Here is a 57,671-nt window from a genome sequence, read left to right as displayed (position 1 = left end):
TGAGGAAAGCGAGTAGACGTCCTTCACTGCGCGCGCAAAGCGCCTTTCTCCGTCTGCTGGCTTTCCGCTCAATGCGTCCCCAAGACGCACGGAGAAACATCATGAACTTCGGCCTGCTCGTCTCCCAACTGCCGCGCGTGCGCGAATCGCACGCGCACTACGACACCCTGCTTTCGCTGCAACCCCGTGAATCGCGGCTGCTTGTACGGCTCTGGCTACGGCTCTGGCGCAGCCTCGTGAACCGCGTCGCCTGACGCGCCGCAAGCGCACATTCATCTCATTCGACAAACCGCTACTCGGGGAGAAAAACCAATGTCCACGCCAGCGAATGTTTCACCACCACGCAGCCTTCAGCGAAGCGCCGTTCTGGACGATGCTCACCTGGGCGACATCAAGGGCGCACTCGGCACCATCGCTCACCATGACACTGCGCCGCGCACGCATTGGGGTGCCCGGCTGCGCACGCTGCTCGCCATTCTGGGTCCCGGCCTCATCGTGATGGTAGGCGACAACGATGCAGGCGCATTCGGCACCTACACGCAGGCGGGGCAGAACTACGGCACCTCCTTGTTATGGACGATGCTGCTGCTCGTGCCGGTACTGTTCGTCAACCAGGAGATGGTATTGCGCCTCGGCGCAGTGACAGGCGTGGGCCACGCGCGCCTCATTTTCGAACGCTTCGGCAAGTTCTGGGGCGCCTTCAGCGTGATCGATCTGTTCTTGCTGAACGCACTCACCATCGTCACGGAATTCATCGGCATGACGTTCGTGCTCGACTTCTTCGGCGTGTCGAAGGTTGCGGGTGTCTGCATCGCGGCGGCGCTCACCATGGCCGCCGTCAGTACCGGAAATTTTCAGCGCTTCGAGCGTTTTGCGGTGTTCCTGTGCGCATTGAGCCTGTTGCTCGTGCCGGTGCTCGTGACCATTCATCCGCCCCTGAGCCAGATGACGCACGATTTCCTCGTGCCCGGCTGGCCCTCGCACGGCAAGCTCGCGGACGTGATGCTGCTCGTGATCGGCATCGTGGGCACGACCGTGGCGCCGTGGCAGTTGTTCTTCCAGCAGAGCTACGTGATCGACAAGCGCATCACGCCGCGTTTCATGAAGTACGAGAAGATCGATCTCTGGATCGGCATTGCGTTCGTACTGATCGGCGCCGTGGCGATGATGGCCTTCTGCGCGGCACTCTACGCAGGCAAGCCCGAAGCGGGCAACTTCACGGACGCAGGCGGCGTGATCGCGAGTCTCGAAAAGTACGCGGGCCGCACGCCAGCCGTGTTGTTCGCCATCGCGCTGTTCGATGCCGCCATCATCGGCGCCGCAGCCGTATCGCTCTCCACGGCCTATGCGATCGGCGACGTATTCAAGATTCGCCACTCGCTGCATCGCGGCGTGTCGGACGCGAAGGGCTTCTATCTCGTGTACTTCGGCATCGTTGCCGCCGCTGCGGCGCTCGTGCTGATTCCCGGCAGTCCGCTCGGACTGCTCACGGAAGCCGTGCAAACACTGGCTGGCGTGCTGCTGCCCAGCGCCACGGTGTTCCTGCTTCTGCTGTGCAACGACAAGGCCGTGCTCGGACCGTGGGCGAACACGATGAAGCTGAATGTCTTCACCGCGGCCGTCATCTGGGTGCTCGTGATGTTGTCAGTCATCCTCACGGCATCGGTGATGTATCCGGACATCAGTGGTCACACGATCATCGCCGTGCTCGCGGGCGGCACACTGCTCGCAGTGGTGGGCGGTATCGCGACGATCGGGTTGCGCTACGTTCGTCGTGAAGCGGTGGACACAGCAACGGCGAGCGCCCCGGCACACGAGCAATCGTCTCGCGACACCTGGCGCATGCCGCCGCTTCACGAGTTGCCGCCGCCCAGCGTGACGCTTGCAAGCCGCGTATGGATGGCCGTGCTGCGCGGCTACCTCATGATTGCCGTAGGGCTCGTGGTCGTGAAGATCGTGCAGATGATGTTGCTCAAATAGCAAAGGTCATACGATCGACACAGAGCACGCCCGTAGCAGAACGCAGCTTAAGGGATGCTTAAGAACGGCAGCGCGCGCATCGGAAAAGCGCGAAAAGTTCGTGGAACACCGAGGAAGAGAGCGTAAGCACTTGCACTAAGCAGGGTATGTTCCGCTTGTCGAACCCTGCTCTAAGCACGCATAATGCTTGCACACCGCGCGATTCCTGCGACAGGGCGTACGGTGCTCGGATGTAGTACGAGGATTTTGTACCGGCCACCTGGCCGGTATTTTTTTGGGCCTCACACAATACTTCGCAGTCCCACGAACAATCCCCTCTCAAGTTGTTCGATCTGGAGCCGATAACACGGACAGGTTGCTGGTCCACGGACCGACAAGTACATCGCCGGCAACCTAACTCGTTATCAAACGCACATCCGCACTCCAATCGAGGGGATTCATGCTTAATATCAATACCAACATCCTGTCGCTGACGACGCAGACGAACCTGTCCGGCTCGCAAAGCGCCCTGTCGCAGGCCATCAACCGTCTGTCGTCGGGCAAGCGCGTGAACACCGCCGCTGACGACGCCGCCGGCCTCGCGATCGCGACCAGCCAGACCGCCGCCATCAACGCGCTGAATCAAGGCGTGATGAACGCGAACAACGGCATTTCGATGGTGCAGACCGCCTCGGGCGCGATCTCGTCGACCGTGGCCAACCTGCAGCGTATCCGCCAGCTGGCCGTGGAATCGGGCGACGGCTCGCTCGGCTCGGCAGCGCAAGCGAACCTGCAGACTGAAGTCACGACGCGTCTGACGGAAATCAACCGCGTTGAAACGCAAACGACGTTCAACGGCCAGAATGTGCTCGGCGGCCTCGGCAGCGTGGACTTCCAGATCGGCGCATCGGCGAACCAGACCATCACGGCGAACTTCGGTTCGACCACGTGGAATGCATCGGGCCTGGGCGTTTCGGGCATCGACATCTCGACCACGTCGGGTGCACAGAACGCGATCACCGCAATCGACGCAGCGCTCTCGCAAGTCAACAACTTCCAGGCAACGCTGGGTGCAACGCAGAACACGTTCCAGTCCGCTATCAGCAACACGCAGACGGAATCGACCAACCTGAGCGCTGCCAAGTCGCAGATCGTCGATGCGGACTTCGCTTCGGAAACGGCGAACCTCTCGAAAGCACAAGTGCTGCAGCAAGCCGGTATCTCGGTGCTCGCGCAAGCGAACTCGCTGCCGCAGCAAGTGCTGAAGCTCCTGCAGTAAGCATCGAACGCGCGACGCGCTTATTGCTTGCGTCGCGCGATATTCAGCGCGTGGGGCCGCCCTGGGTGGCCGGCGTGCTGTCGAAGGTGGACGGTGAAAGCCGCCCACCTTTTTTCATGGGAGCGCGCTTCGATGATGTCCCGCGTGAAGCGAACGTATGCGTCGCGCCTCGGCTTCACTCCATACGCAACGCCGATACCTCGCTGGCGAGCAACGCGCGCAATTCGCTTTCATCGGGCTGCGTTCCCCAGTTGCGCGCGCCGGCTACCGATGCAATCGCGAACCACGAGTTGGGCGGAAACCATTCGTGAAGCAGCGCGCCGTCGCGCAGGATGCGAAGGCGTCCCGTCTCTTCGCTGTACTCGGCACACATCTCCACGTTGTCGAATTGCGCGGTCACCGTCCGGTTCCTGGGTGGCAGCATGGGGCACTCCTGTCGGCTGATGGATCGTGGGCAGGGTGCGACAAATGCCCGCACCATGCGACGTCCGGCCCGAGGGGCCGTGGACGGGAGTCTACGCATCCGAGCGTTTGACAGGTGCAACGTGTCTGCGAGTTTGGTAACGCCGGGTTACGGTATGCGCGAAAACGCACGCAGACGGCACTAGGCCAGGGTCGGCTCGCCGCCCGTAACGTGCACGGCCACTTCGACCTGATGCTCGCCGCCGCCGAGAATCATGCCGCGCAGCAGGGACACGTCGCTATAGTCGCGCCCTGTGGCGAGCGTGACGTGATCGAGATCGGCGAGCACGTCGTTGGTCGGATCGAGATCGATCCAGCCCACGCCCGGGCAAAACACGGAGACCCACGCATGCGACGCATCGGCACCGATCAGACGCGGCGCGCCTTCGGGCGGGTCAGTTCGCAGATAGCCGCTCACATAACGCGCGGGCAAACCGAGCGTACGCAGGCACCCGATCATCACCTGTGCGAAGTCCTGACACACGCCGTGCTTGAGTTCGAACGCGCGCGCAGCCGGGGTATCGAAGGTGGTCGCGGCGGGCTTGTACTTGAAGTCGGCGTAGATGCGATGCATGAGGTCGATCGCGCCCGCTGCAAGCGGCGTATCCGGCGTGAAACTGTGCTGTGCATAGGCACGCAGCTCAGGCAGAAGCGCGATGTTGGGTGATGCAAAGCAGAACTCGGTTTCGGGATGAAACGCGCCGCCCGCGCGAAAACGCAGCGCCTGCGCAACTTCTTCCCAAGACGGCGTGGCCTCGGGATCCAGCGATGCCCAGCGCGGCGACAGCAGCACGGTGGTCTCGCTCGTCATCTTCAGGTAGTCGTGCGGCGAGTCGAACGAGAAATAGAGCAGGTCGTTGCCGAACGCGTCCACGCGGCTCGTCCGATACGAAGGCTCGGGTTCGATGCGCTCGCTGTGCGCCATCACGCGCTGCCACGCACACGTGAGCGGGCGGATCGTCGCGAGATGCTGCGCGGTCTCCACGAGCGTGGAATAGCGGTACACGGTGTGATGCGAGACAGTCAGCACGACATCGCCGCTCATGGCGCCACCTGCTCGGCAAGCGAATTCGCGTGGCTGAAGTAACGCGCGCTGATCTCGTTCGAAGCCGCGGCAACGTAGGCGCCCAGCTGTTCGCACAGATCGAGCAGCATCGGAAAGCGGCCGTTCTCGCCAGGCTCGCACAACTGCTCGAGCGTGGGCAATGCCGCAACCGGCGGCATAAGTTCAGCGAACGGCGCGCGGCGCGTGCCGCCCGCCGCCACGGCAATTTCGTCGAGCTTCTTGCGCAGGCGGTCGTAGACGCCATAGAGGCCGCGCGGGTTGGTGGGGTCGATCACGAGCAGATCGAGCAGCGCCGGCACCTCGAAGCGCCCAGGATAAAGCGAGCGATACGTGAGCGTGCAATCGAACAGTTGCAGCAGCAGATCGAAGCCGGCGGGCGTAGCGAGCCGGCCTTCGCTCGCAATGACGTGCAGGAACGTCGTCATCGTGGCCACACGCTCGATGTGACGGCCAACGAAAAGCAGCCGCCACGCTTCGTCACGCGTCATGCGGTCGCCCTGCGCGCCGCTGATGGCCGAAAGCTGCGTGGCGAGGTCTTCCAGCGCCTTCATCAGCTTCATGCGGTCGTATGGCTCGTAGCGGTCGCGGGCGGTGCCATTGCCGCCATTGCCGCCGTTAGCGCCATTCCCACCGTTGCCGCTGCCGTTGCCCGAGCCGGGCCCGCCGCTCTCGAACATCTGACGCTGCCCGCCTGGCGCGAGCGACAGCACGCTCAGCGCGTCGCGAAAATCATTGCGCGCCGCGAGGATGGTGCGCCAGTGGTCGTTGGAAAGCCGCCCTCGCACCTCGCCGCTCGCCCTCGCCTGGCTCGCGAGATTCTGGCCGATGCTCGCGTACCCCGCGTTCTCGTGCAGATTCGCAACGAGCACGCGCTCGAACGCGTGAGGCGAACTGTGCGCAAGCGTATCGACGGATGGAATCAGCCCGCACTGCGCCGCGAGTTCCGTTAGCGTTCCGAACATTTCATCGGCGTCGTTGCTTTCGAGCGACCCGAGTATCAGCCGGCACAGCCGCACGTTGTTTTCGGCGCGCTCGCCGTAGCGGCCGCCCCAGAACAGGTTTTCCGCCGCACGGCTCGATACCATGCGATGCCGGCGCGCAAGGTCGCCCGGCTTCATCGGCGACGGCAGCAGCGAGAAAGTGGAACCGGGCTGACTCGACAGCACCCAGGTGTCCACACTGCTGCCGCCGAACTGCATCGAAACCGACGTCTGATGCTCCGCCGCAAGACGCGTGAAGCCGCCGGGCAGCATGTGCCAGTCGCCGTTCAAGTCGGCAATGGCGTAGACGCGCAGCACCGAGGGCCGGCCGCCCAGCGTGCCCTCCTCGTAGCGCGGCGTGTAGGAATACGGCAATGGCTGCTGGATGGTGAACGCGTCCGCGGCCTGTTCGATGCGCTCGGCCCAATCGGCCAGGCGCTGTGGCCCGCGCGCCATGCCGGCCGGAATGTTCGGCGCGCCGGGACCCACGCGGCCTTGCATGCCCGGCCACGTGGGCACGAGAAACGCTTCGGAGAGCTGCGCGAACGCCTGCTGGCGCGCCGCTTCCTCGCCGCACCACCATGTGGGCACGCTGGGCAGCGCAAGCGGTTCATTGAGCACCGCCGCGGCAATGCCGGGCAGGAAGCCATGCAGCGCGGGCGACTCCACGAAGCCCGCGCCCGGCATGTTCGACACCATCACGTTGCCGGCGCGCATTACCTGGAGCAGTCCCGGCACGCCGATGGTGGAATCGGCCCGCAATTCCACCGGGTCGCAGAACGCGTCATCCAACCGGCGCAGCAGGCCGTGCACGCGTTCCAGCCCGCCCAGCGTCTTCAGATACAGCATGTCGTTGCGCACCGTGAGGTCTTTGCCCTCCACGAGCGTCAGGCCCAGGTAGCGCGCGAGAAACACGTGCTCGAAGTAGGTCTCGCTGAAGGGCCCTGGCGTCAAAAGCGCGATGTGCGGCGAGTCGCCCTTTGCCTTGCGCTCGTCTTCGCGCATCGTCGCGCGCGCGGCCTGGGCCAACGTGGCGATGAGCTGCGAATACATGGGCGCAAGGCGCCTCACGCGCAGCGAGCGGAATGCATCGGTAAAGAGGCTCGAGACGATCAGCCGGTTTTCCAGCGCATAACCCAGGCCCGAAGGCGCTTCGGTGCGCTGCGACATCACCGTCCATTCGCCCGTAGGCGCGCGCGCCAGGTCCACCGCCACAATCTGCAGATACTGGCCGCCCGGCGGCGTAAAACCCTTCACCGCGCGCAGATAGCCAGGGTGGCCGTACACCAGCGCGGGCGGCAACAGGCCGCGCTGCAGCAACGTCTGTTCGCCATAGACGTCGGCCACGATGGCGTTGAGCAGCTTCGCGCGCTGCGCCACACCGCGCTCGATCACCGCCCATTCGTCTTCGTCGATCAGAAACGGCAGCAGGTCGAGCGCCCATGGCCGCGGCTCGCCCTTGTCGGCATAGACGTTGTACGTGATGTCGTTGCCGCGGATCTGCTGCACGACCGACGTCGCCGCCTGTTCGAGCCCGGCCACACCGTCTTCGCCCAGCAGGCCGAAGAAGCGCCGCCACGGCTCGCGAATCGCGCCGGACGTATCGCGCAGTTCGTCCCAGTGCCCGCTGCGGGCAGGCAGGATGCGCAGCAGCGCGAGTGCTTCGGCGTGGTCCGCAGTGGACTCGAACGGTAGGGTCGATTGAAAAGCCAAGGTCTTGGGTGCGTTTGATCGCGTGTTGGAGCCAGTACGTCAGTCGGGTCAAGTCAGTCGGGTCAAGTCAGGCGCGGCGAAGGTCCAGCGTGAACGGGAATTCGAGGCTGCGCGTGCACGGTTCGACTTTCATCGGTCCAGGCGTATGGCCGATGGTGAAGAAACGCGCGCGCCGCCGGCTTTCCGCCTCGTACGCGTTGACCGGAAACGTCTGATAGTTACGCCCGCCCGGATGAGCGACATGATACTGGCAACCGCCTACGGAACGCCCGCTCCACGTGTCCACGATGTCGAACGTGAGCGGCGCATGCACGCCGATAGTGGGATGCAGCGAGGTCGCCTGCGACCACGCACGAAAGCGCACGCCGGCCACGTGTTCGCTCACGCGGCCCGTGGGTTGCAGCGGCAGCGGTTCGCCGTTCACGGTCACCACGTGGCGGCTTTCGTTGAGGCCGAGCACGCGCACTTCGAGCCGCTCCACCGACGAATCCACGTAACGCACCGTGCCGCCCATGGCGCCCTCTTCACCCATGACGTGCCACGGCTCCAACGCGTGGCGCACGGTCAGCGCGATGCCATTCGTGTCCAGTTCGCCGACCAGCGGAAAGCGGAACTCGAAATGCGGCGCGAACCATTCGCGCTCGAACGCGTAACCTTCTTCGCGCAGATCGGCGAGCACGTCGTCGAAATCCATCTGCACGAAGGTGCCCAGCATGAAGCGGTCGTGCAATTCCGTGCCCCAGCGCGTGAGGCGCGTGGTGTACGGCGTCTTCCAGAAACGCGCCACCAGCGCGCGCAACAGCAGTTGCTGGACAAGGCTCATGCGCGCATGTGGCGGCATTTCGAAGCCGCGCAGTTCGAGCAGGCCGAGGCGGCCGGTGGGACCGTCGGGCGAATAGAGCTTGTCGATGCAAAACTCCGCGCGGTGCGTGTTGCCCGTCACATCGATCAGGATGTTGCGCAGCGTGCGGTCGATCAGCCACGGCGGCAGCCGCGTGCCCGACGCGTCGCCATACGTGCCGAGCAGATCGAGCTGATGCTGGATCTCGGCGAAGGCGATCTCGAGTTCGTAGACCTGATCGTTGCGCGCTTCGTCCACGCGCGGCGCCTGGCTCGTCGGTCCGATGAAAAGCCCTGAAAACAGGTACGAAAGCGACGGATGGTTGTGCCAGTAAGCCACGAGGCTCGCGAGCAGATCGGGACGACGCAGGAACGGGCTGTCCGCAGGCGTCGCGCCGCCCAGCACGAAGTGATTGCCGCCGCCCGTACCGGTGTGGCGGCCGTCGACCATGAACTTCTCGGTGCACAGATACGATTCGTGCGCCACCTGATACAGGTGCTCGGTGTGGTCCACGAGTTCATCCCAGTTCGAGGCGGGATGAATGTTCACCTCGATCACGCCGGGGTCCGGCGTGACTTGCAGCAGCTTCAGGCGCGGGTCGCGCGGCGGCGGATAGCCTTCGATCATGACCTTCATGCCCAGCTCGGCGGCGGTGGCCTCCACGGCGGCGAGCAGGTCGAGATAGTCGTCGAGCACGGTGAGCGGCGGCATGAAGACGTGCAGCAGTTTGCGGCCGCTGCCGAACGTGTCGTCTTCCACCTGCGGGCCCGCCGCGCGAGCCGGGTCGCGCGCTTCCACGCACAGCGCCGTGCGCGTGACCCACGCTGCCGATTCGCCGCGAGCCGGTAGTTGGCGAGGCGTGCCGTCTGCGGATGAGTCCCCATCGCCCAGGCCCGCGCCCCGCGCATAACGCGCACCGCCTGCCGGACCGCCTTCTGCAAACGCCGACAGTCGCTCAGCCAGCCCCATGTCTTCGAGCGCGACTTCATCGGCCAGTGCCAGCGCTTCGTCGCCGGTAGCGGCCACGCCCGCGTCCTGGTACTGCATGCGCAGTTCCGCCGCGGACCGCAGCGGCACCGGCGGCGCAAACGGATCGTGCGCGTGCTGCCACGGGTAATCGCTGGACGTGACCCACGGCAGCGAATCCAGCGGCAGACGGTAGCCCATCGGCGAGTCGCCGGGGATCAGGTACATGCGTTCGTCGCGGAAGAACCACGGTCCGCTCACCCAGCGCGGACCTTGCAGCGACGGCTGGCCGCGCGCCGCCTCGCGTTCGCGCGCGAGCGGCAGCACGTAGCCCGTCACGGCCTGCAAACCGGCATCGAATACGCGGCGCAGGCGCATGCGCTCCAGCTCGTCGTCGAGACGCGAATCGAACGGATCGACGTTGACGGGCAGGCGTCGCTCGCGCCACAGGTAGTACCAGACGTCCTCGTAGCCGGGCTGGATGTATTGCGCGTCCAGCGCGAGTTTGCCCGCGAGGTGGTTGATGAACCGTTGGGCGTCGTCGGACGTGTAGTACGCCGGCTCGCGTTCGTCGGCGAACAGCGTGGGGTCTTGCCAGCACGGCTCACCGTCCGTGCGCCAGTAGAGCGACAGCGCCCAGCGCGGCAGTTGCTCACCCGGATACCACTTGCCCTGACCCACGTGCAGAAAGCCCGTCGCGCCGTAGCGGGCGCGCAGCTTGTCCATCAGCGCCACGGCATAGCCGCGCTTGGTGGGGCCGAGCGCGTCCGTGTTCCATTCGGGCGCGTCGCGGTCGCGCACTGAGACGAAGGTCGGCTCGCCGCCCATCGTGAGGCGCACGTCCATTTCCGTGAGGTTCGCATCCACCTGCGCGCCCATCTTGAGCACGCCGTCCCAGCTTTCCTCGCTGTAGGGCTTCGTCACGCGCGGCGTTTCGAGCACGCGCTGGATCGACATGGTGTGCGAAAACTCCACCTCGCACTCGTCCACCGCGCCCGAAATGGGCGCCGCACTGCCCGGCTCCGGCGTGCAGGCCACGGGAATGTGGCCTTCGCCCGCGAGCAGCCCCGAAGTTGGGTCAAGCCCGATCCAGCCCGCGCCCGGCAAGAAGACTTCGCACCATGCGTGAAGATCCGTGAAGTCCACTTCCGCACCGCTCGGGCCATCGAGCGATTTCGTATCGGGCTTCAACTGCAGCAGGTAGCCGGACACGAAGCGCGCCGCCAACCCCAACTGGCGCAGCGTTTCGACGAGCAGCCAGCCCGTGTCGCGGCACGAGCCCGAGGCATTTTGCAGCGTCTCTTCCGGCGTCTGCACGCCGGGCTCCATGCGGATCAGGTAGCGAATCTCGTGTTGCAGGCGCTGATTGAGGTCCACCAGAAAGTCGATGGTCTTGCGCGGCGAGCGGTCGATGCTCGCCACGAATTGCGCAAAACGCGGCGTCGGCTCGCGCTTCACGAGATACGGCGCAAGCTCTTGCATGAGTTCCGCCGGGTACGAGAACGGAAAATGCTCCGCATGGGGTTCGAGGAAAAAATCGAACGGGTTATAGACGGCCAGTTCGGCCACCAGATCCACCGTGACGCGGAATTCGCGCGTGCGCTCCGGAAACACGAGCCTTGCCTGGTAGTTGGCGAATGCGTCCTGCTGCCAGTTGATGAAGTGCTCGGCGGGCTCCACGCGCATCGAATACGAGACGATGGGCGTGCGGCAATGCGGCGCGGGCCGCAGCCGCACCACCTGCGGCGAGAGCCCGACGAGCCGGTCATAGCGATACTGCGTGACATGGTTCAACGCGACACGAATGGACACACCGGACTCCTCGATTGATTCCCGAATGAACCCCGCGAAGCGGGAAGAAACGAAAGCGGCGCGACGAAGCCGCGCCCACGCCGCCGATTGCGATAAGGGTGACACCAGGATGCACGACACGCCCTGCGTGTGAAATGATTGCGACGACTGACCACGGAAGCCAAAGAATGAAAACGTTCCATTGCGACCGCTGCCAGCAGCTTGTTTTCTTCGAGAACGTTCGCTGCGAGCGATGCGCCGCGCTGCTCGGCTATGTGCCGCAAAGCGGCGAGATCAGCGCTTTCGAAGACGCGGGCGACGGGCTCTGGCGACGCCTCGGCGCCCGCCAACCCGGCGCATCGACCGCGCCAGGCGAGTCGGCCGAAACGAGCGACGGCCCGCTCTTTCGCCAATGCCACAACTACGCGGTGGAAAACGTCTGCAACTGGATGATCCCCGCCGATTCCCCCGACACACTGTGCCGCTCGTGCCGCTTCACGCGCACCATTCCGAACCTCGACCGGTCCGACAACCGGCTCTACTGGTATCGGCTGGAAGCGGCCAAGCGGCGCCTGCTCTACACGCTCATGGCGCTGAACCTGCCCGTACGCCCGCGCGCGGAAGACCCGAAGCGCGGGCTCGCCTTCGAGTTCCTCGAAGACACCGCCGAAGACAAGAAGGTCATGACCGGGCACAACCGCGGCGTCATCACGGTCAACATCGCCGAAGCGGACGACGCGCATCGCGAACAGACCCGCTCCGCGCTGGGCGAGCCGTACCGGACGCTGCTCGGCCACTTTCGCCACGAGACGGGCCACTACTTCTTCGACCGGCTCGTCACCGGCCGGCGCGGGCTCGCGCAGTTCCGCAAGCTCTTCGGCGACGAACGCGCCGACTATGGCGCAGCGCTCGCGGCGTACTATCGCGACGGTCCGCGCGCCGACTGGGCGCAGTCGTACATCAGTGCATACGCCACCATGCACCCCTGGGAAGACTGGGCCGAAACGTGGGCGCATTATCTGCATATTGTGGACACGCTGGATACCGCTACCGCGTGCGGACTCGTGCTCATCCCCGAGCGTCCGCACGAACCCACTCTCACGGACCGCACGCCGGTGGACGAAGCGAGCTTCGACGACCTGATGGCGCGCTGGTTTCCGCTCACCTATGTGCTCAACAGCCTGAACCGCAGCCTCGGCATGCCGGACGGGTATCCGTTCACGCTGCCGCCGCCTGTCATCGACAAGCTGCGCTTCGTGCATCGCGTCGTGGTTGCGGGCGCCGCGAGCACTGCGGCACCTGTTGCTTCGCGGCCCTGACCGCTCCTTTTGCACGCGTCACGCCGCCTGCTGCTGCTCCATTTCGGGTGCGAGCGGCACGAGGAAATCGCGGCTGATGCAGCTCGCCAGTTCGTTCACGCGCGCGAGGAAATCGACAAGCCACGCGTGCAGCCCGCCGCTCAGAATGTCGCCGATGCGCGAATCGCGCACGTCCGCGTAGAGCTGCGCGGCAAGCTGCTCGGTTTGCGCGGACCGCGCGTTGCGCACGCGGCCAAGAATCTGCTTCGTTTCTTCGAGGCTCGCGGCAAGCGAACGCGGCCAGTCGCCGAACAGAATCAGCAGACCCGCCACGCGCTCCGGCGTAATGACGTCGCGATACACCTTGCGATAGACCTCGAAGCCCGACACCGAACGCAACACCGCCGCCCAGTGGTAGTAGTCGAGCGAATGGGCAAACGACTGCGCGGCGGGTTGCGCGCTCGCACCACCCAACTGTTCCAGCTGCTCCAGCATCTCGAACTTCACGTCGAGAATGCGCGCGGTGTTGTCCGCGCGCTCGATGAACGTGCCGAGTCGCAGGAAGCAGAACGCGTCGTCCTTCACCATGGTGCCGGCCTGCACGCCGCGCGAGAGATGCGAGCGGAACTTGACCCACTCGAAGAACTCGCACGGGTCGCGCTCCAGCACGCCTTCGGCCAGCATGCGCTGCGCGTCGAGCCACGTCGTGTTGATGGTCTCCCATAGCTCCGTGGTGATGGAGCCACGCACCGCACGCGCGTTTTCGCGCGCCGCCCGCAGGCAACTGATGATCGACGAAAGATTGGCGAGATCAGCGGACATGAACGCAATGACGTCGCGGCTCTTCATGCCGGCGCCCTGGTGGGCGGCCGCGAAGTTGCCCGCGAGTTCCGAAATGGAGAGCATGGCGCGCCAGCCCAGCCCCGCGTACTCGTCCGATTGCGGCAGCAGCGACATCTGGTAATTCGCGTCCAGCATGCGCGCAGTGTTTTCGGCTCGCTCGGTATAGCGGGCCATCCAGAAGAGGTGGTCGGCAGTACGGCTCAGCATGGGTGCTCCTGAATGGCGTTGAATCGATCTGGCGAAGGTGCCGGAGGTATGGCCGCCGGCGGGCGGGCGAGCGTTATCGCTCCAGCACCCAGGTATCTTTCGTACCGCCTCCCTGTGACGAATTGACGACAAGCGACCCTTCGCGCAGCGCAACGCGCGTGAGACCGCCCGGCACCATGCGCACTTCGTTGCCCGAAAGCACGAACGGACGCAGATCGATATGACGCGGCGCGATGCCGGCTTCCACGTAGGTGGGGCACGTGGAGAGCGAAAGCGTGGGTTGCGCGATGTACTTGTCGGGATGCGCGATGAGCGCAGCCCGGAACGCCTCGATTTCGGCGGTCGTGGAGGCGGGGCCTACCAGCATGCCGTAGCCGCCCGCGCCGTGCGTTTCCTTCACCACGAGTTCGGGCAGATGGTCTAGCACGTACTGCAGGTCGTCTGGCTTGCGGCACATCCAGGTGGGCACGTTGTTGAGAATGGGCTCTTCGCCCAGGTAGAAGCGCACCATGTCCGGCACGTAGGGGTAGATCGACTTGTCGTCGGCCACGCCTGTGCCTACTGCGTTGCACAGCGTCACGTTGCCGGCGCGGTACACGTCGAGCAGACCGGCCGCGCCCAACGTGGATTCCGGGCGGAACACGAGCGGGTCGAGGAAGTCGTCGTCCACACGGCGGTAGATCACGTCGATGCGCTGAGGCCCTTGCGTCGTGCGCATGTAGAGATGATGGTCGTCGACGAACAGGTCCTGGCCTTCCACCAGTTCCACGCCCATCTGCTGCGCGAGGAACGCGTGCTCGAAGTAGGCGGAGTTGTACATGCCCGGCGTGAGCACGACGATGGTCGGGTTGTCCACGCCCTCGGGCGCCGCGGCGCGCAGCGTGTCGAGCAGCAAATCGGGATAGTGCGCCACGGGCGCCACGCGGTTGCGCGCAAAGAGGTCCGGGAAGAGCCGCATCATCATCTTGCGGTTCTCCAGCATGTACGAGACGCCCGAAGGCACGCGCAGGTTGTCTTCGAGCACGTAGAACTCGCCCTCGCCGGCCCGCACGATGTCGATGCCGGCCACGTGCGCGTAGATGTCGCGCGCCACCTTTACGCCCTGCATCTCCGGGCGATACTGCGCGTTGCCGACAATCTGCTCAGCCGGAATCACGCCTGCGCGCACGATCATCTGATCGTGATAGATGTCGTAGATGAAGCGGTTCAGCGCATTCACGCGCTGCCGCAGGCCGTTTTCGAGCGCGGCCCACTCGTGTGCGGGAAAGATGCGGGGAATGACGTCGAACGGAATGGTGCGTTCGGTGCCCACGCCCGTTTCGTCTTTCGCGCCGTACACGGCGAACGTGATGCCGACGCGCCGGAAATTGAGATCCGCTTCGGCGCGCTTGTTGCGAATCTGCTGCTCGCTCTGCCCGGACATCCATGAGAAGAACTCGCGGTAGTGCGCCCGCGGGTCGCCTGCCTGCGGAAAGGCCGCTGCCGATACGCCGCGCACGTCGAGTTCGCTGCGTTCGAACATCTCGCTGAAGAAAGCTTGCGTCATAACCGGTCATCCAATCGTTGTGCCCGCCATGGTCCGGCCCGGTTGCGTCCGCGATTCAACCGCACCGCGACCGCTCTTCGCTCAAGCGCTTCTTCGATCGACGCAATAACACTGAACAGCGCTTGCGCTGCTCAGTATGGTGCAGCATGCGCGCATGCCGCCGCAATCTTTATCGCCCGATCGAGTAACCGCTATGCGGCGGCCCGCGTTCAATCGCAGTCCGAACCGCGTTTTCATCGCTTGCACCGTACACGGACGGGTTCCGTGTCAGCGCAAACCAGGCTCGCGATGATGGCAACCAGGCGTCGAGCCCATTCACGCAACTTCCATGCCGATTTAAGCGAGCGATAAGGAATCGCTAAAGACGCGCCGAATGCGCAGTTTGAGCCGCAACTGTTACTGCCAGCAGTCGGCTGCGTGCACTGCATTGGTGCCCGATCGTTAAGGCGTGCCCCCGCACAGCACATGAGGCGGTTTGAGCTTCCCCAACTCGCGGCACGATTTAACAACACCGACATGCGATGCGCCTTCGCTGCCCATGGCACGGCTTGCGTCCACCGCTTTGCGAGTTTTGATCCGGTTCACGCGAGCCAGTTAAAAGCGTCGCGTTTATGCATACCGCTTAAACCCGATTGATTCACCTCGCACACTTATTAATTGCGACAAATCGTCGCAATATGGAACCGGTTCCAACTATAATCTTGCCCGGCGCGAGACGGCGAAGCATGGAGCACTTCATTCAGCCGGCTCGTTGCAGCCGCACGGCCTGTTTGCAGTTGCTTGCAGCCGTCGTTCTTGCTGCGCACTTCCCGACAGGCCGTCCCAGAGCACAACGCCAACTTGCGGATGCCCACCATGAAACTTCGCGCCTCAACCGCCGCCGTGCTGCTCGCAGCCACGCCTGCGGTGTATGCCCAAACCAGTGTCACGCTGTACGGCCGTGTGGACGGCGGCCTCGAATACCTGAATCACGTCGCCAACGGATCCGGCGGCACCTCAACGCGCTGGAGCGCCGAAGGCGGCGACTGGGGCACCAGCATGCTGGGGCTCAAGGGCGTCGAAGACCTGGGCGGCGGCCTCACGGCGCTGTTCGATCTGGAAACCGCTTTACAGATCATGAACGGCACCACTGGCGGCGGCCGCATGTTCTCGCGGCGAGCCTATGTCGGCTTGAGCGACGAACGCTGGGGCCGCGTGCAGATGGGCCGCAACCTCTTTATCGATAGCGACGGCGTCTGGGAATTCGACCCGCTCGTACAGCAGGCCGTATCGTCGGCGTCGCTCGTGCGCGGCCGCAACTGGCAGCAGACGAGCAACAACGTGGAGTACCACAGCCCGGTGTTCGGCGGCTTCGACGTGCAAGGCCAGTACGCGTTCGGCAACCAGTCGCGCGGCTTCAATTACGGCGCGCCCGACGACTTCGGCCGCTCGGACGGCATCATGCTCACGTACCACTCGCCGCTCTTCGACGTGCGCGGCATCTACGACGAGCTGCGCGATCCGAACGGCCGTTTCAGCAATATCTTCACGGCGTCACGCGAATATTTCGTGGGGGCCAACGTGCGTGTGTCGAAGTTCAAGTTCCAGGGCGCTTACACGCATTACGCGGCACCGGACACGCCCGCAGGTCTCGCCGACAGTGCAGACCACTACTGGCTTGGCGCTACGTATCAGGCGAACCAGCGCTGGGCCGTAACGGCCGCGGGCTTCTACATCAAGGTGGGCGAAGGCGCAGGCGATGCCGCGCACGACCCTTCAGGCCACGCCACGCTCTATGTGCTGGGCACGACCTACAACCTGAGCAAGCGAACGTTTCTTTACGGGACCGTGGCGTATCTGCGCAACAGCAGCCACGCAAACTTCTCAGTGTTCGCCACGCCGCGCGACGCGAATCCGAACACGAGTCCGCTCGCGGGCGAATCGCAGACGGGCGCTTACGTGGGGATGATGCATAACTTCTGACCGAGCCTCGCGAGGCTGCTCGAATGCTGACGCACGTTGTGGCTTCTTGCGAGGGCGGGGTCGTTTTTTGCTACCGCCCGAATGCAATGCAGTGGATCCAAAGTTGGCTGCGGCGGCGGCGATCTTTCATCGCGCCGTTCGTGCCTGTCATTACGCTTTCGTCATTACGTTTTTATTAACGCGGCCTTTGCCGGGCTTTCACCGGCACATCACGGCACATCCCTCAAAGGACGATCAATTGACACGAGATGAACCACCGATCGCCAGCAGCAGCGAAGCGTCCGCGTCCCACGCGTCCGGTACGCACTACACGCGGCGCCATTGGCTGCAAGCCACGCTCGCTCTCGCCGCGGCGAGCCTGACCGGCTCCGCTACGCTCAAAGCGCTTGCACAAAGCCCTGCCAGCGGCGCAGACAGCGGCCAGGCGCTCGACGCGTTCATGACGCTCTCGCAGTCGCTCACGGGCAAGAGCGGGCTGGACCGCGCAGTCGGTGCGCGGCTCGTCGCGGCCCTGCAAAAGAAAACGCCTGATCTCGCGCAGCGCGTGCCGCAGATTGCCGGCGCGCTCGCGTCCGGCTCGCTGAAGCCCGACGACGAAGCGCTCGCGCTGAAAATTCTCACAGCCTGGTACATGGGTGTGGTGGACGACACAGTCGTCACGTACGAGCAGGCGCTGATGTTCAGCGTGGTGTCGGACACGCTCGTCATTCGCACCTACTGCCCCAACAAGCCCGGCTTCTGGGCGTCGAAACCTGTCGAGAGGCAATCCTGACCATGGCCGACACACTACAAGCCGATATCGTCGTGGTGGGCTCGGGCGTGGCCGGCGCGCTCGTTGCGCATCAGCTCGCGCTCGCCGGCAAGTCGGTGATCATGCTCGAAGCCGGGCCGCGCCTGCCGCGCTGGGAAATTGTCGAACGCTTTCGCAACCAGTTCGACAAGATGGACTTCATGGCGCCGTACCCGTCCACACCGTGGGCGCCGCATCCCGAATATGGCCCGCCGAACAACTACCTCATCCTGAAGGGCGAGCACAAGTTCAACTCGCAATACATTCGCGCGGTGGGCGGCACTACGTGGCACTGGGCGGCTTCCGCGTGGCGCTTCATTCCGAACGACTTCAAGATGAAGACCGTCTACGGCGTAGCGCGCGACTGGCCCATCCAGTACGACGACCTCGAGCCGTGGTACTACCGCGCGGAGCAGGAGCTGGGCGTGTGGGGTCCCAACGACGAAGACCTCTATTCGCCGCGCAAAGCGCCGTATCCCATGGCGCCGCTGCCGCTCTCGTACAACGAGGCGACCATCAAGTCGAAGCTCAACGCCTACGACGCGGCCTATCACGTCGTGACGGAACCGGTCGCGCGCAACAGCGTGCCCTACGACGGCCGCCCCACCTGCTGCGGCAACAACAACTGCATGCCGATCTGCCCGATCGGCGCGATGTACAACGGCATCGTGCACGTCGAGAAAGCCGAGATGGCGGGCGCGAAGCTGATCGACAACGCCGTGGTCTACCGGCTCGAAGTGGGCTCGAACAAACGCATCGTCGCGGCGCTGTACAAAGACCCTCAGGGCATTTCGCATCGCGTGGAAGGCAAGTATTTCGTGCTTGCGGCCAACGGCATCGAAACGCCGAAGATCATGCTCATGTCCACGAGCCACGATTTTCCGAACGGCGTGGGCAACAGCTCGGACATGGTGGGCCGCAATCTGATGGACCATCCCGGCACCGGCGTGTCGTTCTACGCGGACGAAAAACTCTGGCCCGGACGCGGGCCGCAGGAAATGACCTCGCTGATCGGCTTTCGCGACGGCGCGTTCCGCTCGCAACAGGCGGCAAAGAAGATCCATCTGTCGAACCTCTCGCGTATCGACCAGGAGACGCAGAAGATCTTCGGGCAGAAGAAGTTGCTCAAGCCCGCCGATCTCGACGCGCAGATTCGCGACCGCTCGGCGCGCTACGTGCAGTTCGACTGCTTCCACGAAATCCTGCCGCAGCCGGAAAACTGCATCGTGCCGAGCCGCACGGAAACGGATGCCATCGGCATTCCCCGCCCCGAGATCACCTACGCCATCGGCGACTATGTGAAACGCGGGGCCGCTCACACGCGCGAGGTGTACGCCACCGCGGCGAAAGTGCTGGGCGGCACGGAGGTCGAATTCCACGACGACTTCGCGCCGAACAACCACATCACGGGCTCCGTCATCATGGGCAGCGACCCGCGCAATTCGGTGGTCGACAAGGATTGCCGCACCTTCGACCACCCGAACCTGTTCGTTTCGAGCAGCGCGACCATGCCCACCGTCGGCACCGTGAACGTGACCTTGACCATCGCGGCGCTCGCGCTGCGCATGGCGGACCAGCTCAAAAAGGAAGTCTGACGTGCTCAAGAAGACCCTGTTCCTGATGCTCGCGGGCGCCCTGGCAATCTCCGGCATGGCGCGTGCGGACGACTCCGCTCAATCCCCGCCCGGCGGCGACGCCGCGCTCGTGAAGCGTGGCGAATATCTCGCCGTGGTGGGCGACTGCATGGCCTGCCACACCGCCGCAAAGGGCAAACCGTTCGCGGGCGGCCTGCCGCTCAAAGTGCCCATGCTGGGCACCCTCTACTCCACCAACATCACGCCGGACAAGAACACCGGCATCGGCACGTGGTCGTATGAGGACTTCGAACGTGCGGTGCGCAAGGGCGTAGCCAAAGACGGCCGCAACCTGTACCCGGCGATGCCCTACGTCTCGTACGCGAAGATCGGCGACGACGACATGAAAGCGCTCTATGCCTACTTCGAGCACGGCGTTCAGCCCATCGACCAGCCGCAGCGCGCAAGCGACATCCCGTGGCCACTCAACATGCGCTGGCCGCTCACCGTGTGGAACTGGGTCTTCCTGAAAGAAGGCTCGTATCAGCCTAAGCCCGGCAAGAGCGTGGAGTGGAATCGTGGCGCGTACCTCGTGCAGGGTCTCGCACACTGCGGCACGTGCCACACGCCGCGCGGCGTCACGATGCAGGAGAAAGCGCTCGACGAAACGGGCAGCGGCTTTCTTTCGGGATCCGTACTTTCTGGATGGGACGGCTACAACATCACATCGGATGCAAACAGCGGCATCGGATCATGGACCGACGCGCAGCTCACACAATATCTGCGCACGGGCAGCGTACCGGGCGTCGCGCAGGCCGCGGGCCCGATGGGCGAAGCCGTGGAACACAGCTTCTCGCATATGACCGACGCGGACGTGAAGGCCGTGGCCACCTACATTCGCACGGTGCCCGCCGTGAGCGACGGCAGCACGAAGCCGCGTTACGCATGGGGCCAGCCCGTGGACGACGTCGCGACACTGCGCGGGGTCGGCTTCAACAACGCGACGGATCCGGCGCGGCTCTATCTGGGCAATTGCGCGACTTGCCACCAGGCTCACGGCGAAGGTTCGCCCGATAGCTACTACCCGTCGCTGATGCGCAACTCGACGGTAGGCGCACCGAACCCGAACAACCTCGTCCAGGTCATTCTGCACGGCGTGCAACGCAACGCGGCAGGCAACAACGTCAGCATGCCGGCGTTCGCAGCCGACCTGAACGACGCGCAGATCGCGGCCCTCACCAATTACGTGACGGCGCACTTCGGCAATCCAGCCGCGAAGGTGACGGAGAAGGACGTCGCGAAGCTGCGGTAATCGTTCGCGGTTACGCTGCCGGGTTCTCGCTTGCGGGATCGTACGGCAGCACCTTTTCCTGCTCGTCGGGCCGGTTGCGCGCAACGATCGCGCGCGCCGGCGCCGTGTCGCTGAGATTGAACGGCTGATGCGGTACGCCCGGCGGAACGAACAGAAAGTCCCCCGCTTCCGTGATGACGGACTGACGCAAGCCTGGCCCGTATCGTGTTTCCACGCGACCTTCCAGCACGTAGATGCCTGTCTCGTAGCCGCAATGCACGTGAGGCTCGGCGTGTCCGCCGGGCGGCACCACGACGAGGTGCATCGAAAGCCCGCGCGTGCCCGCGGTCACTGCCGAGAGGCCGACGAAGTAAGGCAGGCGCTGCACCGTGCTGATCTCTCTGTCGGGATGCACCACGACGAGGGGCGCATTGGCGTCGTCGATATCGTCTTGCATGAACACTCCTTTTTCTGCCGTTGCAAAGGGGGTCATCACGAGAGCGGCCGCACGAGTGCAATAAACCCGCATTCCTGTGCAATGCCGCGAAGCGCCGCCTCCAACTAGTGCCTCTCGTCTAATCCAACGTATTTCGTTAGATGTACTGCGCTCTTTCACGGGACATACTCTATGCTCCCTCTTCATCTATCGGCATCGGGATAGTCCTGTACGAAGCCCGCCGATCGAACAACAACTCGAAATGGAGGGAGACAAACATGAAGCGTTCAATACGTTCCCGATTCGCTGCGCGCGCGTTTGCCTGGGCCGTGACCGGTGCCTCGCTCGCAGGATGGACAGCGCTGCTCGCCATTAGCTCGACCCCGCCGGCACTCGCCCAGACCGCCCCCACCAGCGACTATGCGGCCACGCGCTATCCGATCATCCTCGTGCACGGTCTCTCCGGCACGGACAAATACCTCGGTGTACTGGATTACTGGTACGGCGTGCAGCAAGACCTGCAAAGCCGTGGCGCCACCGTCTATGTCGCCAATCTCTCGGGGTTCCAGAGCGACACGGGACCCAACGGACGCGGCGAGCAGTTGCTGGCTTACGTGAAGCAGGTGCTCGCGGCAACAGGTGCAAGCAAGGTCAATCTGATCGGTCACAGCCAGGGCGGGCTGACCTCACGTTATGTCGCAGCGGTCGCGCCGGATCTTGTTGCATCCGTCACGACCATCGGAACGCCGCATCGCGGCTCCGAATTCGCCGACTTCGTGAAGAACCTGCTGGCCACCGACCCCACCGGCCTCTCCAGCGTCGCGGCGGCACAATTCTTCAACCTCTTCGGTACGCTTACCAACAGCACCAACAACTCCAATCAGGACGCGTTAGCCGCGCTCAACACCCTGACCACCACCAGCGCCGCTGCATTCAACACCCAGTACCCGAGCGCCGGGCTCGGCGCACCGGGTTCATGCCAGACAGGCGCACCCACGGAGACGGTAGGCGGCAACACACACCTGCTGTATTCGTGGGCGGGCACGAATGTCCAATCGGCGGGCACGTTGTTCGGCGCAACAGCCACACGCGACGCGAGCACGATGCCGCTTGTCGATCCGGCCAATGCGCTCGACCCGTCCACGCTCGTTCTGCTCGGCACGGGCACTGTGATGATGAATCGCAATTCAGGTCCGAACGACGGTCTCGTCTCGATGTGCAGCTCGCTGTACGGCAGCGTGCTGAGCACGAGCTACAAGTGGAATCACCTCGACGAAATCAACCAGCTGCTCGGCGTGCGCGGCGCGTATGCGGAAGATCCGCTCGCCGTGATTCGCACGCACGCGAATCGTCTGAAACTGGCCGGCGTGTAACCATGCCCCTGCGTTCGCGCAGTACGCCGCGTGGGCGGCGCATCAGGTCGGTCACGGCAATCGGGCTCGCCGTCTGCGTCGTCTTCGGGCTCGCAGCGGCGGGCGTGGCGTGGTACGGGACGACAGCCGCAAACGAAAGCGCCAATCACGCTTCCAACGGCAACTCGTCGGGCCCCGCCCACGCCGCCGTCGCGCAGATGCGCAATGCCGCGGCACAGCTGCCGAATCTGCCCACGTCCCTCGCGGGTTCTTCCGCGCCGCGTTTGCCGCTCGATGCCGGCGGCCATCTCGCGAAGTCGCGCGCGGTGCGCGACTTCTTCGACTATTGCCTGAGCGCACAAAGCGATCTGAGTTCGGGCGCGCTCGACGCACTGGTAAAGCGCGAAATCGCGGCGCAGCTCGACGGCACGGCCGCGCAGGCTGAAGCGCTCGACGTGTGGCAGCGGTATCGCGCGTATCTGGCTGCGCTCGCGTCGCTACCGGATGGCGGCGCAGATTCTGCCGGCAAGCTCGACATCGCTTCCGTTCAACTCGCGGTCGATCAGCGCGAAGCCATTGCGAGCCGCACGCTCGGCGAATGGAGCGCGCCCTTCTTCGGCGCCGAACTGCAGCACCAGCGCTACGAGCTTGCACGGCTGAAGATTGCACGGAACTCCACGTTGACGGAGGCACAGAAGGCGCAGCAACTCGCGGCGCTCGATGAATCGCTATCGCCCGAGGAACGCGCCACGAAGGAACGCGTACAACGACAACAGGCAGCCATCTCGCAGATCGCGCAATTGCAGGAGTCGGGCGCCTCGCCCGAAGAAACGCGCGCGCAACTCACGCAAACACTCGGGCCCGAAGCCGCCCAGCGAGTAGTCCAGATGGAGCAGGAAGAGACCGACTGGCGCGACCGCTACGCGAGCTACGCTGCGCAGCGCGCCCAGATCGAAGCCCAAGGGCTGGCGCCGCAGGTCCGCGATGCCCAGATCGCCCAACTGCGGCAGCGCGTGTTCACGAAGCCCGGCGAGGCGCTGCGAGCCGCGTCGCTCGATGGCGGCGGCGGTTCCCACTGATGGCTTCGCGCGGAACCGGCGGCCGCAGGCGTGAACCATGCAGCAGTTATCCCCACATTTTGTTCGCAAGCTTGTGAACAACCTATGCACAAATCCGCCAAGGCGTTGAGCGGAAAGGCCTATTCGTCGCGGCGGCAAATTGCGTCACGACGCCTTGCGGGCACTGGACCACCACTTGCCATCATTTGCGCCGACACACGCAAAGCGCCGTGCCCCACTCAAGCCACAAGCGAAGTCGTCAGACGTCTTGTCACGATGTTATGCAAAAACATGTGCATGAAATGTAAACATGATGGCAATCAAACATGCATCGAGCACGCTTTGTTATTACCCTGGTAGATTGCCTGGATTTCCCTCAAGTCGATGGGGTTAATGCCGTTAAGACCTGTAGCGATGAACAGGACGTGCGTTTTGCCCGCGTCCTCAATGCAAGGAACGACATGCGCAACAACCAGCCCATCACCCAGCAGGAATACGATTACTCCGCGTCGCAAATGCTCGTCTCCGCGACCGATCTCAAAGGCCGCATCCAGTACTGCAACCCGGCGTTCATCGCGGTTTCCGGCTATACGAAAGAGGAGCTGATCGGCAAGCCGCACAACCTGATCCGCCATCCCGACATGCCCGCCGAGGCATTCGCAGACCTGTGGACGACGATTCAGGCCGGCCGCCCCTGGACGGCCCTCGTCAAAAACCGACGCAAGAACGGCGATCACTATTGGGTCGCGGCCAACGTCACGCCGGTAACGGAGCGCGGTCAGGTGGTGGGGTATCTCAGCGTGCGCACGAAGCCGTCGCGCGATGAAATCCGCGAAGCCGACGCGCTCTACGCGCAGATGCGCGAAGGCACGCTGCGCGGCCGCAAGCTGCGGCGCGGGCTCGTGGTTCGCACGGGACTGCTGGGGCTCGTCGACGCGGTCATGCGCGTGCCTGTCGCGAAGCGCGCCGTGCTGGGCTACGGCGCCGGTCCCGGCGCGCTGCTCGCGGCTGGCGTTGCCGCGTGGCAAGGCATTCCGCCCACGCCGTTCTGGATGGCGTTCGCCGCCAGCTGCCTCGCAAGCCTTGTCACGTGGCGCGTGCTCGTGAGCCATGTCGGCAAACCCATCGACGAGATGAAGCGCGTTTCGGCCCAGGTGGCCGCGGGCGACCTGACCGCGGACGTCCAGGTCATTCGCCACGACGATCTGGGCGAAGTGCTGCTCGCCCTGAACCAACTGAAGGCGAACCTCACGGCGATCGTGCTGGACGTGCGCCAGCAGATCGATGGCATGCTGGATGCCGCGCGCGAAATCTCGACCGGCAACCTCGATCTCTCGCGGCGCACGGAGTTGCAGGCGGCATCGCTCGAAGAAACCGCCGCCACGATGGACCAGCTGACCACCACCGTGCAAGCCAATGCCGAAGCCAGCGCACGAGCGCTCGACCTCGCGCGCGAAGCGCAGGCGACGGCCGCCGAAGGCGGCGCGATGGCAGGCCAGGTGGAACGCACCATGGCCAGCATCACCGACGCATCGAAGCGGATTACCGATATCACGGGCGTGATCGACGGCATCGCGTTCCAGACCAACATCCTCGCGCTCAACGCCGCCGTGGAAGCGGCGCGGGCAGGCGAAGCCGGGCGTTCGTTCGCCGTGGTGGCGGGCGAAGTGCGGATGCTGGCGCAACGTTGCGCGGCATCGGCGAAGGAAATCAAGGAAGTGGTGGAAGCGAGCGTGAACGAAGTGGCCCAGGGCACGCAGCTTGTCGCGCGCACCACGGCGCAGATGCGCTCCATCGACGAAGCCGTGGCCCGCGTCTCCTCGATCATCATGGAAGTCGCCAACGCGAGCGGCGAGCAGGCCGAGGGCATCCGCCAGGTGAATCAGGCCGTCTCGCATCTGGACAGCGCGACGCAACAGAACGCCGCGCTCGTCGAGCAGGCCGCGGCGACGGCCACGCGCCTCGTGGAGCAGGCGGACGTGCTCGACGAAGCCGTGCGTCTCTTCACGCTTCCGAATGTGGCCAGCAACGGCAAACCGACAACGTCGGGCAGTGCGTTCCGTGCGAAGAAGGTCGAAGCACAGCGCGAAAAGGCGCCCGAGGCAGAGGAAATTCCCGCCTGACCAGCCGACCTTGATCCACTGAGCCCGGCGGCTGAACGCGGCGGCCGGCCCGATTGATCTGAAAGATCGGCGTAAGTCCCATCTCGACAGGGTAGGTCAATCGGGTCAGGATGCGATTGTCAGGGCCCGGCACGCGGGCTGGCTGACCCGAGTAACAACGGCGTTTGAACGGCCCATCCGGCGAAAACGGACGGGCCGTTTTTTTGTCCCATAGCGCCCGCCTGACGTTGCTGCCGCTCACGTCCCGCCGAACAGGTTCATCTGGCGCGCCGCCGGCTGTTCGTTACCTTCCAGCGCAAGCAACGCCTCCTTGCGCTCGATGCCGCCGGCATAGCCGGTCAGCTCTCCATTGCCGCCAATCACACGATGGCACGGCACGATGATGGCGATCGGATTGCGTCCGTTGGCGGCGCCCACGGCGCGTGCCGCGCCCAGCCCCAGGCCGAGGCGGTCGGCAATACGTCCATAGCTCTCCATCTGTCCATAGGGAATTTTCACGAGCTCGTCCCAGACGCTGCGCTGGAACGCCGTGCCGTGCGCGCGCAGCGGCACGGTGAAGCGCCGCCGCGTGCCCGCGAAATACTCGCCGATTTCGTCGCGCGCCTGCAGCAGCACGCGCAGCGTGGGCGCGGGCGAATCGGCTGAGCCCATGGCCGGATCGGACGGTGCGTACTTTTGACCGACGAAGAACACGCCTGTCAGCGCGTCGTGCGCCGCGCGCAACAGGACGTTGCCGAGCGGGCTCGGCATGGTGAGCCAATGCGCTTCGCTATCCAATGTCATGCGGCTCCCGGGGCGCTGCCGCCCAATCCGGTCCAGATCTTTCAGATGATAGGCGCCTTTTGCGCGGGGGAGCGCCTGGCTATGGCGCCCGGCTGGCAACCGCCGGACGGCACGCGGCAATGACACCGCCATGACATGGCGGCGGAAAACGACCACCGTCGCGTGCACCGTCGCGGGGCACGCAAAAATGCGGCAGTTGCGCGAAGACTCGCGTTACACTGCTTCGACAACGCGGCGCGGCAGTCACCGCGCGGTTCACGGCGGGCCGGCCCGAACGTCAGTCAGGCGCGCCGCGGGCGGGCAAACGCGAGCGATACGTGTATGCGCGGTCGCATACACAAGGTGCGATGGCCAACCCGCACAATGAATCGATCAACAACGGAAGAGGACAACAGCAATGCGCACGACCGGGTCTTCCGGGGCCATGACCCTGCTAACCGAACACGACGACGCGACGGGGCGCGAGGTACGCACGCTGCGGCTCGAATCGTCGGAAGACGGCAAGAGCATTCTTCTCATCGAGGTCGATGAACGCAAGCCGGGCGTGCACCGCGAAGTGCGTTACGAGATCACGCCGGCCGAGCTGATTGCCGCTATCCGCGCCCAGGGCGCCGAACTGCCCGGCGAATCGCACAGCCGCTAAGCGCACGAGGAGCATGCCATCCCGCTGGCGGCGCGCCACCCATGCCGCCAACCGTCGCTAACTGTCGCTAATCGTCCAACCCCAACACGCTTTCCGTTCGCTTCCTGCATGCTGCGCCGCACTTGAATTTCCGGCGCAGCGATCGCATTTCAGGGGACATTTTCATGCCTCGAAAATGCGTCCATAATTCTTGACTCCCCTACCCGCTTCCCGCCCGAAAGGCCCAGGAAGTAAGCCGATGCTACATGACCTCGTCGCGCAGTACGGGCCTGCCATCGTCTTCGCCAATGTGCTCGCCGCTTCGCTCGGGCTGCCCGTGCCCGCGCTGCCCACCCTCATCCTGTTCGGTGCCATGGCGGCCATGCATCCCGGATCGGTCGGCACGCAGGTGATTCCCGTGCTCGTGCTGTCCGTATTCGCCACGCTGATCGGCGACAGCGCCTGGTTCCTGGCGGGCCGCATCTACGGCGGCAACACGCTGAAGACCATTTGCCGGCTGTCGCTCTCGCGCGATACCTGTGTGAAAAAGACCGAGCGTTTCTTTGGCCGGTGGGGCGTGCGCGTGCTCGCGGTATCGAAATTCGTGCCGGGGCTTTCCATTGTGTCCGTGCCGATGGCCGGGGCAATGGGCACGCCGTACCGCGCCTTTCTCGCGTTCGACAGCATAGGCGCCGTGCTGTGGGCCGGTCTCGGGCTGATCATCGGCGTGGTGTTTGCGCAGCAGATCGACATGCTGTTCGCAGGCGCGGGGCGCCTCGGGCGCATGGCGGGCGTCGTGGTGGCCGTGCTGCTCCTGCTGTATGCGTCGTACCGCTGGTATCGCCGTCGTCAGTTGCTCAAGAAGCTCGCGGCTGCGCGCATCGAAGTGAACGAGCTGGGCAACCTCATCCAGGCCGGGACTTCGCCGGTGTTGTTCGATATCCGCTCGGATGAAAAGCGCAAGCTCGACCCGTACGTCATTCCGGGGTCGGTGTTCGCGGACGAGCGCCAGCTGGACGACATCATCCAGCGGTATCCGCGTGACCAGAAGCTCGTTATCTATTGCTCGTGTCCGAACGAAATTTCGGCGGCGTGGATGGCGAAACAGCTCAACGAAGCAGGTTTCAACGACGTGCTGCCGCTGCGCGGCGGGCTCGACGCCTGGCGCGATGCGGGCCAAACGCTCGAGCCGCTTGCCACGCCGCCGGCCGAACCAATGGCGGACGTCGGCATCGAGCCGAAACCGGTCTAGCCGCATCGCCCACGTGCGGGCGCAAGCCACTGGCGGCCCGCGCAGGCACCGCCAGGGGCGCTCCAGCGTGCGCGCTGCGGCGGTCCTGCCGAACGAACAAGGAGCGCAGTCTGATGAGTTCCATCGAGGAAGTGGAAGTACGCAACGACTCCGCCCCCGTGGTCGCCGAGGCACCGTTCTCGTCGCTCGCCACGCGGCGTCACCAGATGTTTCCGCAGCTCACCTGCGAAGAGATCGACCGGCTGCGCCGCTTCGGCGAAGTCCTGCATTGGGAAGCGGGCGAGACACTGTTTCGCACCGGCGAGCCGGGGCCCGGCATGTTCGTGGTGCTCAAAGGCTCCGTCAAAGTCTTCCAGCGCGATGGTCTCGGGCGCGAGCGGCTCATCAACGAACACCGTGAGGGCAACTTTCTGGCCGAGGTCGGCCAATTGTCCGGGCGGCCGGCGCTCGTGGACGGCATGGCGCTCGAGCACGTCGAGGCGCTGCTGATTCCGCCCGACCGTCTGCGCGCGCTGATCGTGGCCGAAGCGGAACTGGGCGAGCGCATCATGCGCGCGCTGATCCTGCGGCGCGTGGCGCTGATCGAAAAGGGCGCGGGCGGCCCGATTCTCGTGGGTAAGCGCCACGATCCGCGGCTAGTCGGCCTGCAAGGTTTCCTCACGCGCAACAGCCACCCGCATTCGGTCATCGACGAAAGCGACGAAGACGCGTTGCATCTCATCGAGCAGTTCGCCGCACGCCCCGAAGACCTGCCCATTGCAATCTGCCCCGACGGTTCCGTGCTGCATCACCCGAGCGCGCCGGAACTCGCCACCTGCCTCGGTCTGCTGCCCGATCTCAACGACTCGCCCGTGTACGACGTGGCCGTCGTGGGCGCCGGCCCGGCTGGGCTCGCCACCGCGGTGTACGCGGCGTCCGAAGGACTTTCCGTCATCGTGCTCGACGCCCGCGCGCCGGGCGGCCAGGCGGGCGCCAGCTCGCGCATCGAAAACTATCTCGGCTTTCCGACCGGCATCTCGGGCCAGGCGCTCGCGGGACGCGCGTTCGTGCAGGCGCAGAAGTTCGGCGCGCACGTGGCGATTCCCGTGAAGGTGAAGCGGCTGCATTGCGACGAGCTTCCACATCGGCTGGAAACATGCAGCGGCAACGTGGCCGCGCGCGCCATCGTGATTGCGAGCGGCGCGGTGTACCGGCGGCCCGCCATCGAAGGGCTCGACCGCTACGACGGGCGCGGCGTGTATTACTGGGCGTCGCCCGTGGAAGCCAAACTCTGCAAACGCGAAGAGATCGTGCTGGTGGGCGGCGGCAATTCCGCAGGGCAGGCCGTGGTCTACCTCGCCTCCCACGCGAAGCACGTGCACGTGCTCATTCGCCGAAGCGGCTTCGAAGCCACGATGTCGCGCTACCTGATCGACCGCATCGCGTCGCTGCCCAACGTGACCGTGCATCCGCATACGGAAATCGCGCGGCTCGAGGGCGACGAAGCCGGGCTTTCGTCGGTGTGGCTGAAGTCGCCGCTGCGCGACGGCACCGATCACTTCGATTCGCGCCACCTGTTCCTCTTCACGGGTGCCGATCCGAACACGGATTGGCTGCACACCTGTGGCGTGGAGCTCGATCCGAAGGGCTTCGTGCTGACCGGCGCCGACGCCGATCCCGGCGGTTCGGCATGCGATCTCTCCACATCGGTTGAAGGCGTCTATGCCATTGGCGATGCGCGCGCCGGCTCCACCAAGCGCGTAGCCGCTGCGGTGGGAGAAGGTGCGCAGGTGGTCGCGCAGATCCATCAGATGCTGGCCGTGCTTGCAGGCGAAGCGGTGCCGGCCGCTGCATAGGCACGCATCGGCACATAAGCGCAAAGCGGCCGCGCCGGCTTCACGGCGCGGCCGCGGCATACAACTGCTTACAAACCTCACACATTCCGCGTGCACCGCACGCGGTCTCCACGCGTTTTTGCGAGCACCTACCCATGGAGCTTGCTATGAGCGCAAACCTCACCCCCGACGTCCCGCAACGCAATCGCCTGCACCCGCTGGTCGCGGGGGCGGCTGTCTCCGTGATTCTCGCGAGCGCCGTCGGTGTCGCGGCCATGACGGGCATCCTGCCGCTTTCGAAGGCGAGCACGGCCGAACCGGCAGCCATGCAAAGCGCCAGCGCGCCGGTTGTCGGCGCCGCGTCGACTACTGCGTCCGCCGTCCAGGCCGCACAACCCGCGCCGACGTACGCGCAGACCGCACCTCGCACGGCACCCGAGCAGGCGCCGGCACGGCCGAAGCCACATCACTATCGCGCGCCGCAAACCACCTACTCGAACGGCGGCGAGGCCCAGCCCTATGCACAGCAGCGTCAGCCTGCAATCGATCCGTACGTGGGCGAAGTCGCCTCCATCACGCCGGTGCAGACAGCCGAGCCGACTACGGGACTCGGCGCACTCGGCGGCGCCGTGGCGGGCGGTTTGATCGGCAACCAGATCGGCAACGGACGCGGCCGCACGGTAGCGACCATCGCCGGGGCGCTCGGCGGCGGCCTCGCGGGCAACGGCATCGAGCATGCGGTGCGCAAGGCCACGACGTATCAGGTGCAGGTGCGCATGCAGGACGGCAGCTATCGCAACTTTACGTATCAAACGCCGCCTTCGGTTCAGGTGGGCGAGCGCGTACGCGTGGAAGGCGATTCGCTGGTCGGCGCCTGATCGTTCTGGCTATACGACACGTGCCTCGTCGCGCGGGCCGCTCTTCATGAGGGACCCGCGCGCACGCTTCAGAAGCGCAGGCAGCGGACAAGCGGCAATCGGGCTACAGTAACGCCAGCCCGCGCCTCGCCGCCCCGCACTGATGCACCTGGACACAGCCGGCACCGCGGTTTTCAACGACAAGAACGAATACCCGCGTGAAGCCGCTCCCGCTCTCCGCCGCCCGCACCCTGCATCTGGCCGCTCAAGGTCTTGCCACGCCGCCCCGCCGCAAGGCCACCAAGGACGACGTGCTTGCCGCCATCCGACGCATGGCGCAGTTGCAGATCGACACGATTCACGTCGTGGCGCGCAGTCCCTACCTCGTGCTGTTCAGCCGGCTCGGCCCTTATCTGCCGCAGTGGCTCGACGAACATCTGGCCGAACGGCGGCTCTTCGAATACTGGTCGCATGAGGCGTGCTTCGTGCCCATCGAGGACTACGGGCTGCTGCGTCATCGCATGCTCGACCCGGCCGGCATGGGCTGGAAATACGCGGCTGAGTGGCACGACAAGCATCGCAACGAGATCGCGAATCTGCTCGAACACATTCGTGCGAGCGGTCCGGTGCGGTCCGCGGACTTCGCCCGCGAAGGCGGCAAAGGCAACGGCTGGTGGGACTGGAAGCCGGAGAAGCGGCATCTGGAGGTGCTCTTCACCACGGGCGAGCTGATGGTCGCCGAGCGCCGCAACTTCCAGCGCGTCTACGATCTGGCCGAGCGCGTGCTGCCCGAATGGAACGATGCGCGCGACCTGCCGTTGCGTGAAAGCACCGAACGCGAACTTCTGCGGCGCACCTGCCGCGCGCTCGGCGTCGTGCGAGCCGATTGGGCCGCCGACTATTACCGGCTGCCAAAGCGCCCTTATGCAAACGACCTGCACGCCCTCGCCGACGAAGGCGAACTCGTGCCGGTGCGCGTGGACGGCTGGAAGCAGGACACCTTCGTGCATCGCGACGTGGCCCCGCTCATGGAAGATGCCTCGCAAGGCAGCGTTGCGTCGACGGTGACCACGGTGCTTTCGCCATTCGATCCGGTGGTGTGGGACCGCAAACGCGCGCTGGCGTTATTCGATTTCGATTACGCGATTGAATGCTATGTGCCGGCGGCGAAGCGCAAGTATGGCTACTTCGTGCTGCCACTGTTGAGCAGGGGGAAGCTCGTGGGTCGGGTGGACGCCAAGGCTCATCGGGCGGAGGGGGTGTTCGAACTGAAGTCGGTACATCTGGAACCGGGCGTACGTGTAAGCGGCCGGCTCACCGACGACCTGCGCCGCGCCTTGCAGCGCTGTGCCGACTGGCATGGCACGCCGCAGCTTCAGGTGACGGCCGGCCCGCGCGAACTCGTGAAGGCGTTGCGCGCGAGCGGCTGAATTGCGGGTTCGCCGCCCACTCGCTCGGCCGCCACGCGCTCAGCGATCGATCTTCACGCGCAGCTCGCGCGCCGTCTCCAGCAGGCCTTCGTATCCGGACCGCGCGTGCTCGGGCAGATCGGGGTCGCCCACCAGCGCGCCCAGCGTTTCGATCAGGCTATACAGAATGCCCTTCGCCGCGCCCGCCGCCATGCTGCCCGACTTCACGCCTTCATCCACGTGAGACAGTGCGGCGTCTAGATGCTCGAAATCGGCCGGCGTCGTGCCGCGCTTGTCTTGCGTCTTGTCCTGAATGTCGTGCTTTTGCGAACCATCGCTCGTCATGATGAACTGCCTCTCGTTGCTGTGAACCGGTATGCGGATGAACGGCCGTAAGCCGATCGGTAATGTCGGTTATATACCGATCGGCTTCGGCCGTCCATTCGGTAGCGCAAGGCGCGCGATGGTTCACACGGCGGTCTGCGTGCACGCTTTCCGGGTCCCGAAAATTCTCACCTTTGCGTGTTGAGGCGATTGCGCTTACCGCGTGATGGGCGTTGATTGCCGCGTTCGACGCCATCGCTCGTTGTGCTGAAATACCTTGAAAAACAGGGGTCTTCGCATTCAGCGGCGCAATGCGAAGGTGAGCGCCCGGCGTGCGTATCCCTCTCGAAGCGGTCATGCAGCGGCGGTCCTGAAAACGCTCACCTTTCGCGCACACGCGCTTCGAGCCGCCCGTGCCTCCGCTCGATTGCAGACTCCGCTTGCCGCACCAGCGGCGCCGTCGGACCAATGGCCAGGCTTGCATCGAACGATGTCCCGCCTCGCTCGCTCCTTTCCGGATTATCGAGAATACCCCTTGAAATCAAGGCTCTTTTGAGCAGCGGACGTGTGGCATCGGCTGCGGTCCATGTTCCGCCACGCGATGAAGCACAGCATCGCTGTTGCGCGTGAGGCGAGCCGCAAGCTCGTTCGCATTGCTACTAACCGCAGCACAGCGCACCGTGATGCGAGCCATCGCGCGCCCCCCGAAAATCCTCACCTTTCGTCGTTCGTAGGCCAACCGCAAGGCGCCGAAACGAGCGGTAAACACCGTCTGTGTCCGGTCGCTTGACGCTCCCTCATGCCGGTTTCAGACTGGACGCCCTTCCCCGCACACGCTCTCATCGCCATGCCGTCCACCATCCCGTTTGTCGCCGGCCGCTTTCACGACGCCGCCGCGCATTACCTGGCGGGGCGGCCCGCCTATTCGCCAGGCTTGATCCGCCGCGTCGCGCAGGCGCGTCGGCTGGACGGCACGCAGCGGTTACTCGACCTGGGTTGTGGCCCCGGTCAGCTATCCCTCGCATTTTCGACGTGGGTGGCAAGCGCAGTCGCCATCGACCCCGAGCCCGCCATGCTCGACATGGCCACGCAACTCACGGCAGGCGTCGCGCCCAACATCGAATATCGCCAAGGAAGCTCCTACGATCTCTCGCCTGAGTTGGGTCGTTTCCAGATCACGGTGATCGGCCGCGCGTTTCACTGGATGGATCGCGCCGATACCCTCGCGCGTCTCGATGGTCTGATGGATGCGAGCGGCGCCGTCGTGCTGTTCAACACGTCGATACTCGACGACCCGCTGAACCCTTGGTCGGCCCAGTACCGGGCGCTGCTGGATCAATACGCGAACCGCGACCCCGCGCGTGCGCAGCGCCGCTCGGAGGATTGGGAAAGCCACGACGACGTGCTCTCGCAATCGCCGTTCGCGTCGCTTGAACGGATATCGGTGGTGGAGCGAAGACGGGTCTCGGTGGAACAGTTGAAGGCGCGTCCGCTTTCCATGTCGAGCCTCTCGCGTGAGCGGCTGGGCGAAGCGCAAGACGAACTGCTGAACGCCATTGACGAACTTCTGCGCGAGCACGCAAACGTTGGCTGGCTCACGGAGCGCGTCGAGTCGACGGCTCATATCGCGACGCGATAGTCAGCCGACGCGCGGCCTGTACGTTGCGCAGCCAGTTGCAGACCGTTCGTCCAGCGGCTTGCCGCTAGAAGAGTCGCGGCGTGCCCACCCACACGAGCACGGCTTCTTCGTTGCCCGTGTTCGTCCAGCTATGCGGCACCGTGGATTCGTAGTGCGCGCTGTCGCCGGCTTGCAGCACGAAGGTCTTGCCTTCGAGCGTGAGCGACATCTCGCCGGAAATCACGTACAGGAACTCTTCGCCCGCGTGCGTCGTGACCTCGGACTCGTGCTGCCCCGTGGGCATGCGCACCAGAATGGCTTCCAGCTGCCGCCCGCCCGTGACGTTCGTCATGCGGGCGAACAGGTCGGCCGAATCGGCAAAGCCGAAGAACTTGAGGTCTTCCTTGCGGCACACCGAACGTTCTTCGCTGGGCGTATCGACGAAGTACTGCACCTTCACGCCGAGCGCCGAAGCGATACCGACCAGCGACGTAATAGAAGGTGTCGCAAGGCCACGCTCCACCTGCGACAGGAACGGCTTTGAAATCCCCGCAGCCGTTGCCGTTTCATCCAGCGTGCGTCGCAACCTGAGCCTTAACGAACGGATCTTGCTACCCAGTTCGACGGCTGGGCCCATCTTTTCGCTACTTGAAGCCATGGCAGGACGAGAAGCGCCGTAAAAATAGTTTGGTCTTGGTTAATCAAGTTTGATATTGAGCGCCCCGCGCTTTCACGCGTTTTGATCGAGACGAACCTGCTATCTTGCCAGAAAGCCAACCTGAATTGGCTTCACAAAAAGGTAGTGCAAGCCCCTGGTTCGGCCCGTTTCAGCGCAGGACGGATGGCCAGATCAGCGCTGTTTCTACCGGACCGGCCGCTCCTAGGTTCCCGTAAATCCTCACCTTTCAGCCTTTCAGGACAAGGACGTCATCATGGCAAAGATCGGTTTCATCGGACTCGGCATCATGGGCGCGCCCATGGCGCTCAACCTTCAGAAGGGCGGCCACACGCTATTCGTCTACAAGCGCAGCGGCGAATTGCCGGCCGGTCTCGCGCAAGGCGGGGCAACGCGCTGCAAGTCGGCGAAGGAAGTCGCGCAAGAGGCCGAGTTCATCATCACGATGCTGCCGGATACGCCCGACGTGGAAGCCGTGCTGTTCGGCGCCGACGGCGTGGCAGAGGGGCTTGCGCCCGGCAAGACGGTGATCGACATGAGTTCCATCGCGCCGCTGCAAACGAAGGCGTTCGCGCAAAAGATCGCGGCGCTCGGTTGCGATTATCTCGATGCGCCGGTGTCGGGCGGCGAAGTGGGCGCCAAGGCCGCGACGCTCACGATCATGGTGGGTGGAAGCGACACTGCCTTTCAGCGCGCAAAGCCACTCTTCGATTTGATGGGCAAGAACGTCACGCTGGTAGGCGAGAGCGGCGCGGGACAGACCTGCAAGGTGGCCAACCAGATCATCGTTGCGCTCACCATCGAGGCGGTGGGGGAGGCGCTGCTGTTTGCCTCGAAGGCCGGCGCCGATCCCGCGCGCGTGCGCGAGGCGCTGATGGGCGGCTTCGCGTCGTCGCGAATTCTGGAAGTGCACGGCGAGCGCATGATCAAACGAACCTTCGACCCGGGCTTTCGCATCGAGCTACACCGCAAGGACCTCGGGCTCGCGCTCGAAGGCGGCAAGGCGATGGGCGTGCCGCTGCCGAACACGGCGACGTGCCAGCAGCTTTTCAGCCTGTGTCACGCGCACGGCACGGGGCAGCTCGACCACTCGGCGCTCGTGCGGGCGCTCGAAATCATGGCGAATCACACCGTGGCGTGATGCGGCGCCACGGCGGCGTTGAAGTCGCGTGTCGCGATGCGTGCCTCGCACGGGCGCAAGGCCTCGCAGGAACTCACACGCAACGCGATGCAAGGCACGCCGTCAATCAAACCGGTGCGGCGCCCCGAAGACGAGGCGCCGCACCGCGTTGAACCACTCCGTTCAACGTCAGCGAAACATTACTTCGCCAACGCACTGCGCAACGCCGCGTTCGCCTGGCTTACCGCGCCACGCGCCGCCGGCGTATTGGCCAGCGCGTTCAGCATCACGAAGTCGTGAATCGTGCCGGCGTATCGCACCGACGTCACCGGTACGCCTGCCTGCGTCAGCTTGCGTGCATACGCTTCGCCTTCGTCGCGCAGCACGTCGTTTTCGTCGGTGATCACGAGCGCGGGCGGCAGGCCCTTGAGATCGTCCAGGCTCGCGCGCAGCGGCGACGCCGTGATCTTCGCGCGATCGGCCTCGTTGGGTGCGTACGCGTCCCAGAACCACTTCATCGCGGCCTTCGTCAGCCACGGGCCGTTCGCGAATTCGTTATACGAGCCGTCTTCGAAGTTGGCGTCCGTCACCGGATAGAACAGCACCTGGTAGCGCAGCTTCGGACCACCGCGCTCCTTCGCCAGCAGCGTGACCGCCGCCGTCATGTTGCCGCCCACGCTGTCGCCAGCCACGGCAATACGATTTGCGTCGATGCCGAATTCCGCCGGATGCTTCGCCACGTACGCCGTCGCGGCATACGCCTGCTCGATGGGCACGGGGTACTGTGCTTCGGGCGAACGGTCGTAGTCGACGAAGATTACGGCCACGTGCGCGCCGTTGGCGATCTCGCGAATCAGACGGTCGTGCGTGTTCTTGTCGCCCAGCACCCAGCCGCCGCCGTGGAAGTACACCACCGCGGGCAGCACGCCCTTCGCGCCCTTCGGCTTGACGATACGCACCGCGACTTTGCCGGTGGGACCTACGGGCAGCACGCGGTCTTCCTCTTGCGCCGGCAGCTTCGCCACGGGCTGCGACTGCGCGCCCGCCAGCACGTTGCGTGCGTCGGCCGGCGAGAGCGTGTAGATGGGCGGGCCTGCGTGCGCGGCAAGGCTGTCGATGAAAGCCTGGGTGGTGGGCTCGAGCACCGGCGCGGCCTGCGCGGCGGTCGAAGCGACGGCCGCGCCGAGCGCGGCTGCAATGGCGAGTTTCTTGAAAGCGACCACGATGTTGCTCCTTGTTCGAACGGACGATGACGACGGGCCTACGCGTTGTCGTTGAGCGCGGCACCACCGCGTCATCGCCCGAAGCTATCTATCAATAGGTAGATTGAGTGATCCAAAAAAAGGCCCTTCCCTGCAGCTCCGGAAGAACCCTCCAGATTTCGTGCGGCTACGTCAGTGCTCGGCGCGAGCCTTAGAGCACAACGAGCTTCACGTCGATGTTGCCGCGCGTCGCGTTCGAGTACGGGCACACGATATGAGCCGCTTCGACGATACGTTCCGCCGTTTCACGCGCGAGACCAGGCAGAGAGATGCGCAGTTCCACCTCGATGCCGAAGCCCGTCGGAATCGCGCCGATACCCACGCTGCCGTCAACGGAGCCGTCGGCCGGGAATGCGACTTTCTCGCGCGCCGCAACAAACTTCATGGCGCCGAGGAAACACGCCGAGTAGCCCGCAGCGAACAGTTGCTCGGGGTTCGTACCTTCGCCGCCTGCACCGCCCAGTTCGCGCGGCGTGGTGAGCTTCACATCCAGCACGCCGTCCGACGACGTTGAACGGCCATCGCGGCCACCGGTTGCACGGGCATGAGCGCGGTACAGCACTTTTTCGATCGACATGATTGACTCCTGAGTTGAGAAGAGAACGTCCACTGTGCTTCGATTCGACTAAAAACTATCTACTACTAGATAGACAACAGAACACAAAAACACTCGTCATCGGCGCCTGCCAAGATCTTTGTCTTGCGGGCGCCGCCTACGCATTCGTCACGCAATCTTCACAGCATTGACCACGTCGTCGAGCCGCGCCTTCGAGTGAAACAGGCGGCTTGCCAGCACGCTGCCCTGGAACGACGCATACAACGCACGCGCAGCGCTTTCCACTTTGCCGTTCACGCGCAGCGTGCCGCGTGCTTCGCCTTCGGCCAGCACACCGGCCAGCCAGGCTTCGTTCGTCTTGAAGAACGCCTGCACGGCCTGGCGCACATTGTCGGGCAGCGACTCGATGTCCGCGGCCAGCATGCCGCACAGGCAAATCTGGTCGCCGTTGCCCATCACGAGGCCGAACTGCTTCGCGTAGCGCTCGAGCTTCTTTTCGGGCGGCAGCGCTTCGTCGATACCGCGCAACGCGGAAAGCACTTCCGAGCTGTACACGTTCACCGCTTCGAGCACCAGGTCTTCCTTCGTCGGGAAGTAGTAGTGAATGCTCGACGTCTTCACGCCCACCAGGTCCGCAAGATCGCGGTAGCTGAAGCCGTTGTAGCCCCGCGTCATCAGTAATGACTGGGCGTGCTGCAGAACCTGATCGCGGACAGTTGGCGTTTCCATGGGTCGAACTATATCTATCGATTAGTAGATAGTCAAGTAGAAATTTTCGGTAACGCGAGCGAGGCACCTGTCCCTCATTCGCAGCGCCACGTCAGGCGGTCGATCTCGCGCAGGAAAACCCTGGAAGCGACGCGGCGGCACTCAAGTGATTTCGGGCCCTTGCCGTTAATGCCGGCCATATACCTCCGCGTTGCGAACCGGCGCTGCTCACCCGCGCCGTCCACCGCACGAGCGTTCGAACTTACCCACAGACACAAGCCCATCATGTTTTCACGTCTCTCCATCACGGCGCGCCTGTTCGCCACATTGGGGCTGGTCGGCATGCTCACCATCGCGACCGGGCTGCTGGGCCAGGTCGGCATGCGCAGCTCCAACGAGGCGCTCAAGGAAGCGTATTCGCACCAACTGGCATCGTCGATCGCCATTGGCAAGGCGAACCTGAATCTCACGATCGTTCGCACGACGTTGGACCGCGTGCTGCTCCATCCGGACTCGCCCGACCGTTCCGCACTGATCGACAAGGCGCTCAACTACCTTGCAGTTTCCGACCGCGCCTGGGCCGACTACCAGCACGTTCAGCGCGGGCCGGACGAACAGGCGCTCGCCGACGCCGTGAGCAACGCGCGCAGCACGTTCCTTCAGCAAGCCATCCTGCCGATGATCGACGCGATGAAGCGCGGCGACCACGACGCAGCGGACAAAATCGCGATGACCGTCGTGCCGCCGTTTTCGGTGGCGCTCACGAAGTCGTCCGACGCCCTGGCGGCCTGGCAGCTCAAGGCCGGTCAGGACGCCTTCGATTCGGCCCAGCAGCAGTCCGCCACGCTGCGCGGCGCCGGCATCGCGCTGATCGTGCTGGGGCTCGTGATGTGCGTGGTGTGCGCAATCGGCCTGCAGCGCTCCATCTCGCGGCCGCTTTCGGAAGTGCTCGCGCACCTTCAGCGCATTGCGCGCGGCGACCTCACGAACCGGCTGGAAGCGCGTTCGCACGACGAGATGGGCCAACTCGTGAAGGGGCTCGGCGCGATGCAGTCCGGCCTCGTGGAGACGGTGCAGCAGGTCATGCGCGGCTCCGAATCGATCACGCAGTCCACGCGCGAGATCGCCGCCGGCAACAACGACCTCTCACAACGCACCGAAGAACAGGCCGCGTCGCTGCAGGAAACCGCGGCCAGCATGGAGCAGCTCACGTCCACCGTGAAGCAGAACGCCGACAACGCGCGACAGGCGCACGGCCTCGCCGAACAGGCGTCGCAGATCACGGCGCGCGGCGCGACCGTGGTGAGCGACGTGATCGGCACCATGAGCGACATCGACCGCAGTTCGCAGCGCATCGTCGACATCATTGGCGTCATCGAGGGCATCGCGTTCCAGACCAACATCCTCGCGTTGAATGCGGCCGTGGAAGCGGCGCGCGCGGGCGAACAGGGCCGCGGCTTCGCCGTGGTGGCGAGCGAAGTGCGCTCGCTCGCGCAGCGCTCGGCGGTGGCCGCCAAGGAGATCAAGGAACTGATCGGTGATTCGGTGGACCGCGTCACCGCAGGCTCGCGGCTCGTGGGCACGGCAGGCGAAACGATGGAGGAAATCCGGCGCGCCATCGCGCAGGTGGCGGGCATCATGAACGAGATCTCCGCGGCGTCCAACGAGCAGAGCGACGGCATCGAGCAGGTCAATGTCGCGGTCTCGCAGATGGACCAGGTGTCGCAGCAGAACGCAGCGCTGGTCGAACAGGCGTCGGCTGCGGCGATGTCGCTGGAGGAACAGGCGAGCGCGCTGCAGCAGGCGGTGTCGAAGTTCCGGCTCGCTTACTAAGCGGCGCATTGAGCGCCCGCACGGAGGGGTGCACAGAAGGAGCACTGAAAGCCCATGCGCTGAAGCATGGGCAGCGTTGCGGTATCGTAGTTCTTCCTATCCGTCAGAGGAGCAACGATGGCAACAACCCCCTACGCAAAGACCGCGCCCTCGCGCGAAGACGTGGCGGCGCTGCCCGGCGCCGCGGTCGTGGAGTTCGGCACCGACTGGTGCGGCTACTGCCAGGGCGCGCAGCCGCTCATTTCGCAGGCCTTCGCCCAACACGAAGGCGTGCAGCACCTGAAAGTGGAAGACGGGCCTGGCAGGCCGCTCGGCCGCTCGTTCAAGGTCAAGCTGTGGCCCACGCTGATCTTCCTGCGCGACGGCAACGAAGTGGCACGCGTGGTGCGTCCGAACAATGTCGATGAGATCGAAGAGGCGTTTGGAGCCCTGAACTGACGCCGCACGCCTCCCGAAAACCTTCACCTTTGATGCCGCCGAAGGGCTTGTACAACGAGGGTGGAGACCGTGCAGACCTAACGCCAGGCCGTCGAAACGTCCCGAAAACCCTCACCTTTGGGTCTAAACGGCGGCATCTGGGAGCGAACGGCGTCGCGCCACCTCACCGTTGGGCCCGCTCCCGAAAACCCTCACCTGTGTGCTGCGCAGGGGCTTGCCTGGCACTGGTGTTGCAGGCTTTTTCCGGGAACGACGCTTCCAGATGGACCGCAAACACGAGGCACGACAAGCCGGAAAGCCCTTGTTTTAGGGCACTTTGTGCGTTTTCCTGCGTGGCAACCGGCTCGGGCCGCCCGGGTCGTGCCTCGTGATGGCACCGACCTGCCCCGGGCGACGGCGGGTACCTGCATGGCTTCCATGACGGGCGAGGGTCGCGTGTTTAGTCTTCGATGAACCTGAGATGCAGCGGTCCGCAGCAGCCGTCCCCCCGTAAATCCTCACCTCACGCAGCCCACGTCCCGAAAACCCTCACCTTTGCCGACGCCGCGGCGCTTTCTACCTCAACTTCACCGAAACAAAGCTGCGCGCGTTGTTCCGCTGAATCAGCAGCGAAACGAGCTTGCCTGAGCGCGCCACGATCTCGTTGGCCTGGTCCTGCGTTTCCACCAGCGTCTCGTTGAGCGAGAGCACCACGTCGCCGCGCCGAACCCCTGCTTTCGCGGCCGGATTCCGTACGTCGTCCACCATGAGACCCACGGGCAAGCCGGTCGAGCGCCGCTCGCTCTCACTCAATGCGTGCATGACGAGGCCGAGGCGCTCGGTGCCTGCCGCAGCCGGCGCGGCGAGACGCACCGGCACGGGGCCCGCCGCCGCGGCGCGCCCCGAAGCGAAGGCGCCATCGGCTACCGGCCCCGCGCCGGAGTCGTCTGCAACTTGCGCGGCCACTGGCGTGACGCCCGCGGCATCGTCCTCGCTCTTGGCCGTCGCAGTCGCGGCGGCGGCCAGCGTCGTGGTCATCCACCTGCGATTGCGGATCAGCTTCAACGGCGCCTTCGCACCGGGCGGCAGCGCGGCGGCTTCGTTCACGAAATCCGCGGACCGGTCGATCGGCCTTTCGCCGATACGCACGATCACGTCGCCCGCCTTGAGTCCGCTCGCCGCCGCGGGCGAGCCCGCCTCCACGGTATCCACGAGCGCGCCCGCCGCGCGCGGCAATCCGACCGCCGCCGCAAGCCCGGGGCTCACGTCCTCCACGTCCACGCCGAGTCCGTTTCCCGACGGCGGCTTTTGCGCCTGCGCCTGCAACTGCGTGCGCACCTTGTTCGCCGTGTTGATCGGAATGGCGAAGGTCAGGCTGTTGTAGCCGTCTGCATCCGCGTAGACCTGCACGTCGATGCCCACCACCTCGCCTGCACGGTTGAAGATGGGGCCGCCCGAGTTGTCGGGATTGAGGGCCACGTCGGTCTGGAAGAACGGAAAGCTGCTGCCGTCGGGCAGCACACGCGACGTCGTGCTGACAATGCCGGCCGTCACCGCATTGTCGACGCCGTCCGGCGAACCGATGGTCAGCACCGGCTCGCCAGGCCGCACGTGCGACGAGTCGCCCAGCTTCACGGCAGGCAGCTTCGTGGCGTCGATCTGCAACACGGCTACGCCGCTCGGCACATCCACCGCGAGCACTTTCGCCTTGAACTCACGCTTGTCGGTGAGGCGGACGGTGACCTCGTCGGCATCGTCCACGACGTGCGCGGCCGTGAGGATCAACCCATCCGGGCTGACGATGAAACCCGAACCCGTGCCGATGATGGCGCGCGGTCCGTCCTGGTTTTGCCCCTGCCCTTGCCCCGGCTTCGGCGCCCGCGCGAAAAAAGCAGCGAACGGGTCCGCCGCATCCAGCGGATCCGCCGACGCCGCTTGTGCCTGCCGCGCGTCGCCGCTTGCCACGATGTTGACCACCGCAGGCCCGTATCGCTCGACGATGGAGGGAAAGTCGATTGCAGCCGTGCCGCTGCCGGCAGCGGCAGGCGCTACGCGTTTGGGCACTGGCGGCAGCCGCACCGCGTTCGCCGCGACCGCGAGCGGTGGCGCAGATGCACAGGCAACGAGGATGGCGGCGATCGCCGAGGAGCGAAGGACGGTGCGCGAGAGAGACAGGCGGGACACGGCGCACCTCCGGGTGCGATCGTTGTGGCCACGGCATTGGCGCAAGGCCTGCAAGCCGGGGCGTGTTTTTAATTCTATGTCGCGGCCCGAAAAAGCCGCCCCGGAAAAACACTACCTCGCCATTTGCGAAGTGCCTTGCGCGCGGCGCTCCTCATTTGTTCCGTGCGCTGGCCCACGTACATCCGCACATCGCCCCGCCGCGCACGTGAACCGGCGCACGTTCACGGATTGCCCGCGCCGCCCGACTCGCACTCTCGCCATGAATTTGCCGCGTCACATCGCTCGACCGCGCCGAAGCAAGTTCCACATAGACAGAGACGTGCGCGAATTCCGCGGGCGTGCCGGGCAAGCGAAATTCCCGTGTGCGACGGGATGACCGGAGGAAGCTAGCGCAGTCTTCGCAAAGGCACGGACGCGAACGTGCATGAAACGCAGAACGTCTGCAATTCTTGCCCGCCGCTTGCAACTGTTCCCGGCAGGCCGCCTGTCGATGCCGGAACCTGGACCGGTTCCGCTTCACGCCGCTTCACTCCGCTTCGTGCCGCCTCACTCCGGCGGCTCTTCTTCGGGTGCGAAAGGCTGTTCGATGTGGTCGGGCTGAATGTCCGCGTCCTCTTCGAGCGTGGAATCGCCATCCGCAGAGGCGCGCTCGCCCGTGCCGGATTCGTCGGTATCGCTTTGGCGCGCTGCCTCGCCGGTTTCCAGCGCGTGGCTGTCCAGCTCCGTATCGACGTCGAACTCGTGACGCTTCGCGCCTGCGATATCGCTACCCGTATCGGACGAATCGCTCGGGCCCAGCGCGCCGGTGTCGTCGCCGTGGCGACCTTCGTCGGCCGGTTCGGGCAGATCGTTGTCGGGATTCAACGTACTCATGGCGGGTTCCTCGGTAATCGGCTGTGTCGTGTGCCTTGCATGACGAGCAACGCGCGTTCCGCGCGCGGACGCCACGCGCCGAACCGTGGCGGCGGCATGGCCGTTGCTGTTCGTTCAAGGCATCCATTGCAACCTTCAAGGAGATCCAGCCATGCCCGACACCCGTCAATCCAACACCGCTCCCGCGAACCCGCAAAAGAGCCGCGATCACGGGCAACAGCAGCAGAACCAGCAAAAGCAGCCGCAACACCAGGGCGGGCAGCGCCAGCCATAGCCGCGCACGCGGCATGCATCGCGGGCGTGCAGGAGCGAATGCGCAGCCCGCGACGCTCGCCCGACACCCGTGCCGCACCCACACGACATTCGCCAACTCACTCACAGGAGCCGCATCCATGTCACCCACAAGCCGCCCCGACGCGCCGCTTCCCGAACAGGAACAGCGCAACGTTCCCGGCCATACCGGCCCCATGGACCCCAAGCCCGATCACGGCGAGCGCAGCTACAAGGGATCGGCACGTCTTGCAGGCAAGGCCGCCATCATCACCGGAGCCGACAGCGGCATCGGCCGCGCCGTGGCCATCGCATTTGCGCGCGAGGGCGCGGACGTCTTGATCGCGTATCTCGACGAGCACGACGACGCGAAGGAAACGGCACGCTGGGTGGAAGAAGCCGGCCGCAAGGCCGTGCTCGTGGCGGGAGACGTGGCAGACCGCGAGCACTGCCGCGAGATCGTGCGGCGCGCGGTGGAGGCGTTCTCGCGCATCGACGTGCTGGTCAACAACGCGGCCTACCAGATGACGCACGAAACGCTCGAAGAAGTCACCGACGACGAATGGGACCGCACCTTCGATACGAACATCGGCGCAATGTTTCGGATCACTAAAGCTGCGCTGCCGCATATGAAGCCCGGGGCCGCCATCGTCAACACGGCGTCCGTGAATGCCGACAAGCCGCGCCCTACGCTGCTGCCCTACGCCACCACGAAGGGGGCTATCCAGAACTTCACGGGCGGCCTTGCGCAACTGCTGGCCGAGCGCGGCATTCGCGCCAACTGCGTGGCGCCGGGGCCTATCTGGACGCCGCTGATTCCGTCGACCATGCCGCCCGAGCAGGTGAAGCAGTTCGGCGCCAACGTGCCGATGAAGCGGCCTGGGCAGCCTGCCGAACTCGCGCCCGTGTATGTGATGCTCGCCTCGAACGAAGCGAGCTACGTGTCGGGCGCGACCGTGGCAGTCACGGGCGGCGTGCCGATCATCTGATCCTTCGATCCAGACTCAGGGCGGCGCTGCCGGTTAGTGCGGGTTAGTGCCGGTTAGTGCCGGTCAGCCGCCGCCCTTGCGATCGGCGCGCGTGCCGCCTTCGGTGTGCGCAGTTGCCTCGCCCGCGCCGCGCACCGGTTCATCGCCCGGCGATCTCACGCCGTTCACGTTCAGATACGGCGCGGCCTCTTCGGCGTTCTGCGCCGCCTGTCCACCCTGGCCCGGCAACTCCGGCATGTCGCCGGAGCCCAGCGGCACCTCGGCGGTCTGATGCGGATGCTGATTGCCGCGCGGCGGCATCAAGTCTTCTCTCGGCGTGGGTTGATCGAAGCTGCCCGGCGTGCCGCGCGCACGGGGCTCTGCCTGGTCGCTCGGCGTCGTTTGAGTTTGTGAAGATGCGCGAGGCGCTTTCGATGCGGTCTCCTGCTGCGAAATAGCCTGTGGAGTAGCCTGTGAAACAGCCCGCGAAGTAGCGGTAGCAGCGCGGTCGCCGCGTTCCCGTTGGGACGGCGCGCCCGCGGCCCGCGTGGTGAGATTCGTCATGGTGGCTCCTTCGTGGCCACGGCGGCACAGCGGAATTCGAGGCTCGCCGCCGCACCGATCTGCGCGGCGGCGAGCGCCTGCCCTCAGCCTCATGCCGGCCGTGGCGGTTTGCTGCTGTTCATTGCTTCAGCTCATTGCTTCAGCTCATTGCTTCCAGTTCATTGCCTCAGCTCACTCGCAAGGCTCATTGCCCCTTCGTGTCGCTGCTCGCGTCGGCGCCGGGCATGTTGGTGCGATCCGTCATCGGCTTCTTCGCGTGATGCTTCTTCATCGTGCGCTTGTGAGTCGAGGTGGAGTTCATGCTCGTGCCCGTGCTGGCGGTGGGACCGGCCACTGCGTTGGCCGGCGTGTTCGGTCCGTTCGCGTTGCCGCCTGCCGAACCACCGCCGCCGTTCGCGCCGCCCGCGGCCGCGGTACCGCCTCCGCCCGCCGAACCTTGTGCGAACGCCGCGCCGCCCGCGCTCGTCACTGCCAGCAGAATCGAAATGAAGATCGCCTTCGTGTATTTCATGACATGTCCTCCGTAGTTGGAAAGGCCTGGAACGGGCCAGGGAACGGCCTGAAAAAAGCAGCCGTAGCGGCCGCGAGGCAAAACCATCGCCCTCCCAGCAACTCAGCAATGCATGTGCCGCGCGAACCGCGCCGCACATCCGTCGCTCGCGGCATGACCCGGTAGCGCCCCTATCGCAATACCGCAATACGGCCGGGCACGCGCGTTGCAACGGACAAGCAGTCCGCACTCGTGCAGAAGGGAGGTAACCATGGCAGCCCAGTCGAAAGAAAAGATCGAGCATCCGAATGAAGACCGCAGCGAAAAGCAGATCGACGAATCCGTCGAACACACTTTCCCGGCAAGCGATCCGCCGGCTACCGGCGGCACGACGCGCATCGTTCCCGATGACGATGACGGGCTCGACGATTCGCCCATGGAGTCGCCCACTGCCCCCGCACAGCCGCGCACCGGCGGCACGAAGTAGCGGGGTAGCCGGAAGATGGCGACACACCATCGGCATGCCGTCGACATGCATAAGGCGCGTCCACAATGAGCGGAGGCGACGAACCGCGTGCGCACGGCAGCGGCGCGAATGACGCAAGCGACCCCACTCGCGCCGCCGCGCCGCGCGAGCCCGACAACGCGCACGGCAAAGATGCCGGCAAAGACGCCGAAAAGAACGCGGGCAACGAGTCGCGCAACAGCAGCGAAGCCAACGACAGGACCGGCAACGAGGGTACCCGCAACAACGGCGACCACGACCGCGACCGAAGCGACAAAGGCAACGGCAAACGCAACAGCAACGAAGGCCAGGGCGAAAACAAGCCCGGCCGCCGCTCGCGCAAGCCCTTGCTGATTCTCGGCGCCGTGATCGTGGTGCTCGGTATCGTCGCGTTCGGCTGGTGGTTTGCCACGCGCAACCAGGAAAGCACGGACGACGCCTACACCGACGGCAACGCCATCACGATTGCCCCGAAGGTGTCGGGCTACGTCGTGCGGCTCGCCATCAACGACAACGTCTACGTCCATCAGGGCGACCTGCTGGTTCAGATCGACCCGCGCGACTACCAGGCCCAGGTGGATGCGGCACAGGCGCAGCTTGGTCTCGCACGCGCGCAGTTGAATGCCGCGCAGGTGCAACTGGACATTGCGCGCGTGCAGTACCCCGCGCAGTACGCGCAGGCCCGTGCGCAGATCGCATCGGCCCAGGCGAACCTGAAGCAGGCGCAGGCCGCGTACGAACGCCAACACGCCGTGGACGTGCGCGCCACCTCGCAGCAGAACATCGACGTGGCCGACGCCCAGCGTCAGACCGCCGACGCAAACGTCGCCCAGGCGCGCGCGCAATTACAGACGGCGAAGCTCGTACCGCAGCAGATTCGCCAGGCCGCCGCCGCCGTGGAAGAGCGCTTGCAGCAGGTGCGGCAGGCAGAGGCGCAGGTCGAGCAGGCAAAGCTGAACCTGGCGTGGTGCGAGGTGCGCGCGCCATCGGACGGCTGGGTCACGCGTCGCAACGTGCAGTACGGCACCTTCCTGCAGGCAGGCACGACGATGTTCTCGCTCGTCACGCCGCAGGTGTGGATCACCGCGAATTTCAAGGAATCGCAACTGGACCGCATGCGCGCGGGCGACCGTGTGAAGATTGGCGTGGACGCCTATCCGCAACTCGAGTTGCACGGGCACGTGGATAGCGTGCAGCTGGGCAGCGGCTCGCGCTTCTCGGCGTTTCCCGCCGAAAACGCAACCGGCAACTTCGTGAAGATCGTGCAACGCGTGCCGGTGAAGATCGTGATCGACAGCGGCGTGCCGCGCGATCACAGCTTGCCGCTGGGGCTTTCCGTTACGCCGACGGTTTATCTGAAGTAGACGAAGCGAGCTTTCGACCAAGGGAGGGCACATGAAATGCGCCCTCGGCGAGATCGCGCAAAGCGGAACGTCTCACCTCAAGGCCACGACGTCTCGCGCATCGGCAGCACCATCACTTCAGGAATCACCGTCTCCGGCGGCTGACGCAGCACGAACAGGACGGATTCGGCCACGTTTGCGGGGTCCTGCAACGTCGATGTATCGATGCCCGGAAAGCGGTCCAGCAGGAACGGCGTGCGCATGCCGCCCGCCACTACGGCCGACACCTTGATGCCGAACGGCCGCAGTTCCGCATGCAGGCTGTGCGAGAGCCCGAGCAGCCCCCATTTGCTCGCGTGATACGCGGCGGCATTCGGCCATGCGCGCTTCGCCGCCGTCGATGCAATGTTCACGATGTGTCCGCCGCCTGCGGTCTTCATGTGCATGACTGCGTGACGCGACACCACGAACGGCCCCGTCAGATTGGTCTGCAACACGCGCTGCCATTCGGCCACGGTGAGCACGTCGATGGGCTCGGTCACATCCACCGCGGCGTTGTTGACCACCACGTCGAGGCGGCCATGCCGCTGCACGATGCGCCCCACCGCTTCGGCCACCGCGTTGCTGTCCGTCACGTCGAGCGCAATCGCTTCGCAGCGGCCTGCGTCGTCTTTGCCGCCCGTGCTGTGCTCTGCAATGGTGGCGGCGGTACGCTCGGCACCTTCAAGTTTCAGGTCCGCTGCAATCACGTGCACGCCTTCGCGCGCGAGGCTCATGCAGATCTGTGCGCCAAGGCCGCTGCCGCCGCCCGTCACCAGGGCAATGCGTCCGTGCAGGTCGTGCCACGAGGGCGGGGTGGAACGCGTTTGTGCCATCTCGAACTCCATGCTGTAGGGATTGAAGGGAAGTCAAAGCGCACGGACGAACGCCGCGCGCGTACTGAACAAAGCGAAGGAAATCGGGATAAAAGCCGCTCAGGCGACCATCGTGGATTCAGGATCGCGCCGCGCGGCACGCGCCTTGGCAAGCGCGCGATACGCCACGGCCACCATCGAGGCAAACGCTTCGTCATACCAGGGATGCGCGCCGCTCACGGCCACCACAATCCCGTCTATCGCGACACTGCCCCACAGCGCGGTGTCGCCGCTCACGAGCAGATGGGGGCGCAGCGTCTGAAGCTCGTGCGAGCCCATGCCGGTGCGCCACGACAGACGCGCCTTGTCGAGCGCGAAGGCGCGGTAGTCGGCGTCCCAGGCCGACACGTCGCCTTCCGAATGCTCGCCCACGATGGCCTCCTCGAACGACTGATCGCGCGGGTCCAGCGTGGGCGACATCACGACGATGTGAAGAAAACCGGCGCCGCATATCTCGCGGTCGGCAATAGCAGTGCGCACGGCGGGCAAAGCCAGTTCGATGGCGCGCCGCGCGAGTTCGCGCTCCACGGCGCGTGTGGATTCACGAGAAGTGGCGCAAACAAGAGAGGATGGCGTGGTCAAGCGAGTCTCCTTGGCCTCGATGGGCGGCAAGCGTTGCGGGTCACGCGTGGGTGTCACGCGGGGTGTCACGTGTTGAGTGCACCCGTCATGTCACGCTGCTCGCCTCAGCAAGGCGTGTTCCCTGTGTCCGTCTCGTACCGTCTTCACGACCCCACGTGCTGTGCCGAATGCACGCCTGGGCCGTATCCAGGCAATGCCCGCGCTTCATCGTCTCGCGACACCTTCAGTGCCTGCGCCAGCGCCATTGCGAACCCCGCGATCGTGCCCAGGTTGCTGGGGTTACGCCTCACACCCACCCGCAGCACGGCGCATACCCACCCCTGCCCACCCTGCATGCGAGGAACGCCCCTTGCAACGCGCGCTTTATCTGAACCCCAACGGAACCCTTCGACGGACCCCTCTGGAGCCTTCATGCCCTCGTTGTTGCAGCCCGGCACGACCTGCCGTTGCATCCGCCGCGCGCACCGCCTGCGCGTGCTCGTGGACGCCGCCGCGTATTTCGCCGCCGTGCGGCACGCCATTGCGCGTGCAGAGCACAGCGTCTTTATCGTCGGCTGGGACATCGATAGCCGATTGCAACTTGTGCCGTGCAACGGCCACGAACAACCGCCCGACGGTCTGCCCGCGCCGCTCGCCGATTTCCTTTGTGCGGTCGCGCAGCGCAATCCGCACGTGCGCATCCACGTGCTCGCCTGGGACTTCGCGATGCTCTATGCGCTGGAGCGCGAGTGGCTGCCGTCGTACCGGCTCGGCTGGCGCACGCATGCGCGCGTGCGGTTTCGGCTGGACGGGCAGCATCCCGTGGGCGGCTCGCATCATCAGAAGATCGTCGTGGTGGACGACCGGCTCGCGTTCGTGGGCGGCATCGACCTCACGCGTTCGCGCTGGGACACACCCGCCCACGCGCCGGACGAACCGTTGCGCCGCAACGCCCATAGCGGACGCAAAGGCCGCCAACGGCGCGCGCAACCCTACGCGCCCTTCCACGACATTCACACCATGTTCGACGGCGAAGCGGCAGAAGCCATTGCCGAACTGGTGCGCGAACGCTGGCTGCGCGCCTTCGGCAAAACGAAGGCGCAGGCGGCAGCGCCAGATTCGCCGGCCGTCGCACGCGCGTCTGCGCGCACGCCGCAGCAACCCGATGCGTCGTCCAACGCCTGGCCGCCCTTCGAGCCTGCCGACTTCGAAGACGTGGACATCGGCATCGCCCTCACCGAGCCGGCCTTCAGCGGCCGCGCGCCGGTGGGAGACATTCGCGCGCTCTATCTCGCGGCCATCGCCGCGGCGCGCGAGAACATCTACATCGAGAACCAGTACTTCACGGCGAGCCCCGTGGGCACGTCGCTGGTCGCGCGGCTCACGCAACCCGAAGGGCCGGACGTGGCTGTCGTCGCGCCGCGCGCGCAGACCGGCTGGCTTCAAACCATGACGATGGGCGTGCTGCGCGCGCGGCTCTACCGCATGGTGAAGGGCGCCGACGACCACGGCCGCCTGCGCCTCTACTACCCGCACGTCGACGGCCTGGGCGACGGCTTCGTCAACGTGCACAGCAAGCTCATGACCGTGGACGACGAACTGCTCTTCGTGGGTAGCGCGAATCTCAACAACCGGTCCATGGTGCTCGACACCGAATGCAACATCGCGCTCGAAGCGCGCGGCGACCCGCGCATTCGCGCCGCCATCGCGCAGGTGCGCAACCGGCTGCTTGCCGAACACCTCGACGTGTCTCTCGCCGACGTCGAGCGCGCCTTCCAGACGCACGGCCGCCTGCACGCGGTAATCGAAGCGCTGCGCCACGAAGGGCGCGCGCTCGTGCCGTTCGACCCGGAAGTGGAGCCCGAGATAGACCGCCTCGTGCCCGAAGAAGCGCTCATCGACCCCGAAAAACCGGCCTCGCCCGACGAACTCATGCGCGAGTTCGTGCCCGGCGGCCAGAGCCGTTCGCTCTCCGCGCGCCTGTTGGTTCTGGGCGGCCTCGCGCTCGGCGTCGTGGCGCTCGCGCTGTTGTGGCACTTCACGTCGCTGCGCCATGACCTCAACTTCACGGCGCTCACGCAGACCGCCACGGCCATCGGAGACTCGCGCTTCGGCCCCGTGCTGATCGTGGGCGCGTATGCGCTGGCGGCCATTGTGTCGGTGCCCATCACGGTGCTGATCGCGCTGGCCGGTTTCGTGTTCGGTCCCGGCGCGGGCAGCGCCTATGCGTTGACGGGCACGCTGATCGCGGCGCTCGTCACCTACGGCGCAGGCGTCTGGCTGGGGCGCGATGCCGTGCGGCGGCTCGCCGGCGCGCGGCTCAACCGGCTCTCGGAGCGGTTGGGGCGCCAGGGGTTGGTCGCGGTCGTGATCCTGCGCGTGCTGCCGCTTGCGCCGTTCACGCTGGTGAACCTGGCCGCGGGCGCCTCGCACATCGGCCTGCGCGATTTTCTGGTGGGCACCGCACTCGGCATGGGGCCGGGCATCGTGCTCGCAACCTCGTTCGCGCATCAGTTGGTGGCCACCGTGCGGCATCCCAGCGCGGGCTCCATCGGGCTGCTCGCGGTCATCGGCGTGGTGCTGGTGGCGCTTTCGTTCGCGCTGCAGCGCTTCTTCACGAGGGGCCGATGAAAGCCGGCACGGAATCGACCCCGCTCGCTGCACCCATGCGCGACGATCCCGCCTCGCTCGCAGACAACGACGACCACGCACGCGCCGCCGAACTGCGCATCGCCACCTGGAACATCCACGGCGCGACAGGCGCGGACCGCGTGCAGTCGGCCGAGCGCATCGCGGCGGTGATCGGCGAACTGGACGCGGACATCGTCGCGCTGCAGGAAGTGCCGCTGGGCGACGCACGCACGCCGAACGCGCTCGACGTATTGCGCGCCGCCACGGGCCTCAACGCGGTGGAGGGGCCGACGCTCGACACACCGCGCCGCCGCTTCGGCAATGCCGTGCTTTCGCGGTTGCCGGTGCACGCCGCACGCACGCTGGACCTCTCGTTCGGGCAGCGCGAACCCCGCGGCGCGCTCGATGTGGACCTGCGCCATCGCGGCGAAACGCTTCGCGTGGTGGCCACACACCTGGGCCTCTCGGCGCGCGAGCGGCGCGCGCAGATCCACCGTCTGCTGTCCGCGTTCGACCGCCCCGACCTGCCTGTCATCCTGCTCGGCGACATCAACGAATGGTTCGTGTGGGGCCGCGCGCTTCGCATGCTGGTGGAGCACTTCCGCGCCGCACCCGCGCCGCGCACGTTTCCGGCGCGTTGGCCCGTGTTCGCACTGGACCGTATCTGGATGCACCCGGGCGAACGGCTCATCAACGTGCGCGTGCATGCCAGCCCGCTCGCGCGCATTGCGTCGGACCATCTGCCGCTCGTTGCACGCATCGCGGCAAGCCCGGCGCGCTCGGCTAAGCAACCCGACGAAGCCGGGCGCGCCGCTTGCTGATGCAACGTCGGGCTTCATTCGTAGACCCGTTCATTTGAAGGAGCGCTGTCATGGCCAATCGCCAATCGAAAGCTGACGAAAACGCACCGCTGCACCCCGGCACCGACAAACAGACCGGCACGGGCACGTTCAAGACCGACGTCTCCGAAACGGACGACGAAGGCACGAACGTGCGCGAAGCCGAAGTGCGCGAGGACGATCTCTCCGAAGTCCGCCCCTCTGAAGGCGAACGCGACGGCGGATCGAGCCAGTCGCATTGAGGCGGCTTGTGATCTCGCGCTAGTTAGAGCGGATGAGTGACGAGCACAACCCTGGACAAAACCAGGGCCACGACGCATGGCGACCCGCTGCGAACCCGTGGGTGATCGCCATCGTCGTCACGCTTGCGGCGTTCATGGAGGTGCTGGACACGACCATCGTGAACGTCGCGCTGCCGCACATTGCGGGCACGATGTCGGCAAGCTACGACGAGGCCACGTGGACGCTCACCTCCTACCTCGTCGCCAACGGCATCGTGCTGCCCATTTCGGCGTTCTTTGCGCGGCTGCTCGGCAGAAAGCGCTACTTCCTGATTTGCATTGCGGCCTTCACGGTGTGCTCGTTCCTGTGCGGCATCGCGACGAACCTGGGTCAGCTGATCGTCTTTCGCGTGTTGCAGGGCTTCTTCGGCGGTGGACTACAACCGAACCAGCAGTCCATCATTCTCGACACGTTTCCCCCCGAAAAACGCGGGCGGGCGTTCTCGATCTCGGCGGTGGCCATCGTCGTCGCGCCCGTGCTGGGGCCGACGCTGGGCGGCTGGATTACGGACAACTTCTCGTGGCGCTGGGTGTTTCTGCTCAACGTGCCAGTGGGCATTCTCACGACGCTCGGCGTCATGCAACTCGTGGAAGACCCGCCGTGGGAGCGGCGCGCAAGCGGCCGACTCAGCATCGACTACATCGGCATCGGGCTCATTGCGATTGGCTTGGGGTGCCTGCAGGTCATGCTGGACCGCGGCGAAGACGACGACTGGTTCAGTTCGCCGTTCATTCGTATCTTCGCGGCGCTGGCGGCGGCCGGCATGGCGGGCGCGGTGGCGTGGCTCATGTACACGAAGAAACCGGTGGTGAACCTGGCCTGCCTGCGCGACCGCAATTTCGCGCTGGGCTGCGCAACGATTGCGGCCTTCGCGATGGTGCTCTACGGCAGCGCGGTACTGGTGCCGCAACTCGCGCAGCAGCAGCTTGGCTACACGGCGACGCTTGCGGGCCTCGTGCTCTCGCCGGGCGCGCTGCTCATCACGATGGAGATACCCATCATCAGCCGCCTCATGCCGCACATCCAGACGCGCTGGCTGATCGCAACCGGCTTTCTGTTGCTCACGGTGGCGCTCGCGTATTCGCACATGCTCGTGCCGAACGTGGACTACGCCACGCTCGTGAAGATGCGCAGCGCGCAGTCCATTGCCATCGGCTTTCTGTTCGTGCCCATCACGACGCTCGCGTATCAGACCGTGCCGCGCGAACTCAACAACGACGCCTCCGCGCTGCTCACCATGTTCCGCAACGTGGCGGGGTCCATCGGCATTTCGCTTTCCACGGCAATGATCCGCGAGCGGGCGCAGGCGCGAATGGCGCATCTTTCTGAACATCTCTCGCCGTTCTCGCAGAACTACCAGGACGCCCTGCAACGCTCGGCCCACACGATCACGGACCTCACCGGGCAGCCTCCTGCTCAGGCGCTGCAAACTGCCACGGGCCGCCTTTACGAGACGTTCGTTTCGCAGGCCACGATCCTCGCGTACCTCGACGTCTTCGCGATGCTCGCCGTGTTCTGCCTGCTGTGCCTGCCGCTGTCGTTCTTCTTCTCGCCGGTGAAAGCCGCTGGCGGGGCGGGTGGGCACTGACATGACGCGGCACCGTTCTTTCAGCGGACAACGAGCGCGGACAAGCGCAGCGGCATGCACGCTTGCAGTTGCCACGTTGCTGCTCGTGAGCGCCTGCACGGTGGGCCCCGACTTCAAACCGCCAACAGCCAACGTGCCCGGCCAGTGGCACGACGTGCAGCGCGAGGCGTCTGCTACGTCTGCGGCGTCTGCTACGTCTGCGGCTTCAGCAACAGCGCCAACCTCGCAGACACCCGACCCGCCGCACGTCGAAGGCGCGCATCCCCATTCGTCGCCCACCACGGATTCGGACCCTGACCCGCGCTGGTGGCACACCTTCCAGGACCCGACGCTCGACGCGCTGATCGACCGCGCTGTCCGCGACAACCCCGACCTCCAGCAAGCCGTGTTGCGCATTGCAGAGGCGCGCTCGCAAGCGCAGTCCGCCGCGGCCCAGGGCCTGCCGAACGTACGCGCAACGGCCAGCTACACGCGCGAACAACTCGGCATCAAAGGCCTGCTCGAAGAACAGAACGCCTACGACGCCGTGAACCGGCTCGGGCAGCGCGGCGGCCCTTCAGTGCAACGCGGCGCGAACCAGTTCCTCGATCAGCTCACGTCGCCGGTGAATCTCTGGCAGGCGGGCTTCGACGCCTCGTGGGAAGTGGACCTGTTCGGCCGCGTGCGGCGGTCTGTGGAAGCCGCCAACGCGCAGACCGAAGCCGCGATGGAAAGCCACAACGACGCACTCGTTTCGCTCGAAGCCGAGGTCGCGCAAACCTACGCGCAATTGCGCGGTGCGCAGCAGCTTCGGCAGATCACGAGCGACCTCGTGAACCAGCAGCGCGAAATCGCGACGCTCGTGCAAAGCCAGGCGAGCGTGGGCATCACGAGCCAGATGGATGTGCAGAACGCTTCGGCACAACTGGCGCAGACCGCAGCGCAATTGCCGCTCTACGACCAGCAGATTGCGCAGGCGCTCAACGGTCTCGCGTATCTGGCCGGCGAAGCGCCGGGCGCGCTGGACACCCAGTTGCAGGCGCCGGGCGCGGTGCCGCCCGTGCCGCCCACGGTGCCGGTCGGCCTGCCCTCTACGCTCGCGCGCCGCCGCCCCGACGTGCGCCGCGCCGAAGCCGAATTGCACGCCGCCACTGCGGACGTGGGCGTGGCCGTCGCGCAGTTCTACCCCGACATTTCGCTCACCGGCCAGGTGGGCACGCGCGCGGGCCACGCAGACAACCTCGCGCGCTGGTCGCATCTGTTCTATTCGTTCGGACCGGCCATTTCGCTGCCTATCTTCGAAGGCGGGCAGCTCGTGTCGAACCTGCGACTGAGCGAGGCGCGCCAGGCGGAAGCGGCACTCGCCTGGCGCAGCGCCGTGCTCGTGGCGCTGCGCGACGTGGACAACGCACTCGCCGTCTATCGCACCGACCAGGCACGCCGCGACTCGCTCAACGACAGCGTGGCGGCTCAGCAAGCCGCATTCGACCTGGCGCGCGACAGCTATCGCAAAGGTCTGGTCACGTTCATCAACGTGCTGGACGCGGAACGCGAGCTCGCCCAAGGCAGGCAGCAGGCCGCTCAACAAACCATGCAGGTGACGACGGATCTCGTCGCGCTGTACAAGGCGCTCGGAGGCGGGTGGCAGACGGCGGCGTCCGCGGGTTCGGCGGCGTCGGCGGATCCGGTGCCGTCCGCGCACGCGCCGCAACCAGCGGGCTCGCCGCGGTCTTCGCTCTCCGCTTCGCCGCCGCAGGCGGCACCGCCTCCACGCTTCGCGCGATCCATGCCGTCCACGCAGGCCGCGCAGTCCACGCCATCCGCGCAATCCACGCCATCCGCACCGTCTCTCGCATCGAAGCCGCAGCCATGACCCTGCCTTCTCCCTCAACGTCGTCCGTGCCGCGCATCACGGTGGTCGTGCTCACGCACAACCGCGTGCACGAAGTGACGGAAACCGTGGCGCGGCTGCTTGCGCTGCCCGAACGTCCGCCCGTGATCGTCGCGGACAACGGCTCCACGGACGCCACCGTCGAAACCCTGTGCGCACGCTTTCCCTCCGTGCGAGTCGTTGAGTGCGGCGCGAATCTGGGCGCCGCGGGCCGCAATCACGCCGTGGCCGTCGCCGAAACCGACTACGTCGCCTTCAGCGACGACGACACCTGGTGGGAACCGGGCTCGCTCGCCCACGCGGTGCGCGTGCTCGACGAATCGCCGCAGGTGGCCGTGCTCAACGCGCGCGTGGTGGTGGGCGAAAACGAACGCGCCGACGCCACCTGCGAGCGCATGAGCGCGAGCCCGCTCGACAGCGCGGGCTTACCCGGTCCGCTGCTGACGGGCTACATGGCAGGTGCCTGTGTGTTCCGGCGCGCGGCGTTTCTCGAAGTGGGCGGCTATGAGCCGCGGCTTTTCATCGGCGGCGAAGAAGAACTCGTCTCGCTCGATCTGCTCGTGCGCGGACACGCCATGGTCTATTGCGACCGGCTCGTGGCGCATCACCATCCGTCGCCGGCACGCGATGCGGGTTTGCGGCGCCGCATGCTGGCGCGCAACGCGGCATGGGTGGCCTGGCTGCGCCTGCCGCTGCCGATGGCGCTCAAGGCCACGCTGAAGGCGCTGCGCGTGCTGCTGCACGAGCGGGCGTTGTGGCGCGATGCGCCGCGGCTCGTGAGCGGCATAGCGTGGGCATGCAGCCGCCGACGCGTGGTGCCGCCCCACGTGCGCGCCATGCGGCTCGCGGTGCGCAACGCCGAACGCACTGCGGACTGGCTCGCGAACCGCAACGCGGCGTGGCTGCGCACGCGCCGCGCGGCGGGCGGCGGCGCTTCGGATGCTTCGGGCGTTTCGGGCGTTTCGGGCGTTTCGGGCGTTTCGGGCGTTTCGGGCGATTCG

The 57,671-nt window shown here is 65.4% G+C and carries 49 protein-coding genes; 30 read left to right on the top strand and 19 right to left on the bottom strand.

Annotated features, from left to right (window positions below):
• Positions 1-101 precede the first annotated feature (101 nt).
• From PXJ20_RS30950 to PXJ20_RS30940, 3 genes are all read left to right on the top strand, one after another.
• Complete coding sequence (locus PXJ20_RS30950) at positions 102-254, top strand: hypothetical protein (protein ID WP_421031485.1); 153 nt, start codon at positions 102-104, stop codon at positions 252-254.
• Positions 255-312: 58 nt separating this feature from the next.
• Positions 313-1,980: an NRAMP family divalent metal transporter gene (locus PXJ20_RS30945; RefSeq protein WP_413215802.1), complete on the top strand. Its 1,668-nt coding sequence runs from the start codon at positions 313-315 to the stop codon at positions 1,978-1,980.
• Positions 1,981-2,419: 439 nt separating this feature from the next.
• Entirely contained in the window at positions 2,420-3,238 is an 819-nt protein-coding gene (locus tag PXJ20_RS30940) for a flagellin domain-containing protein (RefSeq protein ID WP_017774226.1), read from the top strand.
• 175 nt (positions 3,239-3,413) lie between these two features.
• Here PXJ20_RS30940 and PXJ20_RS30935 read toward each other — a convergent pair whose 3' ends face one another.
• The 4 genes from PXJ20_RS30935 to PXJ20_RS30920 form a co-directional block, all read right to left on the bottom strand.
• The gene (locus PXJ20_RS30935; protein ID WP_277599034.1) at positions 3,414-3,662 is read right to left on the bottom strand and encodes a hypothetical protein; all 249 of its coding nucleotides are present in this window, start codon (positions 3,660-3,662) and stop codon (positions 3,414-3,416) included.
• A gap of 180 nt (positions 3,663-3,842) precedes the next feature.
• Positions 3,843-4,745: a transglutaminase family protein gene (locus PXJ20_RS30930; RefSeq protein ID WP_017774224.1), complete on the bottom strand. Its 903-nt coding sequence runs from the start codon at positions 4,743-4,745 to the stop codon at positions 3,843-3,845.
• Complete coding sequence (locus PXJ20_RS30925) at positions 4,742-7,459, bottom strand: circularly permuted type 2 ATP-grasp protein (RefSeq protein WP_421031486.1); 2,718 nt, start codon at positions 7,457-7,459, stop codon at positions 4,742-4,744. The genes PXJ20_RS30930 and PXJ20_RS30925 overlap by 4 nt, the downstream gene beginning before the upstream one ends.
• Positions 7,460-7,526: 67 nt before the next feature.
• Positions 7,527-11,078 carry a DUF2126 domain-containing protein gene (locus tag PXJ20_RS30920; protein ID WP_421031487.1) on the bottom strand — a complete coding sequence of 1,184 codons (3,552 nt, stop codon included), beginning with the start codon at positions 11,076-11,078 and terminating at the stop codon, positions 7,527-7,529.
• 167 nt (positions 11,079-11,245) lie between these two features.
• Between PXJ20_RS30920 and PXJ20_RS30915 the strand changes: the two genes are divergently transcribed.
• Positions 11,246-12,376 carry a zinc-binding metallopeptidase family protein gene (locus PXJ20_RS30915; RefSeq protein WP_421031488.1) on the top strand — a complete coding sequence of 377 codons (1,131 nt, stop codon included), beginning with the start codon at positions 11,246-11,248 and terminating at the stop codon, positions 12,374-12,376.
• Between the two features lie 18 nt (positions 12,377-12,394).
• Here the strand turns inward: PXJ20_RS30915 and PXJ20_RS30910 are convergent, their stop codons facing one another.
• Positions 12,395-13,405: an alpha-E domain-containing protein gene (locus PXJ20_RS30910; protein ID WP_017774220.1), complete on the bottom strand. Its 1,011-nt coding sequence runs from the start codon at positions 13,403-13,405 to the stop codon at positions 12,395-12,397.
• Positions 13,406-13,478: 73 nt separating this feature from the next.
• On the bottom strand, positions 13,479-14,951 hold the full coding sequence (locus PXJ20_RS30905; protein WP_421031489.1) for a circularly permuted type 2 ATP-grasp protein: 1,473 nt from the start codon (positions 14,949-14,951) through the stop codon (positions 13,479-13,481).
• Between the two features lie 855 nt (positions 14,952-15,806).
• On the opposite strand from PXJ20_RS30905, the gene PXJ20_RS30900 reads away from it, so the two are divergent.
• From PXJ20_RS30900 to PXJ20_RS30885, 4 genes are all read left to right on the top strand, one after another.
• Positions 15,807-16,913, top strand: coding sequence for a porin (locus PXJ20_RS30900; protein ID WP_421031490.1), 1,107 nt, complete (start codon positions 15,807-15,809; stop codon positions 16,911-16,913).
• Positions 16,914-17,151: 238 nt separating this feature from the next.
• Positions 17,152-17,685: a sugar dehydrogenase complex small subunit gene (locus tag PXJ20_RS30895; protein WP_421031491.1), complete on the top strand. Its 534-nt coding sequence runs from the start codon at positions 17,152-17,154 to the stop codon at positions 17,683-17,685.
• Positions 17,686-17,687: 2 nt separating this feature from the next.
• A complete protein-coding gene (locus PXJ20_RS30890; protein ID WP_421031492.1) occupies positions 17,688-19,298 on the top strand; it encodes a GMC family oxidoreductase in 1,611 nt (536 codons plus the stop codon).
• Position 19,299: 1 nt separating this feature from the next.
• Positions 19,300-20,589, top strand: coding sequence for a c-type cytochrome (locus PXJ20_RS30885; RefSeq protein ID WP_421031493.1), 1,290 nt, complete (start codon positions 19,300-19,302; stop codon positions 20,587-20,589).
• Between the two features lie 10 nt (positions 20,590-20,599).
• Here PXJ20_RS30885 and PXJ20_RS30880 read toward each other — a convergent pair whose 3' ends face one another.
• Positions 20,600-21,025, bottom strand: coding sequence for a cupin domain-containing protein (locus PXJ20_RS30880; RefSeq protein ID WP_277599026.1), 426 nt, complete (start codon positions 21,023-21,025; stop codon positions 20,600-20,602).
• A gap of 257 nt (positions 21,026-21,282) precedes the next feature.
• Between PXJ20_RS30880 and PXJ20_RS30875 the strand changes: the two genes are divergently transcribed.
• The 3 genes from PXJ20_RS30875 to PXJ20_RS30865 all read left to right on the top strand — a co-directional run bounded on the left by PXJ20_RS30875 (position 21,283) and on the right by PXJ20_RS30865 (position 25,537).
• Complete coding sequence (locus PXJ20_RS30875) at positions 21,283-22,377, top strand: esterase/lipase family protein (protein WP_421031494.1); 1,095 nt, start codon at positions 21,283-21,285, stop codon at positions 22,375-22,377.
• A gap of 2 nt (positions 22,378-22,379) precedes the next feature.
• Positions 22,380-23,435, top strand: a complete 1,056-nt coding sequence (locus tag PXJ20_RS30870; RefSeq protein ID WP_421031495.1) for a lipase secretion chaperone — start codon at positions 22,380-22,382, stop codon at positions 23,433-23,435.
• A 440-nt stretch (positions 23,436-23,875) separates the two neighbouring features.
• Entirely contained in the window at positions 23,876-25,537 is a 1,662-nt protein-coding gene (locus PXJ20_RS30865; protein WP_017774210.1) for a methyl-accepting chemotaxis protein, read from the top strand.
• Between the two features lie 237 nt (positions 25,538-25,774).
• Here PXJ20_RS30865 and PXJ20_RS30860 read toward each other — a convergent pair whose 3' ends face one another.
• The gene (locus tag PXJ20_RS30860; protein WP_277599022.1) at positions 25,775-26,320 is read right to left on the bottom strand and encodes a methylated-DNA--[protein]-cysteine S-methyltransferase; all 546 of its coding nucleotides are present in this window, start codon (positions 26,318-26,320) and stop codon (positions 25,775-25,777) included.
• Positions 26,321-26,717: 397 nt separating this feature from the next.
• Between PXJ20_RS30860 and PXJ20_RS30855 the strand changes: the two genes are divergently transcribed.
• From PXJ20_RS30855 to PXJ20_RS30835, 5 genes are all read left to right on the top strand, one after another.
• The gene (locus PXJ20_RS30855) at positions 26,718-26,963 is read left to right on the top strand and encodes a hypothetical protein (protein WP_026121314.1); all 246 of its coding nucleotides are present in this window, start codon (positions 26,718-26,720) and stop codon (positions 26,961-26,963) included.
• Positions 26,964-27,201: 238 nt separating this feature from the next.
• Positions 27,202-28,194 carry a DedA family protein/thiosulfate sulfurtransferase GlpE gene (locus PXJ20_RS30850; RefSeq protein WP_017774207.1) on the top strand — a complete coding sequence of 331 codons (993 nt, stop codon included), beginning with the start codon at positions 27,202-27,204 and terminating at the stop codon, positions 28,192-28,194.
• A 113-nt stretch (positions 28,195-28,307) separates the two neighbouring features.
• Positions 28,308-30,029, top strand: coding sequence for an FAD-dependent oxidoreductase (locus PXJ20_RS30845; RefSeq protein WP_413215791.1), 1,722 nt, complete (start codon positions 28,308-28,310; stop codon positions 30,027-30,029).
• Positions 30,030-30,175: 146 nt separating this feature from the next.
• Entirely contained in the window at positions 30,176-30,886 is a 711-nt protein-coding gene (locus tag PXJ20_RS30840; RefSeq protein WP_277599020.1) for a glycine zipper 2TM domain-containing protein, read from the top strand.
• Between the two features lie 197 nt (positions 30,887-31,083).
• The gene (locus tag PXJ20_RS30835) at positions 31,084-32,295 is read left to right on the top strand and encodes a winged helix-turn-helix domain-containing protein (RefSeq protein WP_421031496.1); all 1,212 of its coding nucleotides are present in this window, start codon (positions 31,084-31,086) and stop codon (positions 32,293-32,295) included.
• Positions 32,296-32,334: 39 nt separating this feature from the next.
• Here the strand turns inward: PXJ20_RS30835 and PXJ20_RS30830 are convergent, their stop codons facing one another.
• A complete protein-coding gene (locus PXJ20_RS30830; protein ID WP_017774203.1) occupies positions 32,335-32,619 on the bottom strand; it encodes a hypothetical protein in 285 nt (94 codons plus the stop codon).
• 826 nt (positions 32,620-33,445) lie between these two features.
• Between PXJ20_RS30830 and PXJ20_RS30825 the strand changes: the two genes are divergently transcribed.
• Positions 33,446-34,237 (top strand): class I SAM-dependent methyltransferase, encoded by a 792-nt coding sequence (locus PXJ20_RS30825; protein ID WP_413215789.1) that lies wholly within the window; start codon positions 33,446-33,448, stop codon positions 34,235-34,237.
• A 64-nt stretch (positions 34,238-34,301) separates the two neighbouring features.
• Here PXJ20_RS30825 and PXJ20_RS30820 read toward each other — a convergent pair whose 3' ends face one another.
• On the bottom strand, positions 34,302-34,853 hold the full coding sequence (locus tag PXJ20_RS30820) for a cupin domain-containing protein (protein ID WP_413215788.1): 552 nt from the start codon (positions 34,851-34,853) through the stop codon (positions 34,302-34,304).
• Between the two features lie 295 nt (positions 34,854-35,148).
• Here PXJ20_RS30820 and PXJ20_RS30815 point away from each other — a divergent pair, with 295 nt between their 5' ends.
• Positions 35,149-36,033: a 2-hydroxy-3-oxopropionate reductase gene (locus tag PXJ20_RS30815; protein ID WP_421031497.1), complete on the top strand. Its 885-nt coding sequence runs from the start codon at positions 35,149-35,151 to the stop codon at positions 36,031-36,033.
• 179 nt (positions 36,034-36,212) lie between these two features.
• Here the strand turns inward: PXJ20_RS30815 and PXJ20_RS30810 are convergent, their stop codons facing one another.
• From PXJ20_RS30810 to PXJ20_RS30800, 3 genes are all read right to left on the bottom strand, one after another.
• Positions 36,213-37,235 carry an alpha/beta hydrolase gene (locus tag PXJ20_RS30810; protein ID WP_421031498.1) on the bottom strand — a complete coding sequence of 341 codons (1,023 nt, stop codon included), beginning with the start codon at positions 37,233-37,235 and terminating at the stop codon, positions 36,213-36,215.
• A 190-nt stretch (positions 37,236-37,425) separates the two neighbouring features.
• Complete coding sequence (locus PXJ20_RS30805) at positions 37,426-37,851, bottom strand: organic hydroperoxide resistance protein (RefSeq protein ID WP_421031499.1); 426 nt, start codon at positions 37,849-37,851, stop codon at positions 37,426-37,428.
• 147 nt (positions 37,852-37,998) lie between these two features.
• Complete coding sequence (locus tag PXJ20_RS30800) at positions 37,999-38,559, bottom strand: TetR/AcrR family transcriptional regulator (RefSeq protein ID WP_042300648.1); 561 nt, start codon at positions 38,557-38,559, stop codon at positions 37,999-38,001.
• Positions 38,560-38,823: 264 nt separating this feature from the next.
• On the opposite strand from PXJ20_RS30800, the gene PXJ20_RS30795 reads away from it, so the two are divergent.
• The gene (locus PXJ20_RS30795; protein ID WP_126875557.1) at positions 38,824-40,371 is read left to right on the top strand and encodes a methyl-accepting chemotaxis protein; all 1,548 of its coding nucleotides are present in this window, start codon (positions 38,824-38,826) and stop codon (positions 40,369-40,371) included.
• 117 nt (positions 40,372-40,488) lie between these two features.
• On the top strand, positions 40,489-40,809 hold the full coding sequence (locus PXJ20_RS30790) for a thioredoxin family protein (protein WP_017774194.1): 321 nt from the start codon (positions 40,489-40,491) through the stop codon (positions 40,807-40,809).
• Between the two features lie 555 nt (positions 40,810-41,364).
• On the opposite strand, the gene PXJ20_RS30785 is transcribed toward PXJ20_RS30790, so the two are convergent.
• Positions 41,365-42,972 (bottom strand): trypsin-like peptidase domain-containing protein, encoded by a 1,608-nt coding sequence (locus PXJ20_RS30785; RefSeq protein ID WP_421031500.1) that lies wholly within the window; start codon positions 42,970-42,972, stop codon positions 41,365-41,367.
• A 546-nt stretch (positions 42,973-43,518) separates the two neighbouring features.
• Positions 43,519-43,845 carry a hypothetical protein gene (locus PXJ20_RS30780; protein ID WP_017774192.1) on the bottom strand — a complete coding sequence of 109 codons (327 nt, stop codon included), beginning with the start codon at positions 43,843-43,845 and terminating at the stop codon, positions 43,519-43,521.
• Between the two features lie 151 nt (positions 43,846-43,996).
• Between PXJ20_RS30780 and PXJ20_RS30775 the strand changes: the two genes are divergently transcribed.
• Both PXJ20_RS30775 and PXJ20_RS30770 read left to right on the top strand, forming a co-directional pair.
• Positions 43,997-44,119 carry a hypothetical protein gene (locus PXJ20_RS30775; RefSeq protein WP_017774191.1) on the top strand — a complete coding sequence of 41 codons (123 nt, stop codon included), beginning with the start codon at positions 43,997-43,999 and terminating at the stop codon, positions 44,117-44,119.
• Positions 44,120-44,237: 118 nt separating this feature from the next.
• On the top strand, positions 44,238-45,104 hold the full coding sequence (locus tag PXJ20_RS30770; protein ID WP_126875555.1) for an SDR family oxidoreductase: 867 nt from the start codon (positions 44,238-44,240) through the stop codon (positions 45,102-45,104).
• 63 nt (positions 45,105-45,167) lie between these two features.
• On the opposite strand, the gene PXJ20_RS30765 is transcribed toward PXJ20_RS30770, so the two are convergent.
• Both PXJ20_RS30765 and PXJ20_RS30760 read right to left on the bottom strand, forming a co-directional pair.
• Complete coding sequence (locus PXJ20_RS30765) at positions 45,168-45,647, bottom strand: hypothetical protein (RefSeq protein WP_421031501.1); 480 nt, start codon at positions 45,645-45,647, stop codon at positions 45,168-45,170.
• Positions 45,648-45,831: 184 nt separating this feature from the next.
• Positions 45,832-46,158 (bottom strand): hypothetical protein, encoded by a 327-nt coding sequence (locus tag PXJ20_RS30760; protein WP_017774188.1) that lies wholly within the window; start codon positions 46,156-46,158, stop codon positions 45,832-45,834.
• A gap of 250 nt (positions 46,159-46,408) precedes the next feature.
• On the opposite strand from PXJ20_RS30760, the gene PXJ20_RS30755 reads away from it, so the two are divergent.
• Positions 46,409-46,624 (top strand): hypothetical protein, encoded by a 216-nt coding sequence (locus tag PXJ20_RS30755; RefSeq protein WP_017774187.1) that lies wholly within the window; start codon positions 46,409-46,411, stop codon positions 46,622-46,624.
• A 65-nt stretch (positions 46,625-46,689) separates the two neighbouring features.
• Positions 46,690-48,006, top strand: a complete 1,317-nt coding sequence (locus tag PXJ20_RS30750) for an efflux RND transporter periplasmic adaptor subunit (protein WP_421031502.1) — start codon at positions 46,690-46,692, stop codon at positions 48,004-48,006.
• 77 nt (positions 48,007-48,083) lie between these two features.
• On the opposite strand, the gene PXJ20_RS30745 is transcribed toward PXJ20_RS30750, so the two are convergent.
• Positions 48,084-48,860, bottom strand: coding sequence for an SDR family oxidoreductase (locus PXJ20_RS30745; RefSeq protein WP_421031503.1), 777 nt, complete (start codon positions 48,858-48,860; stop codon positions 48,084-48,086).
• A 99-nt stretch (positions 48,861-48,959) separates the two neighbouring features.
• The gene (locus PXJ20_RS30740; RefSeq protein ID WP_421031504.1) at positions 48,960-49,481 is read right to left on the bottom strand and encodes a hypothetical protein; all 522 of its coding nucleotides are present in this window, start codon (positions 49,479-49,481) and stop codon (positions 48,960-48,962) included.
• Positions 49,482-49,814: 333 nt separating this feature from the next.
• Here PXJ20_RS30740 and PXJ20_RS30735 point away from each other — a divergent pair, with 333 nt between their 5' ends.
• The 6 genes from PXJ20_RS30735 to PXJ20_RS30710 form a co-directional block, all read left to right on the top strand.
• Complete coding sequence (locus PXJ20_RS30735) at positions 49,815-52,091, top strand: VTT domain-containing protein (protein ID WP_421031505.1); 2,277 nt, start codon at positions 49,815-49,817, stop codon at positions 52,089-52,091.
• A gap of 35 nt (positions 52,092-52,126) precedes the next feature.
• On the top strand, positions 52,127-52,912 hold the full coding sequence (locus PXJ20_RS30730) for an endonuclease/exonuclease/phosphatase family protein (RefSeq protein ID WP_421032616.1): 786 nt from the start codon (positions 52,127-52,129) through the stop codon (positions 52,910-52,912).
• A 50-nt stretch (positions 52,913-52,962) separates the two neighbouring features.
• The gene (locus PXJ20_RS30725) at positions 52,963-53,172 is read left to right on the top strand and encodes a hypothetical protein (protein ID WP_421031506.1); all 210 of its coding nucleotides are present in this window, start codon (positions 52,963-52,965) and stop codon (positions 53,170-53,172) included.
• A 32-nt stretch (positions 53,173-53,204) separates the two neighbouring features.
• Complete coding sequence (locus PXJ20_RS30720; RefSeq protein WP_017774180.1) at positions 53,205-54,800, top strand: DHA2 family efflux MFS transporter permease subunit; 1,596 nt, start codon at positions 53,205-53,207, stop codon at positions 54,798-54,800.
• A gap of 1 nt (position 54,801) precedes the next feature.
• Positions 54,802-56,652, top strand: a complete 1,851-nt coding sequence (locus PXJ20_RS30715; RefSeq protein ID WP_421031507.1) for an efflux transporter outer membrane subunit — start codon at positions 54,802-54,804, stop codon at positions 56,650-56,652.
• The coding region (locus PXJ20_RS30710; protein WP_421057469.1) for a glycosyltransferase family 2 protein at positions 56,649-57,671 on the top strand (1,023 nt) is incomplete at its 3' end. The genes PXJ20_RS30715 and PXJ20_RS30710, both read left to right, overlap by 4 nt.

It is taken from the genome of Paraburkholderia sp. A1RI_3L, from assembly GCF_048957895.1.
In the GTDB taxonomy this organism is placed as follows: domain Bacteria; phylum Pseudomonadota; class Gammaproteobacteria; order Burkholderiales; family Burkholderiaceae; genus Paraburkholderia; species Paraburkholderia kururiensis.
Note: the sequence above shows the minus strand (reverse complement) of the source record. Positions and strands in the feature narration are given on the sequence as shown.

What these genes read in the sequence shown, in the direction of transcription:
- PXJ20_RS30905 (WP_421031489.1), bottom strand. Translation starts at nt 14,951, where the DNA reads ATGACGCAAGCTTTCTTCAGCGAGATGTTCGAACGCAGCGAACTCGAC.
- PXJ20_RS30790 (WP_017774194.1), top strand. Translation starts at nt 40,489, where the DNA reads ATGGCAACAACCCCCTACGCAAAGACCGCGCCCTCGCGCGAAGACGTG.
- PXJ20_RS30840 (WP_277599020.1), top strand. Translation starts at nt 30,176, where the DNA reads ATGAGCGCAAACCTCACCCCCGACGTCCCGCAACGCAATCGCCTGCAC.
- PXJ20_RS30855 (WP_026121314.1), top strand. Translation starts at nt 26,718, where the DNA reads ATGCGCACGACCGGGTCTTCCGGGGCCATGACCCTGCTAACCGAACAC.
- PXJ20_RS30915 (WP_421031488.1), top strand. Translation starts at nt 11,246, where the DNA reads ATGAAAACGTTCCATTGCGACCGCTGCCAGCAGCTTGTTTTCTTCGAG.
- PXJ20_RS30900 (WP_421031490.1), top strand. Translation starts at nt 15,807, where the DNA reads ATGAAACTTCGCGCCTCAACCGCCGCCGTGCTGCTCGCAGCCACGCCT.
- PXJ20_RS30800 (WP_042300648.1), bottom strand. Translation starts at nt 38,559, where the DNA reads ATGGAAACGCCAACTGTCCGCGATCAGGTTCTGCAGCACGCCCAGTCA.
- PXJ20_RS30930 (WP_017774224.1), bottom strand. Translation starts at nt 4,745, where the DNA reads ATGAGCGGCGATGTCGTGCTGACTGTCTCGCATCACACCGTGTACCGC.
- PXJ20_RS30850 (WP_017774207.1), top strand. Translation starts at nt 27,202, where the DNA reads ATGCTACATGACCTCGTCGCGCAGTACGGGCCTGCCATCGTCTTCGCC.
- PXJ20_RS30765 (WP_421031501.1), bottom strand. Translation starts at nt 45,647, where the DNA reads ATGACGAATCTCACCACGCGGGCCGCGGGCGCGCCGTCCCAACGGGAA.
- PXJ20_RS30780 (WP_017774192.1), bottom strand. Translation starts at nt 43,845, where the DNA reads ATGAGTACGTTGAATCCCGACAACGATCTGCCCGAACCGGCCGACGAA.
- PXJ20_RS30735 (WP_421031505.1), top strand. Translation starts at nt 49,815, where the DNA reads ATGCGAGGAACGCCCCTTGCAACGCGCGCTTTATCTGAACCCCAACGG.
- PXJ20_RS30715 (WP_421031507.1), top strand. Translation starts at nt 54,802, where the DNA reads ATGACGCGGCACCGTTCTTTCAGCGGACAACGAGCGCGGACAAGCGCA.
- PXJ20_RS30720 (WP_017774180.1), top strand. Translation starts at nt 53,205, where the DNA reads ATGAGTGACGAGCACAACCCTGGACAAAACCAGGGCCACGACGCATGG.
- PXJ20_RS30730 (WP_421032616.1), top strand. Translation starts at nt 52,127, where the DNA reads ATGCGCGACGATCCCGCCTCGCTCGCAGACAACGACGACCACGCACGC.
- PXJ20_RS30910 (WP_017774220.1), bottom strand. Translation starts at nt 13,405, where the DNA reads ATGCTGAGCCGTACTGCCGACCACCTCTTCTGGATGGCCCGCTATACC.
- PXJ20_RS30760 (WP_017774188.1), bottom strand. Translation starts at nt 46,158, where the DNA reads ATGAAATACACGAAGGCGATCTTCATTTCGATTCTGCTGGCAGTGACG.
- PXJ20_RS30805 (WP_421031499.1), bottom strand. Translation starts at nt 37,851, where the DNA reads ATGTCGATCGAAAAAGTGCTGTACCGCGCTCATGCCCGTGCAACCGGT.
- PXJ20_RS30950 (WP_421031485.1), top strand. Translation starts at nt 102, where the DNA reads ATGAACTTCGGCCTGCTCGTCTCCCAACTGCCGCGCGTGCGCGAATCG.
- PXJ20_RS30830 (WP_017774203.1), bottom strand. Translation starts at nt 32,619, where the DNA reads ATGACGAGCGATGGTTCGCAAAAGCACGACATTCAGGACAAGACGCAA.
- PXJ20_RS30825 (WP_413215789.1), top strand. Translation starts at nt 33,446, where the DNA reads ATGCCGTCCACCATCCCGTTTGTCGCCGGCCGCTTTCACGACGCCGCC.
- PXJ20_RS30875 (WP_421031494.1), top strand. Translation starts at nt 21,283, where the DNA reads ATGAAGCGTTCAATACGTTCCCGATTCGCTGCGCGCGCGTTTGCCTGG.
- PXJ20_RS30860 (WP_277599022.1), bottom strand. Translation starts at nt 26,320, where the DNA reads ATGACATTGGATAGCGAAGCGCATTGGCTCACCATGCCGAGCCCGCTC.
- PXJ20_RS30945 (WP_413215802.1), top strand. Translation starts at nt 313, where the DNA reads ATGTCCACGCCAGCGAATGTTTCACCACCACGCAGCCTTCAGCGAAGC.
- PXJ20_RS30815 (WP_421031497.1), top strand. Translation starts at nt 35,149, where the DNA reads ATGGCAAAGATCGGTTTCATCGGACTCGGCATCATGGGCGCGCCCATG.
- PXJ20_RS30865 (WP_017774210.1), top strand. Translation starts at nt 23,876, where the DNA reads ATGCGCAACAACCAGCCCATCACCCAGCAGGAATACGATTACTCCGCG.
- PXJ20_RS30750 (WP_421031502.1), top strand. Translation starts at nt 46,690, where the DNA reads ATGAGCGGAGGCGACGAACCGCGTGCGCACGGCAGCGGCGCGAATGAC.
- PXJ20_RS30870 (WP_421031495.1), top strand. Translation starts at nt 22,380, where the DNA reads ATGCCCCTGCGTTCGCGCAGTACGCCGCGTGGGCGGCGCATCAGGTCG.
- PXJ20_RS30725 (WP_421031506.1), top strand. Translation starts at nt 52,963, where the DNA reads ATGGCCAATCGCCAATCGAAAGCTGACGAAAACGCACCGCTGCACCCC.
- PXJ20_RS30935 (WP_277599034.1), bottom strand. Translation starts at nt 3,662, where the DNA reads ATGCTGCCACCCAGGAACCGGACGGTGACCGCGCAATTCGACAACGTG.
- PXJ20_RS30845 (WP_413215791.1), top strand. Translation starts at nt 28,308, where the DNA reads ATGAGTTCCATCGAGGAAGTGGAAGTACGCAACGACTCCGCCCCCGTG.
- PXJ20_RS30795 (WP_126875557.1), top strand. Translation starts at nt 38,824, where the DNA reads ATGTTTTCACGTCTCTCCATCACGGCGCGCCTGTTCGCCACATTGGGG.
- PXJ20_RS30940 (WP_017774226.1), top strand. Translation starts at nt 2,420, where the DNA reads ATGCTTAATATCAATACCAACATCCTGTCGCTGACGACGCAGACGAAC.
- PXJ20_RS30745 (WP_421031503.1), bottom strand. Translation starts at nt 48,860, where the DNA reads ATGGCACAAACGCGTTCCACCCCGCCCTCGTGGCACGACCTGCACGGA.
- PXJ20_RS30775 (WP_017774191.1), top strand. Translation starts at nt 43,997, where the DNA reads ATGCCCGACACCCGTCAATCCAACACCGCTCCCGCGAACCCGCAAAAG.
- PXJ20_RS30880 (WP_277599026.1), bottom strand. Translation starts at nt 21,025, where the DNA reads ATGCAAGACGATATCGACGACGCCAATGCGCCCCTCGTCGTGGTGCAT.
- PXJ20_RS30820 (WP_413215788.1), bottom strand. Translation starts at nt 34,853, where the DNA reads ATGGGCCCAGCCGTCGAACTGGGTAGCAAGATCCGTTCGTTAAGGCTC.
- PXJ20_RS30755 (WP_017774187.1), top strand. Translation starts at nt 46,409, where the DNA reads ATGGCAGCCCAGTCGAAAGAAAAGATCGAGCATCCGAATGAAGACCGC.
- PXJ20_RS30890 (WP_421031492.1), top strand. Translation starts at nt 17,688, where the DNA reads ATGGCCGACACACTACAAGCCGATATCGTCGTGGTGGGCTCGGGCGTG.
- PXJ20_RS30770 (WP_126875555.1), top strand. Translation starts at nt 44,238, where the DNA reads ATGTCACCCACAAGCCGCCCCGACGCGCCGCTTCCCGAACAGGAACAG.